This window comes from Agrobacterium sp. 22-210-1 (genome assembly GCF_053522525.1).
In genome coordinates, this window is sequence record NZ_JBNWCI010000002.1 from 913,325 (window position 1) to 970,995 (window position 57,671).

General features: G+C 59.4%; 48 protein-coding genes and 1 pseudogene (2 of these 49 running past the window's edge). 14 read left to right on the forward strand and 35 right to left on the reverse strand.

Annotated features, from left to right (window positions below; all coding sequences use genetic code 11):
• From ACQZ5F_RS17250 to ACQZ5F_RS17275, 6 genes are all read left to right on the forward strand, one after another.
• Positions 1–573 carry the end of a homospermidine synthase gene (locus ACQZ5F_RS17250; RefSeq protein WP_137086979.1) on the forward strand. Its footprint begins 873 nt before the window's first position, so 573 of the gene's 1,446 nt are visible here — the last part of the coding sequence; its start codon lies off the left edge, out of view; it ends in the stop codon at positions 571–573.
• A gap of 150 nt (positions 574–723) precedes the next feature.
• Positions 724–1,098, forward strand: coding sequence for an outer membrane lipoprotein Omp10 (omp10, locus tag ACQZ5F_RS17255; protein WP_046799940.1), 375 nt, complete (start codon positions 724–726; stop codon positions 1,096–1,098).
• A gap of 219 nt (positions 1,099–1,317) precedes the next feature.
• On the forward strand, positions 1,318–3,243 hold the full coding sequence (locus ACQZ5F_RS17260; RefSeq protein ID WP_225338788.1) for a 5'-nucleotidase C-terminal domain-containing protein: 1,926 nt from the start codon (positions 1,318–1,320) through the stop codon (positions 3,241–3,243).
• A 350-nt stretch (positions 3,244–3,593) separates the two neighbouring features.
• Positions 3,594–4,628, forward strand: coding sequence for a ferrochelatase (gene hemH / locus ACQZ5F_RS17265; RefSeq protein ID WP_225338789.1), 1,035 nt, complete (start codon positions 3,594–3,596; stop codon positions 4,626–4,628).
• A gap of 59 nt (positions 4,629–4,687) precedes the next feature.
• Positions 4,688–5,695: an SPFH domain-containing protein gene (locus ACQZ5F_RS17270; RefSeq protein ID WP_046799942.1), complete on the forward strand. Its 1,008-nt coding sequence runs from the start codon at positions 4,688–4,690 to the stop codon at positions 5,693–5,695.
• Between the two features lie 2 nt (positions 5,696–5,697).
• The gene (locus tag ACQZ5F_RS17275) at positions 5,698–6,162 is read left to right on the forward strand and encodes an NfeD family protein (RefSeq protein ID WP_225338790.1); all 465 of its coding nucleotides are present in this window, start codon (positions 5,698–5,700) and stop codon (positions 6,160–6,162) included.
• Between the two features lie 16 nt (positions 6,163–6,178).
• Here the strand turns inward: ACQZ5F_RS17275 and ACQZ5F_RS17280 are convergent, their stop codons facing one another.
• Together ACQZ5F_RS17280 and ACQZ5F_RS17285 are read right to left on the reverse strand one after the other, a co-directional pair.
• Positions 6,179–7,174: a KpsF/GutQ family sugar-phosphate isomerase gene (locus tag ACQZ5F_RS17280; RefSeq protein WP_046799944.1), complete on the reverse strand. Its 996-nt coding sequence runs from the start codon at positions 7,172–7,174 to the stop codon at positions 6,179–6,181.
• 60 nt (positions 7,175–7,234) lie between these two features.
• Positions 7,235–7,600 (reverse strand): PAS domain-containing protein, encoded by a 366-nt coding sequence (locus ACQZ5F_RS17285; RefSeq protein ID WP_046799945.1) that lies wholly within the window; start codon positions 7,598–7,600, stop codon positions 7,235–7,237.
• 419 nt (positions 7,601–8,019) lie between these two features.
• Between ACQZ5F_RS17285 and uppP the strand changes: the two genes are divergently transcribed.
• Positions 8,020–9,525: a polysaccharide biosynthesis protein UppP gene (gene uppP, locus ACQZ5F_RS17290; RefSeq protein WP_225338791.1), complete on the forward strand. Its 1,506-nt coding sequence runs from the start codon at positions 8,020–8,022 to the stop codon at positions 9,523–9,525.
• A 54-nt stretch (positions 9,526–9,579) separates the two neighbouring features.
• On the opposite strand, the gene galU is transcribed toward uppP, so the two are convergent.
• Positions 9,580–10,467: a UTP--glucose-1-phosphate uridylyltransferase GalU gene (gene galU, locus ACQZ5F_RS17295; RefSeq protein ID WP_448730594.1), complete on the reverse strand. Its 888-nt coding sequence runs from the start codon at positions 10,465–10,467 to the stop codon at positions 9,580–9,582.
• Between the two features lie 195 nt (positions 10,468–10,662).
• On the opposite strand from galU, the gene ACQZ5F_RS17300 reads away from it, so the two are divergent.
• The 4 genes from ACQZ5F_RS17300 (at position 10,663) to ACQZ5F_RS17315 (ending at position 15,414) form a co-directional block, all read left to right on the forward strand.
• Positions 10,663–11,886 carry a lytic murein transglycosylase gene (locus tag ACQZ5F_RS17300; RefSeq protein ID WP_225338792.1) on the forward strand — a complete coding sequence of 408 codons (1,224 nt, stop codon included), beginning with the start codon at positions 10,663–10,665 and terminating at the stop codon, positions 11,884–11,886.
• 62 nt (positions 11,887–11,948) lie between these two features.
• Positions 11,949–13,184: an SGNH/GDSL hydrolase family protein gene (locus ACQZ5F_RS17305; RefSeq protein ID WP_225338793.1), complete on the forward strand. Its 1,236-nt coding sequence runs from the start codon at positions 11,949–11,951 to the stop codon at positions 13,182–13,184.
• A 203-nt stretch (positions 13,185–13,387) separates the two neighbouring features.
• Positions 13,388–14,062 (forward strand): response regulator transcription factor, encoded by a 675-nt coding sequence (locus ACQZ5F_RS17310; protein ID WP_046799950.1) that lies wholly within the window; start codon positions 13,388–13,390, stop codon positions 14,060–14,062.
• A complete protein-coding gene (locus ACQZ5F_RS17315) occupies positions 14,059–15,414 on the forward strand; it encodes a sensor histidine kinase (protein ID WP_225338794.1) in 1,356 nt (451 codons plus the stop codon). The genes ACQZ5F_RS17310 and ACQZ5F_RS17315 overlap by 4 nt, the downstream gene beginning before the upstream one ends.
• A gap of 199 nt (positions 15,415–15,613) precedes the next feature.
• Here ACQZ5F_RS17315 and ACQZ5F_RS17320 read toward each other — a convergent pair whose 3' ends face one another.
• From ACQZ5F_RS17320 to gltB, 3 genes and pseudogenes are all read right to left on the reverse strand, one after another.
• Positions 15,614–17,068: a glutamate synthase subunit beta gene (locus tag ACQZ5F_RS17320; protein WP_046799952.1), complete on the reverse strand. Its 1,455-nt coding sequence runs from the start codon at positions 17,066–17,068 to the stop codon at positions 15,614–15,616.
• A gap of 15 nt (positions 17,069–17,083) precedes the next feature.
• On the reverse strand, positions 17,084–17,242 hold the full coding sequence (locus tag ACQZ5F_RS17325) for a hypothetical protein (protein WP_156393940.1): 159 nt from the start codon (positions 17,240–17,242) through the stop codon (positions 17,084–17,086).
• An 8-nt stretch (positions 17,243–17,250) separates the two neighbouring features.
• A pseudogene (gltB, locus tag ACQZ5F_RS17330) lies at positions 17,251–21,897 on the reverse strand (glutamate synthase large subunit); the annotation flags it as partial.
• 472 nt (positions 21,898–22,369) lie between these two features.
• Here gltB and ACQZ5F_RS17335 point away from each other — a divergent pair.
• A complete protein-coding gene (locus tag ACQZ5F_RS17335) occupies positions 22,370–23,422 on the forward strand; it encodes a threonine aldolase family protein (protein ID WP_046799954.1) in 1,053 nt (350 codons plus the stop codon).
• Between the two features lie 33 nt (positions 23,423–23,455).
• On the opposite strand, the gene ACQZ5F_RS17340 is transcribed toward ACQZ5F_RS17335, so the two are convergent.
• The 9 genes from ACQZ5F_RS17340 to ACQZ5F_RS17380 all read right to left on the reverse strand — a co-directional run bounded on the left by ACQZ5F_RS17340 (position 23,456) and on the right by ACQZ5F_RS17380 (position 34,399).
• Positions 23,456–24,145 (reverse strand): response regulator transcription factor, encoded by a 690-nt coding sequence (locus ACQZ5F_RS17340; protein ID WP_448730593.1) that lies wholly within the window; start codon positions 24,143–24,145, stop codon positions 23,456–23,458.
• A 60-nt stretch (positions 24,146–24,205) separates the two neighbouring features.
• Entirely contained in the window at positions 24,206–26,908 is a 2,703-nt protein-coding gene (locus ACQZ5F_RS17345; RefSeq protein ID WP_225244067.1) for a DUF4118 domain-containing protein, read from the reverse strand.
• A gap of 55 nt (positions 26,909–26,963) precedes the next feature.
• Positions 26,964–27,530 carry a potassium-transporting ATPase subunit KdpC gene (gene kdpC / locus ACQZ5F_RS17350; protein ID WP_225338795.1) on the reverse strand — a complete coding sequence of 189 codons (567 nt, stop codon included), beginning with the start codon at positions 27,528–27,530 and terminating at the stop codon, positions 26,964–26,966.
• An 11-nt stretch (positions 27,531–27,541) separates the two neighbouring features.
• Positions 27,542–29,626, reverse strand: coding sequence for a potassium-transporting ATPase subunit KdpB (kdpB, locus tag ACQZ5F_RS17355; protein WP_225244066.1), 2,085 nt, complete (start codon positions 29,624–29,626; stop codon positions 27,542–27,544).
• Positions 29,627–29,670: 44 nt separating this feature from the next.
• Positions 29,671–29,835, reverse strand: a complete 165-nt coding sequence (locus tag ACQZ5F_RS17360) for a hypothetical protein (protein ID WP_175414610.1) — start codon at positions 29,833–29,835, stop codon at positions 29,671–29,673.
• Positions 29,836–29,844: 9 nt separating this feature from the next.
• Complete coding sequence (gene kdpA / locus ACQZ5F_RS17365; RefSeq protein ID WP_137086995.1) at positions 29,845–31,548, reverse strand: potassium-transporting ATPase subunit KdpA; 1,704 nt, start codon at positions 31,546–31,548, stop codon at positions 29,845–29,847.
• Between the two features lie 33 nt (positions 31,549–31,581).
• A complete protein-coding gene (gene kdpF / locus ACQZ5F_RS17370) occupies positions 31,582–31,671 on the reverse strand; it encodes a K(+)-transporting ATPase subunit F (protein ID WP_035226808.1) in 90 nt (29 codons plus the stop codon).
• 317 nt (positions 31,672–31,988) lie between these two features.
• A complete protein-coding gene (locus tag ACQZ5F_RS17375) occupies positions 31,989–32,942 on the reverse strand; it encodes an asparaginase (RefSeq protein WP_080842851.1) in 954 nt (317 codons plus the stop codon).
• Positions 32,939–34,399: an amino acid permease gene (locus tag ACQZ5F_RS17380; protein WP_448730592.1), complete on the reverse strand. Its 1,461-nt coding sequence runs from the start codon at positions 34,397–34,399 to the stop codon at positions 32,939–32,941. The genes ACQZ5F_RS17375 and ACQZ5F_RS17380 overlap by 4 nt, the downstream gene beginning before the upstream one ends.
• 269 nt (positions 34,400–34,668) lie before the next feature.
• Between ACQZ5F_RS17380 and ACQZ5F_RS17385 the strand changes: the two genes are divergently transcribed.
• Complete coding sequence (locus ACQZ5F_RS17385) at positions 34,669–36,096, forward strand: aspartate ammonia-lyase (protein ID WP_225338797.1); 1,428 nt, start codon at positions 34,669–34,671, stop codon at positions 36,094–36,096.
• Here ACQZ5F_RS17385 and ACQZ5F_RS17390 read toward each other — a convergent pair.
• The 4 genes from ACQZ5F_RS17390 to ACQZ5F_RS17405 form a co-directional block, all read right to left on the reverse strand.
• Positions 36,065–36,781, reverse strand: a complete 717-nt coding sequence (locus ACQZ5F_RS17390; protein WP_225338798.1) for a FadR/GntR family transcriptional regulator — start codon at positions 36,779–36,781, stop codon at positions 36,065–36,067. The two genes, ACQZ5F_RS17385 and ACQZ5F_RS17390, sit on opposite strands and share 32 nt — an antisense overlap.
• A gap of 163 nt (positions 36,782–36,944) precedes the next feature.
• Positions 36,945–40,016, reverse strand: a complete 3,072-nt coding sequence (locus tag ACQZ5F_RS17395; RefSeq protein WP_225338799.1) for an efflux RND transporter permease subunit — start codon at positions 40,014–40,016, stop codon at positions 36,945–36,947.
• Positions 40,013–41,098, reverse strand: coding sequence for an efflux RND transporter periplasmic adaptor subunit (locus ACQZ5F_RS17400; RefSeq protein WP_225338800.1), 1,086 nt, complete (start codon positions 41,096–41,098; stop codon positions 40,013–40,015). Before ACQZ5F_RS17400 ends, ACQZ5F_RS17395 begins: the two co-directional genes overlap by 4 nt.
• Positions 41,098–42,174, reverse strand: coding sequence for an efflux RND transporter periplasmic adaptor subunit (locus ACQZ5F_RS17405; RefSeq protein ID WP_225338801.1), 1,077 nt, complete (start codon positions 42,172–42,174; stop codon positions 41,098–41,100). The genes ACQZ5F_RS17400 and ACQZ5F_RS17405 overlap by 1 nt, the downstream gene beginning before the upstream one ends.
• Positions 42,175–42,468: 294 nt before the next feature.
• On the opposite strand from ACQZ5F_RS17405, the gene ACQZ5F_RS17410 reads away from it, so the two are divergent.
• Positions 42,469–43,083 carry a TetR/AcrR family transcriptional regulator gene (locus ACQZ5F_RS17410; RefSeq protein WP_046799967.1) on the forward strand — a complete coding sequence of 205 codons (615 nt, stop codon included), beginning with the start codon at positions 42,469–42,471 and terminating at the stop codon, positions 43,081–43,083.
• Between the two features lie 17 nt (positions 43,084–43,100).
• Here ACQZ5F_RS17410 and ACQZ5F_RS17415 read toward each other — a convergent pair whose 3' ends face one another.
• From ACQZ5F_RS17415 to ACQZ5F_RS17490, 16 genes are all read right to left on the reverse strand, one after another.
• A complete protein-coding gene (locus ACQZ5F_RS17415; RefSeq protein ID WP_225338802.1) occupies positions 43,101–44,555 on the reverse strand; it encodes an NAD-dependent succinate-semialdehyde dehydrogenase in 1,455 nt (484 codons plus the stop codon).
• A gap of 11 nt (positions 44,556–44,566) precedes the next feature.
• The gene (locus ACQZ5F_RS17420) at positions 44,567–45,649 is read right to left on the reverse strand and encodes an ABC transporter ATP-binding protein (RefSeq protein WP_225244059.1); all 1,083 of its coding nucleotides are present in this window, start codon (positions 45,647–45,649) and stop codon (positions 44,567–44,569) included.
• Entirely contained in the window at positions 45,646–46,446 is an 801-nt protein-coding gene (locus ACQZ5F_RS17425; protein WP_052819411.1) for an ABC transporter permease, read from the reverse strand. Before ACQZ5F_RS17425 ends, ACQZ5F_RS17420 begins: the two co-directional genes overlap by 4 nt.
• Position 46,447: 1 nt before the next feature.
• Complete coding sequence (locus ACQZ5F_RS17430) at positions 46,448–47,323, reverse strand: ABC transporter permease (RefSeq protein ID WP_448730591.1); 876 nt, start codon at positions 47,321–47,323, stop codon at positions 46,448–46,450.
• Between the two features lie 60 nt (positions 47,324–47,383).
• Positions 47,384–48,394, reverse strand: a complete 1,011-nt coding sequence (locus ACQZ5F_RS17435; protein ID WP_225338804.1) for an ABC transporter substrate-binding protein — start codon at positions 48,392–48,394, stop codon at positions 47,384–47,386.
• 57 nt (positions 48,395–48,451) lie between these two features.
• Positions 48,452–48,766: an NIPSNAP family protein gene (locus tag ACQZ5F_RS17440; RefSeq protein ID WP_046799972.1), complete on the reverse strand. Its 315-nt coding sequence runs from the start codon at positions 48,764–48,766 to the stop codon at positions 48,452–48,454.
• Positions 48,767–48,770: 4 nt separating this feature from the next.
• The gene (locus ACQZ5F_RS17445; RefSeq protein ID WP_225338805.1) at positions 48,771–50,237 is read right to left on the reverse strand and encodes an aldehyde dehydrogenase; all 1,467 of its coding nucleotides are present in this window, start codon (positions 50,235–50,237) and stop codon (positions 48,771–48,773) included.
• A gap of 4 nt (positions 50,238–50,241) precedes the next feature.
• Positions 50,242–51,282, reverse strand: a complete 1,041-nt coding sequence (locus ACQZ5F_RS17450) for an LLM class flavin-dependent oxidoreductase (protein WP_225338806.1) — start codon at positions 51,280–51,282, stop codon at positions 50,242–50,244.
• Complete coding sequence (locus tag ACQZ5F_RS17455) at positions 51,279–52,217, reverse strand: flavin reductase family protein (protein ID WP_448730590.1); 939 nt, start codon at positions 52,215–52,217, stop codon at positions 51,279–51,281. Before ACQZ5F_RS17455 ends, ACQZ5F_RS17450 begins: the two co-directional genes overlap by 4 nt.
• Positions 52,214–53,059 (reverse strand): alpha/beta fold hydrolase, encoded by an 846-nt coding sequence (locus ACQZ5F_RS17460; protein ID WP_225338808.1) that lies wholly within the window; start codon positions 53,057–53,059, stop codon positions 52,214–52,216. Before ACQZ5F_RS17460 ends, ACQZ5F_RS17455 begins: the two co-directional genes overlap by 4 nt.
• A 10-nt stretch (positions 53,060–53,069) precedes the next feature.
• Positions 53,070–53,672: an amino acid synthesis family protein gene (locus ACQZ5F_RS17465; protein ID WP_046799976.1), complete on the reverse strand. Its 603-nt coding sequence runs from the start codon at positions 53,670–53,672 to the stop codon at positions 53,070–53,072.
• A gap of 117 nt (positions 53,673–53,789) precedes the next feature.
• On the reverse strand, positions 53,790–54,968 hold the full coding sequence (locus ACQZ5F_RS17470) for an iron-containing alcohol dehydrogenase (protein ID WP_046799977.1): 1,179 nt from the start codon (positions 54,966–54,968) through the stop codon (positions 53,790–53,792).
• 98 nt (positions 54,969–55,066) lie between these two features.
• Positions 55,067–55,798 (reverse strand): amino acid ABC transporter ATP-binding protein, encoded by a 732-nt coding sequence (locus ACQZ5F_RS17475; protein WP_082178889.1) that lies wholly within the window; start codon positions 55,796–55,798, stop codon positions 55,067–55,069.
• A 29-nt stretch (positions 55,799–55,827) separates the two neighbouring features.
• Entirely contained in the window at positions 55,828–56,517 is a 690-nt protein-coding gene (locus tag ACQZ5F_RS17480; RefSeq protein ID WP_046799979.1) for an amino acid ABC transporter permease, read from the reverse strand.
• 75 nt (positions 56,518–56,592) lie between these two features.
• Positions 56,593–57,453 (reverse strand): transporter substrate-binding domain-containing protein, encoded by an 861-nt coding sequence (locus ACQZ5F_RS17485; RefSeq protein WP_137087013.1) that lies wholly within the window; start codon positions 57,451–57,453, stop codon positions 56,593–56,595.
• Between the two features lie 183 nt (positions 57,454–57,636).
• Positions 57,637–57,671 carry the final stretch of a GntR family transcriptional regulator gene (locus ACQZ5F_RS17490; RefSeq protein ID WP_137087015.1) on the reverse strand. 661 nt of this gene lie beyond the right edge of the window, so the window shows 35 of its 696 coding nt (coding positions 662–696); the start codon falls outside the window, past its right edge — the gene reads right to left on this strand; the stop codon is at positions 57,637–57,639.

Sequence of the window (57,671 nt, forward strand, 5' to 3'; positions counted from 1 at the left end):
CCGCAATATGGCTTTCTGGTCACCCACAATGAGGCGATCTCGATTTCCGACTATTTCACGGTCCGCAATGACGATGGCGACGTGACTTATCGGCCGACCTGTCATTATGCCTATCACCCCTGCAACGACGCCATTCTTTCGCTGCATGAACTTTTCGGCAACGGCGGCATCCCGCAGCCGGTGCAGCATGTGCTGGGCGAAGACGAACTGGTCGACGGTGCCGACGAGCTGGGCGTTCTGCTTTATGGCCACGACAAAAATGCCTATTGGTACGGCTCACGGCTGAGCCTGCAGGAAGCGCGCTCGCTCGCCCCCAACCAGAATGCGACCGGACTGCAGGTCAGTTCAGCGGTGCTGGCCGGAATGGTCTGGGCCATCGAAAATCCGCAGGTCGGCATCGTCGAGGCGGATGAAATGGATTATCGCCGATGCCTGGAGGTGCAGCGCCCCTATCTAGGCCCGGTCGAAGGACACTACACCGACTGGACACCGCTTGACGGCCGCCCCGGCCTGTTTCCGGACAATATCGACACCGCCGATCCATGGCAGTTCCGCAATATTCTGGTGCGGTGAGGAAAGCGGCGTCTCATATTTGTCACATCCATGCTTTCATGCGGCAGATGAGGAACCGGCAGGAGCAAACAACGTTGCCTTGAAATAAGGAACGCTTCACGGCATGGTCGAAACGCAGAAAGTTTCATCGAATCGCAGGAGAACAGGCTCATGAACTTCAAGACAAGCGCTGCTTTGCTTTGTGCCGCCATCGCGGTGTCTTCATGCGTCGCGCCGGGTCCCTCGCAGCAGACCTCGATGGCGCCTTCGCTTTCCCGCGGCCCGGCTGTGGATGGCCGCTGGATCGACCGCAACGGCATCGTGTCGACCTTCCAGAACGGCGCCTTCTCCACCCGTTCGACCGACACCAACACGCTTCTGGCCTCCGGCACCTATGTGACGATTTCGCCGACGCTTTACGAAATCAACATGACATCGCTGGTGCGCAACACGCAATCGCGCGTCAACTGCGCCCTCGTCTCGCCTTCACAATTGAACTGCACGACAGACAGCAACAGCCAGTTCTCGCTGACCCGCCAAGGCTGATACTTCCAATTTTTCAATGTGATGACCTTTTGAAACGCACGCTTCCAGCGTGCGTTTTTGTTTGTTGCGCACCTGTCATAATTTCGCTTGCGGCAATTGCCGCTAAATGGAAACATCCGGCTTTGAAAGCCTGACATACTTTCAGATTAAAGAATGATCGGAGCACGGGCGGATGATGATCGGGAAGCCCGGCTTTCGCCTTGAACAGGGGATAGGACCATGAAGAAAATTTTGGGACTGGGCATGCTGAGCGTTTCGGCGATAACGCTTTCAGCCGGAGCAGCTCTGGCCGATTACGAACTCAACATTCTTCACATCAACGATTTTCACTCCCGTATCGAATCGATCAATAAATTCGACTCGACCTGCTCGGCGGAAGAGGAAGGCAAAAACGAATGCTTCGGCGGCGCTGCCCGCCTCCTGACCGCAATCAACCAGACCCGTGACGCGCTGAAGGCTGAAGGGAAGAACGTTCTGCTGCTCAATGCCGGCGACAACTTCCAGGGATCGCTGTTCTACACCACCTACAAGGGCACGGTGGAAGCGGAAGTGCTGAACGCCATGAAGTTCGACGCCATGACCGTCGGCAACCATGAGTTCGACGACAGCGAGGACGGACTTGCCGGCTTCCTCGACAAGGTGCAGTTCCCCGTCGTGACCGCCAATGTGGTGGCCACCGCCGCCTCGAAAATCGGCGACCGCGTCAAGCCCTCCATCGTGCTTGAAGTCGGCGGACAGAAAATCGGCATCGTCGGTGCTGTCGCCAACGACACGGCTGAACTGGCAACGCCCGGCCCTAACATCACCATCGCCGAAGATGTCGCGAAGATCAGCGAACAGGTGCAGAAGCTGAAGCAGGACGGTGTTAACAAGATCATCGCGCTCACCCATGTCGGATATCCGCGCGACCTCGAATTCATCGCGAAAATCCCTGACGTCGACGTCGTGGTCGGCGGCCACACGCATACGCTGCTTTCCAACACCGACCAGAAGGCCGAAGGCCCTTATCCGACCCTCGTTGACAATCCCGGTGGTTACAAGGTTCCGGTCGTTCAGGCCGGGCAATACAGCAAATATCTCGGCGACCTGAAAGTCATCTTCGACGACAGCGGCGTGGTCAAGGAAAGCAAGGGCGATCCCATCCTGATCGATTCCTCCTTCAAGCCCGACGAAGCCACACTCAAGCGTATCGATGAGCTGAAGGCCCCGATCGAGGCACTGAAAACCAAGGTCGTTGGTTCCTCGGAAGGTCCGATCGAGGGCGACCGCAAGGTTTGCCGCGTCAAGGAATGCTCCATGGGCAATCTGGTAGCGGATGCAACGCTTGCACGCGTCAAGGATCAGGGTGTCACCATTGCTTTCGCCAATAGCGGCGGGCTGCGCTCCTCCATCGATGCCGGCGATGTTTCCATGGGCGAAGTTCTGACGGTTCTGCCGTTCCAGAACACCGTTGCAACCTTCCAGTTGAAGGGCGAGGATATTCGCGCCGCCCTCGAAAACGGCGTCAGCCAGATCGACGACGGTGCGGGCCGCTTCATGCAGGTTTCCGGCATGAAATATTCATTTGACCGGTCGAAGCCGGCTGGCAGCCGCGTCATTTCGGTTGACGTCAAGGAAGGCGAGGCCTTCGTGCCGCTCGACCCGGCCAAGACCTATATCGTTGCGGCCAATAACTATGTGCGCACCGGTGGCGACGGCTTCAAGGTCTTTGCGACCAAAGCGATCAACGCCTATGACTTCGGCCCCAACCTGGAGGAAGCGGTCGCGGCCTATATCAGCGCCAACAGCCCCTACAAGCCCTTTACGGACGGCCGCATCAGCGAAGTGACGCCGGCCGGTTATGTGGCTCCCGCGAAAGAGGCTGCACCGGCCGCGCCTGCGCCAGCTGCCCCGGCGCCAGCGCCAGTGGCCACACCGGCCCCGGCCCCCACAGCGCCTGCGGCAACCGCACCGGCCACCGCTGCTCCTGCCGCAGCAGCAGCCGCAGCCAGCAAATATGTTGTCGAAAAGGGCGACTCGCTCTGGAAGATCGCAGCGGAAAAATATGGCAATGGCGCGCTTTGGACCCGAATTGCCAAGGCGAACACGCTGCAGCATCCAAACCATATCGAAATCGGCAAGGAACTTGAACTTCCGGCTCAATAAGCCGGACACCGAAAGACAGGGCAATTTGCCGCAGACCGGAAGCCGGCCCTCACCCATGGGGCCGGCTTCTTATTTTTCCTTAAAAAACAGTCTGTTAGGCGCTACGAATTGCCAAAACGCAACATGCCCCTTCATTGAAGGCGCAAATCACATCCGTTGGTGGTTCAATCCTGAAAAAATTCGTCTAGAACACGTGAACAAATCGACGACACGGGCGTATAGCTCGTGCATTTCCGGCAAAAGCCATCAAGGTTTGCATCCGGTATGCATAAATAGAAGATGGAGCCTCTCCGCCGCTATCCCAAGCGGAAAAGCTCTCACGCAACCAGTCCGAGTTTCAGGTGTCATTCATGGCGACAGAACTATCCGCACTCCCCGCAGACCACCCCCGTACGGCATTTGGCAAGGTTGGCGTCCTGCTCGTTAATCTCGGCACACCTGACGGTACGGACTACTGGCCGATGCGCCGTTATCTGGCGGAATTTCTGAGCGACAAGCGCGTCATCGAGTGGTCGCGCCTCTACTGGTATCCGATCCTTTACGGCATCGTTCTCAACAAGCGCCCACAGAAGGTTGGCAAGGCTTATGAGGAAATCTGGAACCACGAGCGTAACGAAAGCTATCTGCGCACCTTCACCCGCAGCCAGGGCGAACTGATGGCACAGGCGCTGACGGATCTGCCCAATGTCGTCGTCGACTGGGCGATGCGCTACGGCCAGCCGTCCATCGCCTCGAAAATCGACGCGTTGAAGGAACAGGGTTGCGAAAAAATCCTGCTTTTCCCGCTTTACCCGCAATATGCCGCTTCGACCACAGCAACGGTGAACGACAAGGCATTCGAACATCTGATGAAGGTGCGCTGGCAGCCCGCCATTCGCACGGTGCCGCCTTATCACGACGACCCGGCCTATATCGAGGCGCTAGCAGCTTCCGTCAAAAACCATCTGGCAACGCTGGATTGGGAGCCGGAGATGCTGATCACCTCCTTCCACGGCATTCCACAATCCTATTTCAAAAAGGGCGATCCCTATTATTGTCATTGCCAGAAAACCGCACGCCTGCTGCGGGAGGCTCTTGGCCGGACCGACAAGAATTTCATGATCACTTTCCAGTCGCGTTTCGGGCCAGAAGAGTGGTTGCAGCCCTATACAGACAAGACCGTGGAAAAGCTGGCATCCGAGGGCATGAAACGCATCGCCGTCATGAACCCCGGCTTCGTATCGGATTGTCTTGAGACGCTGGAGGAAATTGCCGGTGAAGCCGGAGAAATCTTCCTGCACAATGGCGGCGAGAAATTCACCCATATTCCGTGTCTGAACGACAGCGCCGAGGGCATGAACGTTCTCGAAAAGGTTGTAAGACAGGAGTTGCAAGGCTGGGTATAATCTTGCCATAACGCTACTGGGGTAAAACCCTGACGGTTCTGATCCTTGGAGGGAAAGTGATGATTGCATTGGGCGGTTTTGACATCGTCGTCATAGCGGCGGTTGTTCTGGTTATTCTGGTGCTGTTTGCCGGCATCAAGACCGTACCGCAGGGGCATCGTTACACGGTTGAACGGTTCGGGCGTTACACCCGCACGCTGGAACCCGGCCTGAACCTCATCGTGCCGTTCTTCGAAAGCATCGGTTCGAAGATGAATGTCATGGAGCAGGTGCTCCATATTCCGACACAGGAAGTCATCACCCGCGACAATGCCAGCGTCTCTGCTGATGCCGTCACCTTTTATCAGGTGCTCAATGCTGCACAGGCCGCTTACCAGATCTCCAATCTGGAAATGGCGATCGAAAACCTCACAATGACCAATATCCGTTCGGTAATGGGCTCGATGGACCTCGATGAGTTGCTGTCGAACCGCGATGCCATCAACGATCGCCTTCTGCGCGTGGTGGATGAGGCGGTGGGACCATGGGGCATCAAGGTCACCCGCATCGAGATCAAGGACATCGCGCCCCCGAAGGATCTCGTTGATTCCATGGCGCGGCAGATGAAGGCCGAGCGCGAAAAGCGCGCGCAGGTGCTGGAGGCTGAAGGCTCCCGCAACGCCCAGATTCTGCGCGCCGAAGGCGCAAAACAATCCGCCATCCTGGAAGCCGAAGGCCAGCGCGAGGCAGCATTCCGGGACGCCGAAGCCCGTGAGCGTCTCGCGGAAGCCGAAGCCAATGCCACCCGGATGGTGTCGGAAGCCATCGCCGCCGGCAATGTCCACGCTATCAACTATTTCGTTGCCCAGAAATACACCGAGGCGCTGGCCGAAATCGGCACGGCGAAGAATTCCAAGATCGTGCTGATGCCGATGGAAGCCTCGGCGCTGATTGGCTCGCTCGGCGGCATCGGCACGATTGCGAAAGAGGTTTTTGGCGATAGAGGCGATGCGCCGTCCGCCCCGGCTCCGGCCCGCTCCGTACCTCCGACGCGGCCTTCCCCCTTCGGCTCTTCATCGGAGAAGTGACGATGCTGCAACGGCTTGCCACTGAGCTGGGACCATGGAGCTGGTGGATCGTCGGCTTTGTGCTACTTGCAGCCGAGCTCATCGCTCCGGGCGTTTTCCTGATCTGGATCGGGCTTGCCGCGCTTGTCATTGGAGCGTTTTCGCTGCTTTTATGGGATGCGGCATATTGGGCCTGGCAATTGCAGCTGGTGCTGTTTGCCGCGCTCTCCATCGTCTTTGCCCTGCTCGGCCGGAAATATTTCGGCAGGAACCGGGCCGCCACCGATGAACCGTTCCTCAATCAGCGCGAGGCAAGCCTTGTCGGCCGCACAGCGACGCTGCAGGAACCAATTGTCGAAGGACGCGGCCGGATAAGACTGGACGACACATGGTGGCCAGTAAATGGCGAAGACCTTCCAGCCGGAACCCGTGTCAGGATCGCATCAGCACGCGGCCGCACGCTGACGATCGAACCGATAGACCAATAGCAGAACCGAGCGGGCCTCAGGCCACGCCGATTCGCAACAGATCGTGGAAATGCACCAGGCCGATCGGCCGGTTGTCGTCATCCACCACGATCAGCGCGCCGATATGGAATTTTTCCAGTGTCGCCAGCGCGCTGGTCGCAAGCACCGACTTTTTGACCGTCTTCGGGTTGCGGGTCATGATATCGTCCACCGTCAATTCGGCGAGATTGCGCGACAGGTTGCGGGCCAGATCACCCTCGGTGACAATGCCGCACAGACGTCCATCCTCATCCAGAATGCCGACACAGCCAAAATGTTTGCGGGAAAGAACGCCAACCGCTTCCGGCATGGCTGTTCCCTTGGCCACCAGCGGCACACGGTCGCCGGTATGCATTATATCGCTGACCAGTGTCAGACTGGCGCCCAGTTTGCCGCCGGGATGAAACACCCGGAAATCACCGGCAGTGAAATTGCGGGCTTCCAGAAGTGCCACGGCAAGAGCATCACCCAGCGCGAGCTGCATCAAGGTGGAGGTGGTGGGTGCCAGACCAAGCGGACAGGCTTCCTGTTCATTGGGAACCAGCAGCACGATATCGGAGGCCTTCGCCAGCGATGAAGCCTCGGAACAGGTGAGTGCGATCAGCGGAATGGAGAAGCGGCGCGAATAGTTGATGATGCTACGCAGTTCCGCACTTTCACCACCCTTGGAGATCGCCAGAACCACATCGTCACCGCCGATCATGCCCAGATCGCCATGATTGGCCTCGGCCGCATGCACAAAAAACGCCGGTGTGCCGGTGGAGGCGAAGGTGGCTGCAAGCTTTGCGCCGATATGGCCGCTTTTGCCGACCCCGGTGATGATGAGACGGCCATTCGACTGGCCGATTGTTTCAATGGCTTTGCAGAAAGGCTCGGAAAGACCGTTTGTGAGAGCGGTCTCAAGGGCGGCAAGACCAGCCCGCTCCATCGAAATCGTCCGCACAGCGGATGAGATGGCATTGTCTTCGACCAGTTTGACGGCGCGCGTAATCATGGCCGACTGTTACTCTTTCACCTGAAAGAAGTCCACTCTTCAGCCAGCCGGTGCTGCTTTTTAGTGCCGCAGGTCCGGCGGAGAGATTTCCTCCATCGTTCCCAGCCGCTTGAAAGGGATGTTTTCTTCATCGACGAGATATCTCCCGACTGTCCTTACCCATGATACCGAACCGTCATCCCGGCGCACGGCATATTCCTGATTGTAAAAGCTTGCCGCTTTCAGGGTGATCAACGCGGTCTCGATCACACGATTTCGGTGATCCAGATGCACTTTTTCGAGCATCTGAAAAATGCTGATGCCCTGCATCGCCTGTCTCAGCGGAATTCCAAAGAGTTCCGCACAGACCTCATCCAGATAGAATCGGTCGTTGGTAATATCCCAGCAATAAAAACCGACCTGCTTGATGTTCAAAACGGGATTCATGAAACGACGCTGTCACATAAAATAAAAATCAATAGAATTTACCAAGCAATAGAAAGACCTTTACCCCTAAATCATAGGGCGATTCCGTGCCAAATTGAAACGTTTAAATCTTATCATATTAGAAATATTTTGCACTGCGGCACGTTTTTCCAGTTCTCCGGTTGGCAGCATTCTGAATAGAAGCAATGAGCGCGAGGCTCGCCGATTTTCACGTGCTTGCCAAAACTCTGAAATCTCATCGATCTTTATCAACTGTTAACCATAAAAAACCTATTGTTAAAGTGATGTTAAAACTTGCGTCGCCTGTCTGGTCCCTGGTTTGTCCACGTCATTTCATCGGCCTCTCATTCATTTGGCCCGGGGAAGTGTTTTGGCGAATTGTCGATCGGGCATCGGCCAAATTCGCCGGGTGAAGAGGAATGAATGTGAAGGGCGCCGCCACACGTCTGCAGACGTCGCGGAAAGCAGCAACCCTGTTGCTTGCCTGCACGCTTCTTTGCTCCACCACGGCAAGCCTTTTCGCACAAACTACCGTCACAGCCACACCCTTATTGCCCGGCGCTCCTCCCGCCGGCGACGGAACAACTTCGGCCACCCCAGCGACGGGCGTTGGAGCAGCGACAGATGCGCGGCAGGCTGCACCTGCGGCAGCGCCTGCGCCACAACAGCTCTGGCGTCCCTCGAACAATCCCGGCGACCCGATTTACGAACAGCAGGACGATGCGGGCCAACCCTATGCCGAGGCTGAAAACCCCTATGAGCCGACGGTGGATGGCGGTGAAAATCCGCAGATAGCGGCTGAGCCTGGCCAGACCCCGGGCATCCGGATCGGCACATTTCTGCTGCGTCCCGCGATCAGCCAGACCATCAACACGGAAAAACAGACGAACACCGGCGGTCCCTCCAGACGCAACTATCTGACAACAGGCATCCGCGGTACGCTTACCAGCGACTGGTCTCGCCACGCACTGACCGTGACGGGCGACGGCGCCTGGGAGAGAAACTTCGGCGGCGACAAGGATGGTGAAGAGCCCCGGGCGCGGATAGAGGCCGATCTGCGCCTTGATCTCGGCGAAGAGACGAAGGCCAATCTCAAGGCCGGTTACGAATTCAGCCGCGAAGACACAACAGACCCCAATGCTCTGACCGGCGCTGCCGTGCAGGGTGGTGAACACCGTTTTACGACCGGCGCTTCGATAGAGCGGGACTTCGGCAAACTGCGTGGGCTTGCGGCGCTCGATCTCTCCCGCACGGTCTATACGGATGCGAAAGGCCTTGATGGCAGGCCGATCAGCCTCAGCGACCGCGACCAGAACGGTGCGAACCTGCGCGGGCGCATTGGTTACGAATTGTCGCCGGCGCTGATCCCGTTCCTGGAACTGAACGCGGGAAAGACCAAATATGACAGCCGTCTGGACAATTCCGGTTACGCCCGCTCCTCCAACTCCTATGGCGCGAAGATCGGAACCGAGGTCGATCTCGGCGAAAAGACCCGTGGCGAGGCCGCCATCGGTTATCTGCGCAAGCAATATGATGATGACCGTCTCGCCGCCATCGGCGCTTTGACGCTGGACGGCGAACTCAACTGGTCGCCGCAGCGCGGCACGAATGTCAATCTCGGCCTGCGCACGACGATTGAGGATTTTGCCGGCGGTCCGCAGGGCGGCTGGATTTCCTATCGGCTGGATGCCGGGCTTACCCACGAATTACGCAACAATCTGGTCGCACGTTTGACGGGACAGATCGTGCACCGCACATTCCCCTCCTCCGACACCGAGAATGCCGTGGAATATACGGCAGGCGCCGGCCTGACGTGGGGGCTGAACCGCTATCTCGACCTGACCGCCGACGTCAGCTACCAGTGGACACCGGTCTATGACAGCAACGAATTCCGCGTCGGTGCAGGACTTGTCCTGAAGCGATGATCGCCAAACAAAAATCCCGGCGCGAAGGCCGGGATTTTATTGCGTTCTGGTCGGTTACTTCAATCCGTCGATCAAGGCCTTGATCGGCTCTTCGATCGCCGGACGAATATCACCACGTTCAAGAGCGAATGCAACGTTGGCCAGGATGAAGCCGTCCTTGGCACCGCAATCGAAAGTCTGGCCGCGGAAATGATAGCCGGCAAACTCCTGCGACTGGGCAAGCGTCAGCATGCCGTCCGTCAGCTGGATTTCATTGCCTGCACCCCGTTCCTGATTTTCGAGAATATCGAAAATTTCCGGCTGAAGAATATAACGACCGTTGATGTAGAAATTCGATGGCGCCGTACCCTTGGCAGGCTTTTCCACCATTTCAGTGATCTTGAAACCTTCGCCCACGGCATCACCCACACCAACGATACCGTATTTGTGGGTCTGGTCGGGAGCGCATTCCTGCACCGCGATCACGTTACCGGCGGTCTGGTCGTAAAGTTCGACCATGCCTTTCAGGCAGCTTTTCTGTGAATGCATGATCATGTCTGGCAACAACACGGCGAAAGGCTCGTCGCCGACGATATCACGGGCGCACCAGACCGCATGGCCAAGACCGAGCGGCACCTGCTGGCGCGTGAAGCTTGCCGTGCCTGCCTTTGGCAGAAGGCCGGCCAGCAATGTCAGCTCGGCATTCTTGTTGCGCTCACGCAGCATCTGTTCAAGTTCAAATTGAATATCAAAATAATCTTCGATCACCGCCTTGCCGCGGCCGGTGACAAATACGAAATGCTCGATGCCCGCTTCCGCCGCCTCATCGACGACGTATTGAATGACCGGCTTGTCAACGACAGTGAGCATTTCTTTCGGAACCGCTTTGGTTGCGGGCAGGAAACGGGTACCGAGACCTGCGACTGGAAATACGGCCTTCCGAATTTTTTTCTGTTCTGCCACATATCCCTCCTGAGAGATAAAACTTGATCACAATCCCCGCACGCTGTTGTTATTTCAAAAATAACAACGTTTTGTAAAGGGTGACGCTACCATCAATTAATGGTAAAGAATTTGTTGACGTTCTTTTGTTATCCATGACGACGCCCGATGCGTTTTCGCAATCGAAATGACATTCGAGAGAACGAAAGACTGACGATGACAAAGATGATCCTTTCAGATGTCCGCAAATTCGGCTGCATGATGGTTGCAGGCCTGGTGATTTCTCTGGCACCCGTTTCGGCCCATGCCGATGCCGGATTCAGACAATGGATCAACCAGTTCTATGCAACAGCCGCGAAAGAAGGCATCAGCAAGGCAACCTATCAGAAGGCCTTCGCCGGCGTCAGCGAACCGGATCCGGATGCGCTGCGCAAGGCAACCTTTCAGCCGGAATTCACCACCCAGGTCTGGGATTATCTCGATTCCCGCGTCAACCCCTATACGGTGCGGATTGGCCGCGAGATGAAGATGAAGCATGCGACGACCCTCAACTGGATCGAGCGCAACTTCAATGTCGACAAGCACATCATTCTCGCCATCTGGTCGATGGAATCGAATTACGGCGCGGTTCTCGAAAAGCCGGAGCGGCTGCACAATATTCCGCAGGCCCTGGCGACGCTTGCCTATTCCGATCCCAAACGCGGCAAGTTCGCGCGCACGCAGTTGATCGCCGCGCTCAAAATCCTTCAGGCGGGCGATGTCACGCCGAAGCAGCTGACGGGCTCGTGGGCGGGCGCGATGGGCCACACCCAGTTCATTCCGACCAGCTACCTGCTTTATGCGGTGGATGCCGACGGCAACGGCAAGCGCGACATCTGGCATTCGGTTCCCGATGCGCTGGCGACGGCCGCCAATCTGCTTTCCAAGAACGGCTGGGAACCCGGCCGGACCTGGGGTTATGAAACCGCCGTACCGCGCGGCGGCGCGCGTTACGAAGGCCAGACGAAGACGATTTCGGAATGGACAAAGCTCGGCTTTTCCCGCCCGAACGGCAAGAATTTCACCCGCGGTTCTGATCGCGCCATGCTGAAATTGCAGGGTGGCGCAAACGGTCCTGGCTTCCTGATGATGAAGAACTTCTTCACCATCAAGAAATACAACGCGTCGGACAGCTATGCGCTGGCCGTCGGCCTGCTCGCGGATGAAATCGCCGGTTATGGCGGCATGCAGCAGAAATGGCCGCGCCCGGATGGCACGCTCGACATTCGCGAAAAATTCGAGCTCCAGACCCGCATGAAGGAACTCGGTTATTATGATGGCGAGATCGATGGTAATTTCGGCTCCGGTTCGAAAGCCGCCATCAGCGCCATCCAGTCGCGTATGGGCATGGAAAATGACGGCCAGCCGTCGCAGAGATTGCTGAGAGCCCTGCGCAATTGATAATATGCCGGCGAATTCGGCGGGGGTTCACCACCGCCGAAGCATCCGGAAAGGTCGATGTTATGAATAGGAAACCTGCGGTGAATAGCGGAAAGACCGGATGGCGCATCTGCGCCATCATTCTTTCTGCTGCCCTTTGCGTGCCGCTCGTTCCATCCCAGACCTTTGCCCAGGAACAGCGGCGCACCCTGTTTGAAATGCTGTTCGGCAGGCCGGTTGGTCGCGATGGCGGATCCGGGCGTGAATACCAGCCCCGCAACCGGCGGGATTTCCCCTCTGCCCCGCGCGAAAGATCGGTTACCCGCCCGCAACCCGCCCGAAAGGCACCTTCGGTGGTTCAAATGCGAACCGCAAAGCCGGAGCCAGCCGCCAAGCTTGAAAACGCAAGGCGCGTTCTGGTTATCGGTGACTTCCTGGCCGGCGGCATGGGGGAAGAGCTGGTCAATGCCTTTGCCAGTTCACCGGCAATTGCCGTCGATGTGCGTGCGAATGGTTCTTCCGGTCTCGTCCGCACGGATTATTACGACTGGTTTTCCAACCTGCCGCAATTCATAAGCGAGACCAATCCGGCCACCATCGTCATCATGATGGGCTCGAACGATCGCCAGCAAATGCAGATCGGCGATATCAGGGAAAAATTCGGCACCGATGTCTGGTTCAAGGAATATGAACGGCGGATCGATGAACTTCTGACCCTTGCCGGCCGCCCGAAAGTGCCGCTGCTCTGGGTTGGCCTGCCCGCCTTCCAGTCCCCCTCGCTCACAGCCGATCTCGTCGGCTTCAACCGGCTCTACCGCAACCATGTCGAAAAATATGGCGGCGAATTCGTGGATGTGTGGGACGGCTTCGTCGATGAGGGCGGAAAATTCGTCATCACCGGATATGATATGAACGGCCAGCAGGCCCGTCTGCGCGAGGCTGATGGCATCGGTATGACGCAGGCCGGCAAGCGCAAGCTCGCCTTCTACGTCGAGAAATTCGTGCGCCGGCACCTCGACAGCGCTGGCCCTGATCTCGTGAAACTGGATGGCAGCAATCTTCCAGCACTCACCTCGCTGCCGGCGCTTGGCATCGATGCGGGGCAGGTGCGCACGCAGCCGATCAGCCTCACCGATCCCAATCTCGATGGCGGCGACAAGCTGCTGGGCGATGCGCCTTTGGCAGCCGGGCCGACACGCGTCTCGGTGGTGGAATCGCCGCGTGAACGGCTGACAAAGCGTGGCGAAATGGCCGATGCGCCGGCGGGCCGCATCGATGACTATCGGGTCGTCCCGGAGAATGTGCAAGCCCGACAATAGGCGCTTCTGCACCGGCATTACAAACGCAAGCGGGCGTAATGTTTAGGCAATGCGAAAATGGCAAGATAACTGAAGTTTTACAGAGATGCGGCCTGTAGCCGCATTTTGTATGGCGATATTTCTTCGTTACCACCAAAAAGCTGTCATTTTTACTTCATGCACGGCCCGCGGGAGCCGCGTCAAGATTTTGCCGGGACCAATTCATGCGCCTGCTGCTAGTTGAAGACGAACGCGAAATGGCAGCAGCCCTGTCCGCCGCGCTCCACCGGTTCGATATCATCGTGGATAATGTCGGCACGCTGGATCTTGCCCGTCATGCCATCATGGATGGTGTCCACGATCTTGTCGTGCTCGACCGGCAATTGCCCGATGGAGACGGTATCCAGCTTATAGAAGATCTGCGCCTCTTGCCCGTCACCCCGCCGGTGATCGTATTGACGGCGCAGGGTGCGCTTGCCGACCGCGTGAAGGGCCTGAACCTCGGTGCGGATGACTATCTGGCCAAGCCCTTCGCCGTCGAAGAGCTTCTCGCCCGCATCCGCGCCCTGATGCGACGACCCGCCAGCGCCGTGACGATGACGGCGAAGCTGGGTAAGCTGGAATTTTGCTTCGAAACCCGTGAAGTCCGCATTGCGGGCGAGTTTCTTGCCCTGACCAGGCGGGAACTGCTCATCCTTGAAGCGCTGTTGCGGCGACAGGGCCGAACGGTGCTGCGTTCGCTGCTGGAGGAAGCCGTCTATAATTTCGATGATGAAATCCAGTCTAACGCCCTCGATTCCCACATTTCCCGTTTGCGCCGCAAATTGCTGGCCGCCGATGCGGGGGTGGAGGTCCATGGCATTCGCGGCGTCGGTTATCTTTTGAGGGCGACATCATGAAACCGGCCAAGAGGAAATCGCTCAAACGCCGCCTGACCATTCAATTGCTGCTGTTCCAGATCGGCAGCCTCTTCATCGTCAGCGCCGGCTTCGTCGCCTATCTGTCCACCGGCGGCGGGGGCAGTGCACTGCTCAGCCCACAGGCAGCCCAGATTACCGCCAATGCGCTGGTGCGGGACAAGGATGGCCGGCTGGTCCTCAAGGAAACGAGTGAATTCGTGCAGTTGCGCAGCAACACACCCGATTTCTGGTTCGTCGCCGTCAGCGAAACAGGGGAGATCGTGCAGGGCGGGCAAGTGCCAGAAGCATTCAGCAACATGGATCAGCAGCTGAGCGACGTTAAGCTCTCCGATATACGCGATGCGGCATTGTCCTATTCCTATCTCGCCGTCGTACGTATCGCCGTCGTTCGCCGCGTTTCCGGGCCAGTGGGCGAATTTGCGATGATCGGCAAAGGCGGACCGTTCAGCATGACATTCCCTGTGCTGCTGTTTTCCAACATATTGATCATGCCGATCCTCATTCTCATGTCGATTGTAACGATCGTGACCATTCCCTGGATCATCCGCAGGGAATTTCTCGCCCTCTCCGCCATTGCACGCACAGCGGAGACCATCGACATCGACAAACGCGGATATCGATTGCCGGATGGCGATATTCCAAGAGAAGTGCAGCCACTGGTGCATGCCGTCAACGGCGCGCTGAAGCGGCTGGACGATGGTTACGAGCGGCACAAGCGCTTCATTCTTGACGCGGCCCATGAATTGCGAACCCCCGTCGCCATTCTCCAGACCCGTGTCGAAACACTGCTGGAAGGCCCATCCCGGAGCAGGATATTGGCCGATGCCAGCCGCATCGCCGTGCTGGCCGAACAATTGCTCGATCTGCAGCGCCTGGGCGGACAGAAAGCGCCGCTTATTCCGCTTGATCTTGTCAGCCTGTGCAGGTCGGTTGTGGCTGACATGGCGCCGCTCGCCATCTCCCAGGGGTATGAGCTTTCCTTCGAGCCGGAAGAAGAACCGATCCTTGCTTTGGCCGATGACGCCTCATTGCAACGCGCCCTCATGAATATCGTGCAAAACGCCATTGAACATGGCGGCAATCGCGGAACAATCACCATAAAGGTCGCCGCCAACCGCGTTATCGACATATGCGACGAAGGCAGCGGGATTCCAGAAGAGGACAGGGAGCTGGTGTTTGATGCATTTCACCGCTTGAGGCCGAAAGATCGCGGCACCGGGCTTGGTCTCAACCTCGTTCAGGAAATCATCCGTTACCACGGCGGAGAAATCACCATCAGTGATTCATCGACCGGGGGCGCTTGTTTCCGCATCAGCCTCCCCTATTGCTGACACACCGTTTTTCGTAAAAAGCTGCTTTTTGAAAAACTCGTAATGCCGGTGTAATTCACAGGCACGATATTTTGCCTGTCCCCATGAATGCGACACCCCAATCGCATTTTTGGTCGTCCAGTCGAACGAAAGGCCTGTTGTGTTTCTCACAACAGGCCTTTTGTTTTTCTTTGTGCGGCCTATGCGCACATCGATCCGCTCAACGTGGCAATAGGCTTGCACCCATCAAGGCTTCATCGATCGCACGTGCCGCCTGACGGCCTTCGCGGATCGCCCAGACCACCAGCGACTGGCCACGGCGAACGTCACCCGCCGCCCAAAGCTTATCGACGGAGGTTTTATAGTCAGTCTCATTGGCGATCACATTGGTGGAACCGCGACGGTCTGTATTGAGCGCCAGCTTGCCGTTCATTTCCTTCAGCACGCTGTCAGTGAAGGGACCGGAGAAGCCAATGGCGATGAAAGCGAGATCAGCCTTGATGATGAATTCCGTTCCGGCAATCGGCTTGCGACGATCATCCACCTGACAGCACTTCACGCCGGTCAACACGCCGTCTTCACCGACGAACTCAAGCGTCGCCACCTGGAACTCGCGAATGGCACCTTCGGCCTGAGAGGAAGAGGTGCGCATCTTGGTTGCCCAGAAGGGCCAGACAGCCAGCTTGTCTTCCTTTTCCGGCGGCATGGGACGAATGTCGAGCTGCGTGACTTTCACCGCGCCCTGACGGAAAGCGGTGCCAACGCAGTCAGACGCCGTATCACCGCCGCCGACAACGACAACATGCTTGCCGCCGGCGAGGATCGGATCGGCCGGCCAGCCGACGCTGTCGATGTTCTCACGGCCAACACGACGGTTCTGCTGCACGAGATAGGGCATGGCGTCGTAGACACCATGCAGATCTGCACCGCCGATGCCGGCAGGGCGCGGGGTTTCCGAACCGCCGCAATAAAGCACCGCATCGTGATCAGCCAGGAGCGCCTCGACGGTTACATCGACGCCGACATTGACGCCGTAATGGAAGGTGACGCCTTCACCCTTGATCTGCTCGACGCGGCGGTCGATGAAGTTTTTCTCCATCTTGAAATCCGGAATGCCGTAACGCAGCAGGCCACCGGCCTTCGATTCACGCTCATAAACATGAACCTCGTGACCGGCGCGGCCAAGCTGCTGCGCAGCCGCCATGCCGGAAGGGCCGGAGCCGATGATGGCGACCTTCTTGCCGGTATGAATGGTCGCCGGCTTCGGTACGATGAAACCCAGCTCATAGGCCTTGTCGGCAATCGCCTGCTCGACGGTCTTGATCGCGACCGGCGCATCCTCGAGGTTCAGCGTGCAGGCTTCCTCGCAAGGCGCGGGACAGACGCGACCGGTAAACTCCGGGAAGTTGTTGGTGGAATGGAGGTTGCGGATCGCCTCTTCCCAATTGTTGTTATAGACCAGATCGTTCCAGTCGGGGATCTGGTTGTGCACGGGACAGCCCGTCGGGCCATGACAATAGGGAATGCCGCAGTCCATGCAGCGTGCCGACTGCTTCTGCACTTCGGCATCCGACATCGGAATGGTGAATTCGCGGAAATGGCGGATACGATCCGATGCGGGCTGATACTTGCCCACCTGCCGGTCGATTTCCAGAAAACCTGTTACCTTGCCCACGTTTATGTCCTCACATCAAAGCGGAGCGCCTGTCGGGCCCCAGTACCAGTAGGCGAAACCGAAAGCCGCCCCCAATACGATGAACTCAAATCCGATCTCGCCGCTCGTCCAGTAGATCGCCGTGGGAACGGCGACCGCGATCAACAGCGAGACCAGTTGGTGTAGTATCTTCACGCGGCGGATTACTCCGCCGCCACGCCCATGCGCATACGTTCCATTTCCTCAAGTGCGCGACGGTATTCGACCGGCATGACCTTGCGGAACTTCGGACGGAACTCGCTCCAGCGGTCGAGTATATCCTTGGCGCGCGACGAGTTCGTGTAGTGGAAGTGGTTGGAGATCAGCTGGTAGAGGCGCTCCTCATCGTGGCGCGTCATGTCTTCGGAAACGTCCACGCGTCCCTTGTGCATGAGGTCGCCGCCGTGATGGTGCAGCTTCTCCAGCATGTCGTCCTCTTCCGGAACCGGCTCCAGCTCGACCATCGCCATGTTGCAGCGGGTGGCGAAATCGCCCGTCTCATCGAGAACATAGGCCACGCCGCCGGACATGCCGGCCGCGAAGTTACGGCCCGTCTCACCGAGAACGACGACGATGCCGCCGGTCATATATTCGCAGCCGTGGTCGCCCACACCTTCGACAACCGCGACAGCGCCGGAGTTGCGCACCGCAAAACGCTCACCCGCGACACCGCGGAAATAGCACTCGCCGGTGATCGCGCCGTAAAGCACGGTGTTGCCGACAATGATCGAGTTCTCAGCGACGATGCGGGTGTTCTCCGGCGGGCGCACGATGATGCGGCCACCCGACAGACCCTTGCCGACATAGTCGTTGCCATCACCCACCAGATCGAAGGTGATGCCGCGTGCCAGGAACGCACCAAAGGACTGGCCGGCCGTGCCGCGCAGCGTCACGTGGATCGTATCGTCCTTCAGGCCCTTGTGGCCCCAGCGCTTGGCAAGCGCACCCGACAGCATCGCGCCGGCGGAGCGGTCGACGTTCTTGATCGGCACTTCGAAAACCACGGGCTCGCGGTTTTCGAGCGACGGCAGCGACTTCTCGATCAGCTTGCGGTCGAGAATGTCGTCGATCGGGTGCTTCTGGCGCTCGGTCCAGAAGGTTGCCTCCTTGGGAGCCTCGACCTTGTGGAAGATGCGGCTGAAATCCAGCCCCTTGGCCTTCCAGTGCGCCAGCATCTCATCCTTCTCAAGCAGTTCGGAAGCGCCGATGATTTCGTCCAGCCTGGTAACGCCAAGCGAGGCAAGGATTTCGCGCACTTCTTCAGCTACGAAGAAGAAATAGTTGATGACGTGTTCCGGCGTGCCCTTGAAACGCTTGCGCAGAACCGGGTCCTGCGTCGCAACGCCCACAGGGCAGGTGTTGAGGTGGCACTTGCGCATCATGATGCAGCCCGCTGCAATCAGCGGCGCTGTGGCAAAGCCGAATTCGTCCGCACCGAGCAGAGCGCCGATGATGACGTCGCGGCCCGTCTTAAGGCCACCATCCACCTGCAGCGCGACGCGTGAGCGAAGGCCGTTCAGCACCAGCGTCTGCTGGGTTTCGGCAAGGCCGATTTCCCAAGGGCTGCCGGCATGCTTGAGCGAGGTGAGCGGCGAAGCGCCGGTGCCGCCATCAAAACCGGAAACGGTGATGTGGTCGGCGCGGGCCTTGGCAACGCCGGCGGCAACCGTACCGACGCCGACTTCCGACACCAGCTTCACTGAAACATCGGCTTCCGGGTTGACGTTCTTCAGGTCGTAGATCAGCTGCGCCAGATCTTCGATGGAATAGATATCATGATGCGGAGGTGGTGAAATGAGGCCGACGCCCGGCGTGGAGTGACGGGTCTTGGCAACGGTTGCATCCACCTTGTGGCCGGGTAGCTGTCCGCCTTCGCCGGGCTTTGCACCCTGTGCCACCTTGATCTGCAACATATCGGCATTGACGAGATATTCCGTCGTCACACCAAAGCGGCCCGACGCAATCTGCTTGATGGCCGAGCGTTCGGGGTTTGGCTTGCCGTTGAGCAACGGCAGGTAGCGGTCGGATTCCTCGCCGCCTTCGCCGGTATTGGACTTGCCACCGATGCGGTTCATGGCAACGGCCAGCGTCGCATGCGCCTCACGGCTGATGGAGCCGAAGGACATGGCGCCGGTCGAGAATCGCTTGACGATATCGGCTGCCGGTTCGACGTCATCGATGGAGACCGGCTTGCGGCCGAGCGCTTCCGCTGACTTGACGTTGAACAGGCCGCGAATGGTGTTCATGCGCAGTGCCGTATCATTCACCATGCCGGCGAATTCGCGGTAGCGATCCTGGCTGTTGCCGCGCACGGCATGTTGCAGCGAAGCGACGGCATCCGGCGTCCAGGCGTGGCTCTCGCCACGCATGCGATAGGCGTATTCGCCGCCGATATCGAGCGTATTGGCAAGGATCGGATCCTTGCCGAAAGCCGCGGTATGGCGCGTTACGGTTTCTTCGGCGATTTCCGTCAGGCCCACACCTTCGATGGAGGTGGCAGTGCCGAAAAAATATTGCTCGACGAATTGCGAAGACAGGCCGACAGCGTCGAAGATCTGCGCGCCGCAATAGGACTGGTAGGTGGAAATGCCCATCTTGGACATGACCTTGAGAATGCCCTTACCAACCGCCTTGATGTAGCGATAAACGACTTCGTCGTCGGACACTTCCTTCGGGAAGGCCCCGTGCTTGTGCATGTCGAGCAGCGTATCGAAGGCGAGATAGGGGTTGATCGCTTCGGCACCATAACCGGCCAGCAGACAGAAATGGTGGATTTCTCGCGGTTCGCCGGTTTCCACGACGAGGCCGACCGAGGTGCGCAGACCCTTGCGGATCAGGTGATGGTGCACGGCAGCCGTTGCCAGCAGCGCGGGGATCGCGATGCGATCAGGGCCGAGCTGACGGTCGGAAAGCACGATGATGTTGTAACCGCCGCGTACGGCGGATTCAGCCCGCTCGCACAGGCGGTCCAGCATATCAGGCATGCCTTCCGCGCCACGTTCCACATCATAGGTGAAGTCGAGCGTCTTGGTGTCGAAGCGGTCTTCCGTGTGGCCGATGGAGCGGATTTTTTCCAGATCGCCATTGGTCAGGATCGGCTGGCGCACTTCCAGACGCTTGGCGCGGGCCGCACCTTCGTGATCGAGAATGTTGGGGCGCGGACCGATGAAGGACACGAGGCTCATGACGAGCTCTTCACGGATCGGGTCGATCGGCGGGTTCGTCACCTGCGCGAAGTTCTGCTTGAAATAGGTGTAGAGCAGCTTCGACTTGTCCGACATGGCCGAAATCGGCGTATCCGTGCCCATCGAGCCGATGGCTTCCTGACCGGTGGTCGCCATCGGCGACATCAGGAGCTTCGTATCTTCGCTGGTGTAACCGAAGGCCTGTTGGCGGTCGAGAAGCGACACGTCGCGGCGCAGCGCGCGCGGTTCTACCGGCTTCAGCTCTTCAAGGATAAGCTGCGTGCGGTCGAGCCAGGTGCGATAGGGGTGCTTGGCGGCAAGTTCATGCTTCACTTCCTCGTCGGAAATGATCGAACCCTTTTCCATGTCGATCAGCAGCATCTTGCCGGGCTGCAGACGCCACTTCTTGACGATGCGCTCTTCCGGCACCGGCAACGTGCCGGCTTCAGACGCCATGATGATGCGGTCATCATCGGTGACGAGATAACGTGCCGGGCGCAGGCCGTTGCGATCAAGCGTCGCGCCGATCTGCTTGCCATCGGTGAAGGCAACGGCGGCCGGGCCATCCCACGGCTCCATCAGTGCTGCGTGATATTCGTAGAATGCCTTGCGTTCAGCCGACATGGACTGGTTGCCGGACCAGGCTTCCGGGATCAGCATCATCACGGCATGGGCCATGGAGTAACCGCCGCGCACGAGGAATTCCAGCGCGTTGTCGAAGCAGGCGGTGTCCGACTGGCCTTCATAGGAGATCGGCCAGAGCTTGGAGATATCGTCGCCGAACAGCGCCGACGAGACGGATGCCTGACGCGCCGCCATCCAGTTGACGTTGCCGCGCAGCGTGTTGATCTCACCGTTATGGGCGACCATGCGGTAGGGGTGCGCAAGCTTCCACGACGGGAAGGTGTTGGTGGAGAAACGCTGATGCACGAGGGCGACGGCGGATTCAAAACGCGGATCGGCCAGATCCTTGTAATAAGCACCCACCTGATAAGCGAGGAACATGCCCTTATAAACGATGGTGGAGGAGGAGAGCGACACGGGATAGAAATCCTGCGTCTCCTTGCCGCCGCCCTCGTCATAGATGCGGTTGGACAGCACCTTGCGGATCAGGAACAGCTTGCGCTCGAAATCGGCATTGGTCGCGGCATCGCGCCCGGCACCGATGAAGACCTGAACATGGTGCGGTTCTGTCCCGGCAATATCCGGGGCCTTGGACAGCGAGGAATTGTCAACCGGCACATCACGAAAGCCGAGGAACTGCTGCCCTTCTTCGCCGATTACATCGACGATGACTTTCTTGTAGTGCTCGATGCGGGACGGATCGCGTGGCATGAAAATGTGGCCGACGGCATATTCGCCAGCCTTGGGCAGCGTCACGCCCTGGCCCGCCATTTCCTCGCGGAAGAAACGGTCGGGGATCTGCACGAGAATGCCGGCACCATCGCCCATCAGCGGATCGGCGCCGACAGCGCCGCGATGCGTCAGGTTTTCGAGGATGAACAGGCCGTCCTTGACGATCTGGTGCGACTTCTGGCCCTTCATATGGGCAACAAAGCCAACGCCGCAGGCGTCATGTTCATTGGCCGGATCATAAAGACCCTGCTTTTCCGGCAGGCCGCCCGCGAAACGCGCCTTCGCAGAAACGGGTGCGGCCACGGCCGCGGTGGGACAGTCTGTGGTCAGGGTTGCGGCGGCGATCTCTGCCTGCGGCTTGTGCGTCATTTTTGTCCCTCCTGCAAAATTACTTGCATGGTTTCATGCGAAGATCCGGCTCGACCACGAATTCTCGCTTCCCGCAAAAATCGCACTCAACCCGGTTCGAGCAAATTTAGGACAGCAAAGCTGTCTCAATTCACGAGGATTTTGGCAGAAACCGGCGGAATTGGCAAGGGTGCGAATCCAATTAGTCGGACGGTCATTTTGCAGTGAAGTTTCGATACTGACCTATTGCGCGAAACTTTCTTGTCACAAAATGGGCCGAGCTATTGCTTTCATTACCGGATTTGCCAATCGCAAGGTTAGGTCCTAGAACTTTCCCCGTCATCGCTTCACGCAGCCCCAAAACAGACACTCAGCTATCGGAAAGCCTTCAGAGATGTTTTTTGCTTCAGACAATTGGGCTGGCGCCCATCCGGCCGTCAACGAACGGCTTTCGCGGGAATCCACCCGCTTTGCCGCTGCTTACGGCACCAGCGAACTCGATCTCTCCATCGAAAAACGCTTCAACGAGATATTCGAGCGCGAGGTCGCGGTGTTTTTCGTCGCCACCGGCACGGCGGCCAACTCGCTTTCGCTGGCCAGCATCGCCCGCCCCGGCGGCCTGACTTTCTGTCATTCGGAAGCCCATGTGATCGAAGACGAATGCGGCGCGCCTGATTTCTTCAGCGGCATGCGCATGGTCGCCGTTGAAGGGCCTGATGGCAAGATGTTGCCGGAAAACCTGATCGAACGCATCGCGCGTTATCCGCAAGACGCCGTTCACCATGGCCGCGCCGCCGCCATCACCATGACGCAGGCAACCGAGGCCGGCACGGTCTATACGCTCGATGAAATCGACGCCATCGCCAGGATCGCCAAAGACAACGGTCTGCCACTGCACATGGATGGCGCGCGGTTTGCCAATGCGCTTGCCGCACTCGACACCACGCCGGCCGAAATGACCTGGAAACGCGGCGTCGACGTGCTATCTTTCGGCGGCACGAAAAACGGCTGCTGGTGTGCGGAAGCGATCGTGTTTTTCGATCCTTCGCTCGCCCGGGACTTCTCCTTCCTGCGCAAGCGCACCGCCCAGCTTTTTTCGAAATCGCGTTTCATCGCCGCACAATTCGAAGCCTATCTGCAGGACGATCTGTGGCTTGGTCTCGCCGGCCACGCCAATGCCATGGCCAACCGGTTACGCGCCGGCTTCGGCTCGCTCAACAGCGCCCGCCTCGCCTGGCCGACACAGGCCAACGAAGTGTTCGCCATTCTGCCGAAGGCCGCCGCCGAAGCCGCAACGGCCAAGGGTGCGAAGTTCTATGACTGGCTGGAGCCGCGCGACATGCCGGAAAAGGTCGGCAAGGACGAATTGCTGATCCGCATGGTCACCAGCTTTGCGACGACCGAGGCCGACGTGGACGAATTCCTGTCGATCTGCGCTTCTGTCTAACACAACATTTGAGGGCGTCCCATAACGGCGCCCTCAAACCTCCTGAAGCCGGTAACCGACACCGGTTTCCGTCAGGATATAGCGGGGCTGGTCCGGAATTTTTTCGATCTTCTGGCGAAGCTGGCGCACATAGACCCGCAAATATTGGACGTCGGTCAACTCGTCCCACGCATGCTCAAGCAAAAATCGGTGCGTCAGCACCTTGCCCGCATGTTGCACCAGAACCCGCAGAATATCATACTCCTTGGGCGAGAGTTTCACCTCACGGTCCTCCACCTTGACGATGCGCCGGACGAGATCGACCGAAAGGTCACCGGTTCGAAATACCGGCCTTTCCCCCTGGCTCTGCAGGCGGTGGCGCAGGGCGACGCGGATGCGGGCGACAAGCTCGTTCATGCCGAAAGGCTTGGCGATGTAATCATCCGCTCCTAGTTCCAGCGCCTTGACGATACCCGCCTCATCCGTGCGGCTGGAGAGAATGATCACCGGCAGCGCCAGCCCTTCGCCACGCCATTTCGCCAGGAGATCATGTCCAGATATATCCGGCAACCCGAGATCGAGAACGACGAGATCGGGTTTGTCCTCACCGACAAGCTCCATCGCCACCTTCGCATTCATGGCCTCGCTCACCGCATATCCTTGAGTCGACAGCCCCACCCGCAAAAGCTTGCGGATCGGCGGTTCATCGTCGACGATCAGAATGCGGACGGCGGAATTGGTCATTCCCGATCTCCTTTAGCGGCACGACGAAGCACGTGAATGATTCTCTTCTGAAATCGCGCCCTAATCATGATCTAGCACGGGTGCGTCAGGGGGAGCTGGCAGGCTTATGGTAAATTGCGCGCCTGGGCGACCCGACCTGTTTTCCGCCCGGATCGACCCGCCCATGGCCTCGATGAAACCCTTGCAGATGGATAGCCCGAGACCCGTGCCGGCCTGCACATGATCCGCCTTGCGCACCCGGTAGAAACTGTCGAACACCCGCTCCGTATCATCAGGGGGAATGCCCGGCCCCTCGTCCGCAACGGACAGGAAGACATGCATGCCCTGCCGCCACCCCCTGATCTCGATAGCCGTCTGTTCGGACGCGTATTTAGCCGCGTTGTCGATCAAATTAAACAACACCTGTTCGAAAAGCACCGGATCGACCTTCAGCATCGGCAGATCGGAGGGAATATCCAGAATGATCTCGTGCCGGACAACGATTTTCGCCGCGCGCGAAAGCGCCGTGCCGACCATATCCCCGACGAAATGCAGCCCGTAATTTGGCTCCATCGCCCCTGAACCAATTCTTGTCATATCCAGCAGGTTGGAGATGAAACGGTTAAGCCGCTCGGACTCCTCAATGATTGTCGAAAGTAACTCAGTCCGCGCATCGGGCGGAATGTCGTCCGCAAAATCCTTTAGCGTTCCGGCCGAACCCAGAATGGCAGCAAGTGGTGTTTTCAAGTCATGGGAAATGGAGGTGAGGAGAGCAGTGCGTAGCCGGTCGGTTTCCGCCGCAAGCCTTGCCTGGTCGACATCCGAGGCAAGCTGAATACGTTCGACGGCAAGGGCCGCCTGATCGGCCAGCGCATCGAAGAGCCGTTGCTGCTCCGGTGTCAAAAGCGGGCCGACCCGGTCATCATCCAGCCCCACCACGCCGATGGCGCCGCTGCCGGTGCGCAATGGCAGATAAAGACGCTTCGCACCCGGTAGCGTATCCGCGCCGCGGCCCGTGGCTCTGTTATGCTCCCATGCCCATTGCGCGGCGGCGATATCGGCATCCGCCAAAGTATCATCGGGCGGATAACCCGCCTTGACGGTGATCGTATTGTTTTCCGGCAGCAGCAGAACAACCCGGACCTTCAGCATAGAAGCCATCTGGTAAGCGGTTGCCCACAACACATCATCCAGTGTGCTAGTGCCTGCCAGTTTTTTTGAAAACAGATAGAGGTCCTCGGTGGTTCGCGCCCTCGCCCGCGCCGACGCCGCCTGCCGCTGCACGGCGACGGCCAGATTGGAGGCGACCAAGGCCACACCGAAATAAAACAGCAGCGCCACGACGCTGTCCGGTGCGCTCACCGTCAGCGTGTAGCGCGGCTCCAGAAAGAAGAAGTTGAAGGCGAAGGCGCCAAGCAATGAAGCATAGAGCGCCGGCCCCAGCCCGCCGCGCACGGCAGCGGCCAGAACCGCCATCAGGAAGACCAGCGCCAGATTTCGAACATCGAGCATCTGGTCCAGCCCGATGCCGACAATGATAGCCACCGCCACCAGCAACGTGCTGCTGAGATAAGCCTTGAGCAGATTGCCACGACGCGGAGACGCCTGCTTCACCGTCTGCACCGGCTTTTCCGCCGCCTTGTCGCCGGAAATGACGTGGACGCTGATATCGCCCGCATGGTCGATCAGTTCATGGGTCAGCGAGCGCTGGAACAGGCGCTGCCACCAGTTCTTTTTAGGGCGGCCGATGATGATATGGGTGAAATTATTGGCGTTTGCATAGGCGATGATCTCGCGCGTCAGATCAAGCGCCGGCAGGGTTACCGTCTCGCCACCCAGCTTCTCGGCAAGCCGCATGGTGCCGGCCAGCCGGTCCTTCTCCGCCTCCGATAATTGCTGCGAACGCGGCGTATCGAGATGCAGCGCCGTCCAGGGCGCGCGCAGGCGATCCGCCTGCCTTCGGGCATAACGCACGAGACCCGGGCCATTGCCGCCATGGTCGAGGCAGACCAGAACCCTGTCCCCCGCCGCCCATGGTCCGGAAATGGCATGCGACTGCATGTGGTTTAGCAATTGCTCGTCCACCCGCTGGGCGGTGCGTCGCAGCGCCAGTTCACGCAACGCCGTCAGGTTGCCGCGGGAAAAATAATTCTCGATGGCGCGCCGCGCAGTGCGGGGCATGTAGACTTTGCCATCCTGCAGGCGTTTCAGCAGATCGTCGGGGGTGATATCGATGATTTCGACGTCGTCGGCCCTGTCGATGATGCTGTCAGGTACTGTTTCCCGCACGCGGATGCGGGTGATCTGTGCCACCACATCGTTCAGGCTTTCGACATGCTGGATGTTCAGCGTCGTATAGACATCGATGCCCTGCGCGAGGATTTCCTGAACATCCATATAGCGCTTGGGGTGGCGGCTGCCGGCGGCATTGGTATGGGCAAGCTCATCGACCAGCACCAGAGCGGGGCGGCGGGCGAGTATCGCATCGAGATCCATCTCATCCAGCATCTGGCCGCGATAATCGATGTGCCTGCGGGCGATCACCTCCAGCCCTTCGACCAGAGCTTCAGTTTCGCGGCGGCCATGGGTTTCCACGACGCCGATAATGGTGTCGACGCCGTCCGCAAGTTTCGCACGGCCGGACATCAGCATTTCATAAGTCTTGCCGACGCCGGGGGCTGCGCCTAGAAAAATCTTCAGCCGGCCCCGCGCCTCGCGCCGGGCGTTTTCCAGCAGCGCATCGGGCGACGGTCTGCTCGGCATATTGCTGATATCGTCAGGCATTTAACCCACCAGTGGTCGAAGCTATGGCTTCCGAAGAAGCCATAGCCATTTCAGTTCATGAGCCGGCTGCGTCAAGAGCCATGTTCAGCGCCAGCACATTTACGACGGGTTCGCCCATGAAGCCCAGTTCCGGTCCCTCGACATGACGCTCGACGATGGCACGCAACGAGCTTTCATCCATGCCCCTTGCCTTTGCGACACGCGGTATCTGGAAATAAACGGCCTCAGGCGTGACATGCGGGTCGAGACCGCTGCCCGATGCCGTCACCAGATCGGCCGGCACCTCGGCTGCCGGGTTTTCGGCTTTCGCGGCCTCATAATCCTGCTTCACCCGGTCGATGAGTTTGGCGCTGGTCGGACCGAGATTGGAGCCGGAAGACGAGGCGGCATTATATCCGTCACCGGCAGCGGAGGGCCTGCCGTGGAAATATTTCTCACCGGTGAAGGCCTGCCCGATCAATTGCGAACCCACCACGCTGCCGTTCTTTTCTATGAGGCTGCCATTGGCCTGAAAGGGAAAGAGCGCCTGCGCCAGACCCGTCATGCCCAGCGGATAGGCAAGGCCGGTGATGGCGGTGGTGGCAAGGATCAGCACCAGTGCGGGACGAAGCTGTCTAAACATTGTCTTACTCCTCAGGCTAGACCAAGCGCCGTAATGGCGAGGTCGATGGCCTTGATGCCGATAAAGGGAACGATGATGCCGCCGAGGCCATAAATGACCAGATTGCGCGACAGCAGCGCGCCGGCGCCGATCGGGCGGTATTTGACGCCCTTCAGCGACAGCGGGATGAGCGCGATGATTATCAACGCGTTGAAGATGATGGCGGACAAGATCGCGCTCTGCGGTGTTGAAAGCCCCATGACGTTCAGGACGCCAAGCTGCGGATAGAGCACCAGAAACATCGCCGGGATGATGGCGAAATATTTGGCGATATCGTTGGCGATGGAGAAGGTCGTCAATGCGCCGCGTGTCATCAGCAACTGCTTGCCGATTTCGACGATCTCGATGAGCTTGGTCGGATCGCTGTCGAGATCGACCATATTGCCCGCCTCGCGGGCCGCCACAGTGCCGGTGTTCATGGCGACGCCGACATCGGCCTGCGCCAGCGCCGGCGCATCATTGGTGCCGTCGCCGCACATGGCGACGAGCTTGCCCTTGGCCTGTTCCTCGCGGATCAGCTCCAGCTTGTTTTCAGGCGTTGCCTGGGCAAGGAAATCATCGACGCCCGCTTCCGCCGCAATGGCAGCAGCCGTCATCGGATTGTCGCCGGTGATCATGACAGTGCGGATGCCCATGCGGCGAAGCTCGGCGAAACGCTCCCGAATGCCGCCCTTGACGATATCCTTCAGCTGCACGACCCCGAGCAGCTTTCCATCCCGCACCACGGCAAGCGGCGTGCCGCCAGCCTTGGCGATTTCTTCCGCAATCGTGCGGATTCCACGCGTGGCATCGGTTTCGGTTTTGACGGCCAACGCCGCGTTCCCATGTTGCGTAACGCCGCCATCGACATAAGCCAGAACGGCATCAACGGCACCCTTGCGAATGGAGGCGCCTTCGAAATCCACGCCGCTCATGCGGGTCTGGGCGGTGAAAGGCACGAAGGTAGCGTGCAGCTTCTGCATGTCGCGGGCGCGGATGCCGTATTTTTCCTTGGCTAGAACGACGATGGAGCGGCCTTCCGGCGTCTCATCGGCAAGCGAGGCGAGCTGTGCGGCATCGGCAAGTTCCTGCTCCGAAACGCCGGCGATAGGCCGAAACTCCGTCGCCTGCCGGTTGCCGAGCGTAATCGTGCCGGTCTTGTCCAGCAGCAGCGTATCGACGTCACCGGCCGCTTCGACGGCGCGGCCGGACATGGCAAGCACGTTGAAACGCACCAGCCTGTCCATGCCGGCAATACCGATGGCGGACAAAAGAGCGCCGATGGTGGTGGGGATGAGCGTGACGAACAGCGCCACCAGCACGATGATCGGGATGGAGCCGCCGGCATAGGCGGCGAAGCTTGGAATGGTCGCGGTGGCAAGAACGAAGATCAGCGTCATGCCCGCAAGCAGGATGTTGAGCGCGATTTCATTCGGCGTCTTCTGGCGCTCGGCACCTTCCACCAGCGAAATCATCCGGTCGAGGAAGGTGGAACCGGCAGCAGCGGTGATGCGCACCCTTATCCAGTCCGACAGAACCTGCGTGCCACCGGTGACAGCCGAGCGGTCGCCACCGGATTCGCGGATGACGGGGGCGGATTCGCCTGTTATCGCCGCCTCATTGACGGAGGCCACACCTTCGACGACTTCACCATCGGACGGGATGATATCACCGGCTTCGACAAGCACGACATCGTTGACCTTCAGGCTTGTGCCCGCCACCATCTTGTACTGGCTACGATCATCACCGGTCAGCAACTTCGCCTGGGTTTCGGTGCGGGTCCGGCGCAGCGAATCCGCCTGCGCCTTGCCGCGCCCCTCGGCGACGGCTTCGGCGAAGTTGGCGAACAACACGGTAAACCAGAGCCAGAGATTGATCTGGAAAGAAAAGCCGAGATTGGCGCTGCCGACGATGAGATCGCGAATGAACAGCACCGTCGTCAGCACGGATACCGAGGCCACCACGAACATGACCGGGTTGCGCGCCAGCGTGCGCGGGTTGAGTTTTTTGAACGCGGCGGCGATGGCCGGAACGAGAATGCGAGAATCGAGGATGCTCGCTTGTTTGGACTGGCTCATGAAGAGGCTCCAGCGTTTGAATAAGGGCGACCGATGAGGGTCGATCAGCCCGTGAGAACTTCGAGAGCGACGACGGCGGCGAACAGGGCCGCCATCATCGCAAGAATGAGATTGGAGGCGCACCAGCCGCCGGGACCGGCGCTCCTTTTGACGGGAGCACCAGTGCGGACAGGAAGGTTGCGTCGGTGTCGGGGTATGTCATTGGTCATGGCACCACCTCAAAAGACCTGACCTGCCGCCATCACCAGATGTTCCGCGACCGGACCAAGAGCCAGTGCAGGCAGGAAGGTGAGGCCGCCGACAATCAGGATCGTGCCGACAAGCAGACCGACAAACAGCGGACCATCCGTTGGGAAGGTGCCGGCCGATGCCGGAACGGTCTTCTTGGTGACCAGCGAGCCGGCGATGGCGAGCGCCGGAATGATCACCAGAAAACGCCCCATCAGCATGCCGAAACCAAGTGTGATGTTGTACCAGGTGGTATTGCCGGTCAGACCGCCGAAAGCCGAGCCGTTATTGGCGGCTGCCGAAGTGTAGGCATAGAGTATTTCGGAGAAGCCGTGCGGTCCGGCCGTGCCGATCGACGCCACCGCCGATGGCAGGACCGTGGCCGTGGCGGTGAAAGCCAGCATGGCGAGTGGCAGGCAGAGAATGGCCAGAACTGCCATCTTCATTTCCTTGGCCTCGATCTTCTTGCCGAGATATTCCGGTGTGCGCCCAACCATCAGACCCGCCACGAAGATGGCGATGATGATGAACAGCAGGATGCCGTAAAAACCCGCGCCGACACCGCCGACGATCACTTCGCCCAATTGCATGTTGATGAGCGGGACTAAACCACCAAGCGCCGTGAAGCTGCCATGCATGGCGTTGACCGCACCGCAGGACGCGGCTGTCGTGATGACTGCAAACAGCGATGAAAGCGCTACACCGAAGCGAACTTCCTTGCCTTCCATATTGCCGCCCGCGAGACCAAAGCCGTGCATCAGCGGATTTCCGGCCGCTTCCGCCCAATAGGTGACGGCGACGCCGGCGATGAACAGCACGCCCATGGCCGAAAGGATCGCCCAACCCTGGCGCTGGTTGCCCACCATGCGCCCGAAGACATTGGTGAAGGCCGCACCGATGGCGAAGATCGACACCATCTGGATCATGTTGGAGAAGGCATCAGGGTTTTCAAACGGATGCGCCGAATTGGCGTTGAAGAAACCGCCGCCATTGGTGCCGAGCATCTTGATCGCCAGCTGCGATGCGACGGGCCCGACCGCAATCGTCTGCTGCGCACCTTCGAGCGTTTGTGCCGTGACATAAGCGCCGAGCGTCTGCGGCACGCCGAGCCACACATAGACAAGGGTCAGTACGATGCAGAGGGGCAAAAGCACGTAGAGCGTCGCACGGATCATATCCACCCAGAAATTGCCGATGGCCTTGCCTGAAGCGCGCGAAAAGGCGCGGATGAGACCGATGGCGATTGCCATGCCCGTGGCGCCGGAAACGAAATTCTGAACGGTTAAACCAGCCATCTGGGTCAGATAAGACATGGTGCTTTCGCCGCCATAATTCTGCCAGTTGGTATTGGTGACGAAGCTGACCGCCGTGTTGAACGACAGTTCCGGCCCGACGGCCGGCATTGCCTGCGGATTATAAGGCAGCACGGCCTGAAAACGCATCAGCGAATAAAGCAGGACAAAACCGAGAAGGTTGAAGAGCAGCATGGAAAACGCATAGGTCGTCCAGTGCTGCTCTTCGCGCTCGCTTGTTCCGGCAAGGGCATAGAGGCCGCGCTCGACAGGCACAAGAACCGGCGAAAGCAGGGTGCGCTCGCCACTAAAGACACGCGCCATATAGAAGCCGAGCGGCTTCACCAGCGCAAAAATGATCCCGCAAAACAGCAGAATCTGAAACCATCCATTGAGGGTCATTGTATTGGACTTTCAATAGCCGCCGCTTCCCGATCAGAAGCGTTCGGGGCGAATGAGAGCATAGGTGAGATAGGCGGCGATAAAGACGGTGACGGCACCGCTGAGGACATAGTCGAATATCATCGCAGCCTCCGTCTAAAGCCGGTCGCAGGCGCGCGTATAGGCAAAGCAGAGGGCGAAAAACACCGTCGCTGCGCCGATCAGAACAAGGTCCATCATGATGGGACTCCTTTTTTCCACGAGGAGCCTGACAGGAAGAAAAGCGCCGCCATGTGGGACGTCGCTTTTCATTCTTTCTGGCTCAGGAAGGGAACACCATCCCTTCCCGAACAGAAGAATGCACCCGAACCGCATAAAGGTTCGAGACGGCCTCAAAGGGAATAAAATAGGAATCCTATAGGAATTTCGATGCCCGCAGACGCGGGCACCGCTGCCATCCCTTAGTGAGAGAGCGGCTCGCCAAAAGCGGAAACAATGGTTTCCGCGGTGCTTTTGCTGGCCAGCAGCGCCGCCAGCAGAATGCGGGCCTGGCCCGGGCGAAGCGTGGAAGAATGCACGGCACCGGCCGCGACGAGGTCATGTCCGCCGCCGCCGCCGCCATAACTTGCGACAAGACGGCCTTCCGGCACGCGGCTGGAAACGACGACAGGGACGCCGTGTTCCGCGCAGCGTTTCACCGCCTCGGCAATATCAGGATTGGCGTTACCGGAACCGAGCGCGGCGAGCACGATACCTCTAGCGCCCGCCTGCAGGCTCGCGTCGATATGGGTTGCGTCGCAGCCGGGATGGATAGCGACGATATCAACCCTGATATCGGCGACGGGCGCAGCAAGGTTCGGCGCTGAGGCCTGAACCAGTGGTCGCGCCGAGCGAAAGGCGTCAGCCGCATCCGCACTCAGCTTGTAAAGCCCCCAGGCCGGCAGACAGCGACCGCCGAAGGAAAGAAGCACGCCCTTTTGGACGTTCTGCCGATCGAGCGCGGTTTCTATGGCCTGCGCCAGATTGACGGGTCCGTCCGCATTCGGGTGGTCTGCCGTAAACTGCGCACCGGTGAAGACCACCGGTTTGGTGAGGCTGTGCTGCAGATTGACGAGCAGGGAGGATTCTTCCATGGCATCGGTGCCATGCAGAACCACGACGCCCGCCACCGCGGGGTCATTGAGTTCCAGGCCTACCGCATCGCTGATGCGCTGCATGTCTGCCAATGTCAGGCTGGAAGAATCCTTCGCCATCAGATCGACCGGCTTCAGCCGGGCGCTGATCTGCGGAACCAGCGCCAGCAGGTCCTCGCCGGAAAGACTGGGGGTACTGGCCCCATCGGCACCACGCCGGCTGGCGATGGTGCCACCGGTGGCGATGACCGCCACCAGTTGAGTGTCACCCTGCCCGCTCAATGCGACGCCCCTGCACCGGCCGCACGTTCAGCCGCCAGACGGTGGATACGGTCGCGCAACAGATACCAGCCGACCACCAACGCCGGAATGATGACCAGCAGCGAAGCGATTGTCCAGGAGCCGACGGGATAATCGAACGCCATCAACACCAGCACGCCGAACAGGAAGATGAGCGTGAGAATGCCGGTATAAGGTGCGCCGAACATGCGGAAATCCGGACGCGCCAGTTCGCCGCGCTGCGAAAGCTGCCAGAGCTTCAGCTGGCAGAGCACGATGACGGCCCATGCGCAGATGATACCAAGCGCCGAGAGGTTGAGGGCGATTTCGAAGGCGGAGGCGGGAACGACGGCGTTCAAGGCCACGCCGAGAACGGTGACGACGGCCGTGACCGCAATGCCGCCATAGGGCACGCCGGCCTTGTTCATCTTCGCAAGTGCGGCCGGAGCCGAGCCGGAAACGGCCATGGAGTGCAGAATGCGGCCGGTGGAATAAAGACCGGCATTAAGTGAGGAAAGCACGGCGGTCAGAACCACGAGGTTCATGATCACGTCAGCGCCCTCTACGCCGATGGAGCCGAAGAAGGTGACGAAGGGGCTCTCACCCGCCTTGTAGGCGGTATAGGGCAAAAGCAGCGTGAACAGCAGCACCGAGCCGACGTAAAACACCACGAGGCGCAGAACCACCGCGCGGATGGCACGGGGCATGACCTTGCGCGGATCTTCTGTTTCGCCTGCCGCCGTGCCGATCAGCTCAATCGAGGCATAAGCGAAGACGACACCCTGAATGATGACGAAGGCCGGCAGAATGCCGTTCGGGAAGAAGCCGCCATTGTCCGTAATGAGGCTGAAGCCGGTGACATGGCCCTCAATGGGCGTGCCGAAGATGACGAAATAAACGCCGACGACGAGGAAAATGGCAAGCGCCAGAACCTTGATCAGGCTGAACCAGAATTCAAGCTCGCCAAAGACCTTCACCGACAGCATGTTCATCGCCAGCACGACCAGAAGCGCCGTCATCGCGAAGACCCACTGGTCGATGCCCACCAGCCACGGAACATATTGCTTGAAGAAATTCATGTAGAGGGCGACGGCTGTCACATCCGCCACCGAAGTCATCGCCCAGTTCAGCCAATACATCCAGCCGGCGGCAAAGGCCATTTTCTCACCGTAGAACTCACGGGCATAGGACACGAAGGAACCGGAGCTCGGGCGATGCATGATAAGCTCGCCGAGCGCACGCAGCACCAGAAACGCGAAGAAGCCGCAGAGCGCATAAACAAACACAAGCGCCGGACCTGCCTGCGCCAGCCGGCCGCCGGCGCCAAGAAACAGGCCGGTGCCGATCGCGCCACCAATGGCGATCATCTGGATCTGACGTGGCTTGAGGGCCTTGTGGTAACCGAGTTCCTCTTCGACGAAGACCTCACGTTCGGCAGGCGCCGTTTTCCCAGAATGCATGGATATTTATCCTCCCGATAAAGTGCTTTAGTCGGCGATAAGCCGGAAATCAAAATGAAACTGGCACAGTCCGTGCTGGAAACATGGCCAGCATGCTCATGCATGCTGTAAAGCTGCATGACAGATTTTCGCCCCTCATAATGGCAGATAATGCCGTTCGTCAAGGGTATTCGATATGATTGACCTTCTCCTCAGCCCAGATTAAGGTCGAAAAATCTGTAAGACAGCTTTACAGATATAGCAACACTTAAAAGCCAGTGGAGGAAAAAGTGAGTGTGACGCGCAGGGAGCATGATTTGCTCGGAACGAAGGATATTCCGGCTGATGTCTATTGGGGTGTGCACACCGCACGCGCCGTGGAAAACTTTCAGATCACCGGGGTAACCATTGGCCACAATCCCTATCTCGTCAGGGGATTGGCCTATGTGAAGGAGGCGGCGGCGCGCGCAAATCACGAACTCGGCCTGCTCGACACGGAGCGAATGGAGGCGATCGCTGCGGCCTGCCGCGAAATCCGCGCCGGCACGCTGCACGAGCAATTCGTGGTGGATGAAATCCAGGGCGGAGCCGGCACCTCCACCAACATGAATGCCAACGAGGTCATCGCCAACCGGGCGCTTGAACTGCTTGGCCACGAAAAAGGCGATTATGCCCGCCTTCACCCCAACGACCATGTCAATCTCAGCCAGTCCACCAACGACGCCTATCCGACGGCGGTTAATGTCGGCCTGATCGAATCAATCGACGATCTGGCAGCCTCCATGGGCGTGCTGAAGGACGCTTTTGACCGCAAGGCGCAGGAATTTGCCGGCTTCATCAAGATCGGGCGCACGCAATTGCAGGACGCCGTGCCGATGACGCTCGGCCAGGAATTCCGCACCTTCGTGGTGATGCTGGGTGAAGATCAGGCCCGCCTGATCGAATCCGCGGCCCTGCTGCACGAGATCAATCTCGGCGCCACCGCCATCGGCACCGGCCTTAATGCGCCGCGCGGTTATGCGGCGCTTGCCTGCCAGCATCTGGCAGCGCTGACCGGACGGCCGCTGGTGACGGCGGTAGACCTTATTGAAGCGACACAGGACCCCGGCGCATTCGTGCATCTGTCCGGCGTGTTGAAACGCGTGGCCGTCAAGCTGTCGAAAACCTGCAACGACCTTCGCCTGCTCTCCTCCGGCCCGCGTGCTGGCATCGGCGAAATCACCCTGCCGTCGGTTCAGGCGGGTTCCAGCATCATGCCGGGCAAGATCAACCCGGTCATTCCCGAAGTCGTCAATCAGGTCGCCTATGCGGTCATCGGCAACGATATCACCATCACCATGGCCGCCGAAGCCGGGCAGCTGCAGCTGAACGCCTTCGAACCGATCATCGTGCGCGCCCTTTCCCAGAGCATCAGCCAGCTCAGCGCCGCCTGCCGGACACTGGCGGAACGCTGCGTTGACGGCATCGTCGCCAATCCCACCATTATGGCGCAGCGCGTGGAAGAATCGATCGGCCTTGCCACCGCGCTTAATCCGCTGATCGGTTATTATGCAGCGACGGAAGTGGCCAAGGAGGCGCTCGCCAGCGGGCGCACCGTGCCGCAGGTGGTTCTGGAACGCGGATATCTGACGGAAGCGCAATTGCAGCGGGCGCTGAGCCCGCGGCACCTCGCCAACCTGCCGGCGCTTACGGTTGACGAACCCGATCTTCTCCAATGATCGTCGTCACCACCTGCTTCACCTGCCCAAGGTGAAGCTCCATCGCCTCGCGCGCCTCGGGTGCTGAACCCCGCCGGATTGCTTCGACGATCCGGCGGTGCTCGTAATTCGACGCAACGCGACGGCCCGCCATCAGATTGACCATCTCTGACTGTTGGGACACAGCCTCGCGGGCATCGGCGACCACCTTGGCGAAGAGACGATTGGCGGAAGCCTCCGCGATGGCACAGTGGAATTGCCCGTCCAGCAGCACCCAGGGGTGCGGCCTCTCTTCAATTTCCATCCTGTCACAAAGGTGCAGCAATATTTCCAACTGGGCATCGGTGCGCCTGAGCGCCGCCCATCCGGCGGCCGGGACCTCGATGAAGGGACGGGCCTCGATAAGATCGCGGGCGGAATAAGCGCCGTAATTCAACTCGGAAGGCGGCGTCGGCGTCATCACATAGGTGCCGCTTCCGGTGCGGGTCTGCGTCAGCCCCAAAGTCTGGAGAGATCGCAACGCCTCGCGAATGATCGGCCGGCTAACGCCATATCTTTGTGCCAGATGCGCCTCGGAAGGCAGCCGCGTGCCGACTGCAATCTGCCCCGAGGTAATCGCTGAGCGGATATCTTCAAACACCGCTTCCGCGGCATTCTTGCGATTGATCGGCTGTGCATCCGCAAGCCAATCCGACAACCCGCCCATCTTTAAACCCTCCGCACCCTCAATATGCCTGCCATCCAGCAATGAAAGGACGGCTGCCGCTCACGCGGCTAAGCCGACCTTCCTAACACTATCCGGCCGGATGGAACAACGACGGCGGATATTTTTATCGGAGGAAGGAAGCGGCGACCGCTTCCTTCCAATATCACGCCTTCACGTCCTGTCCCACCGGCTCGTCATCCTCACGCGGAATGCGGAACCAGGCGACATAAAGCGCCGGCAGGAAAAGCAGCGTCAGCGCCGTACCGACCACGATGCCGCCCATCATCGCATAAGCCATTGGTCCCCAGAAAATCTCCCGCGATATGGGAATGAGGGCAAGGGTTGCCGCCGCCGCCGTCAGCATGATCGGCCGCATGCGGTGCTCGGTCGCCTCGACCACCGCGCGCCAGGCCGAGACGCCCTCGCTTCTCAGATGCTCGATCTGCACGACAAGAATGACCGAGTTGCGGATCAGGATGCCGATCAGCGCCAGCACGCCGAGGATGGCGACGAAGCCCATCGGCGCATTGGAGAGAAGCAGCGCCACCACCACGCCGATCAATGCGGTCGGCGCCACGGCGAAGACGAGGAACAGCCTGCTGAAGCTTTGCAGCTGCAACATCAGAATGGTCGCCATCGCAAACAGCATCAGCGGTACTACGGCAACGATCGGCGCTTGCGAATCCGCGCTGGATTCCACCGAACCACCCGTTTCCAGCTTGTAGCCGACGGGAAGTGTTTTCTGGAACGCCTCGATCTTCGGCTTCAGCTGCTCGACGATCGTTGCAGGCTGCGTCGGGCCGATAATGGCGGCCTTGACCGTGATCGTCGGGATCCTGTCGCGGCGCCAGATGGTCGGCTGTTCCAGTTCGTAGCGGAAATTGGCGATAGCCGACAGCGGCACGGCCTTGCCGTTGGTCGCCGGCAATTGCAGGTTCTGCAATGTCTCGATGGAGCCGCGCTCCGACATCTGCGCCCGCGCCACCACATTGACGAGATAGATGTCGTCCCTGACCTGGGTAACTGTGGAACCTTCGACAATGCTGTTCATGGCATTGGCGATGTCTTCCGACGAGACGCCCAGCTGGCGGGCCTTGTCCTGCAGAACGTCAACCTTGACCACACGCGTCGGCTCGTTCCAGTCCATGACCATGTTGGACAGCAGCTGGTGTTCGCCGACGATGCCCGACAATTGCTGTCCAAGCTCACGAACCTTCTGGATATCAGGACCGCTCAGGCGATATTGCACCGGTTTCCCGACCGGCGGGCCGATATCAAGCAATTTCACGAAGGCATCGGTGCCGGTGAAGGTCCGGTTCAGGTAATCCTGCAACTCGGCACGCACCTTGTCACGCACATCCAGCCCCTTGGTGACGATGACCGTCTGGCCGAAAGTGACATCAGGCGTCTGCACGTCGAAGGACAGGATGAAACGCGGCGCGCCTTCGCCGACATAGGTCGTCCAATGATCGATATCCGTATTTTTCGCCAGCATTTCCTGTTCGAACTGCGCCATCTGCCGGTTGGTTTCGGCAATCGAGCTGTTCTGCGGCAGGTTCCAGTCGACAATCAGCTCCACGCGGTCGGATGACGGGAAGAACTGCTGCTGCACGAGGCTCATGCCGCCGACGGAAAGACCAAACAGCGCAATGGTCAGAATGATCGTCACCCAGCGCCAGCGTAGCGCCCGGCCAAGAAGCCACGAAAAGCCGGAGGCGAAACGGCCCTTCTTTTCGTGATGCGATTTCATCGTCTTCGGCAGGATCGTCACGCCGAGCAGCGGCGTGAAGAGGACCGCGACGATCCACGACACGATCAGCGAAACCGCAATCACCACGAAGAGCGTGAAGGTGAACTCACCCGCCGCGCTGTTGTTGAGACCGACAGGAATGAAGCCGGCGACGGTGACCAGCGTACCCGTCAGCATCGGGAAGGCCGTCGAGGTATAAACATAGGTCGCCGCTTTTCTGAGATCGTCGCCGACCTCCAGCCGCGCGACCATCATCTCGACGGCAATCATCGCGTCATCGACAAGCAGCCCGAGCGCAATGATGAGGGCGCCGAGCGAGATGCGTTGCAGCGAAATGCCGGTATATTCCATGTAAACGAAGGTGATCGCCAGCACGAGCGGGATGGAGACGGCAACCACCATGCCGGCCCTGAGGCCAAGGCTGATGAAGCTGATGACGAGAACGATGGCGATCGCTTCGAAGAGCGCCGAAGTAAAGCCCGATACCGCCTCGTCAACCACGGCCGGCTGATCGGATACCCGGTGCAGATCGACGCCGATTGGCAGGTCCGCGACGATGCGCTTCATCTGCGCATCCAGCGCCTCGCCGAAATGCACGAGGTTCGCACCTGTTTTCATGCCAATGGCAAGACCGATGGCCGGTTGGCCGTTAAAACGGAACAGCGAGGATGGCGGATCGACATAACCGCGCCGGATCGTCGCCACTTCCGTCAGCGGGAAGAACCGGTTGTTGACGCGCAGGTTGATGGACCGCAGGCTGTCTTCCGAGGTGAACTGGCCGCTGACCCGCAACGCCACACGCTCAGGACCGGCATTAACGAAACCAGACTGGGTAACGGCGTTCTGTGATTGCAGCGTCTTGATGATCGACTGCTGATCGATGCCGAGCGCCGCGATCTGCCGCGTGGAAAACTCCAGATAGATCGCCTCGTCCTGCGCGCCGATGACATCCACCTTGCCGATATTGTCGACGGTCAGAACCTTCGCACGCGCATCCTCCACCAGATCGCGCAATTGCCGCTGGCTGAGGCCATCGCTGGTGAAAGCGTAGATATTGCCATAGACATCGCCGAAACGGTCATTGAAGAAAGGACCGACGACGCCCGAGGGGAACTCGCCCTTGATATCGCCGATCATGTTGCGCACCCGCACCCATGTCGGTTCAACGTTCCTGGCCTTGGTTTCCGGCACCAGCTCCACGAAGATCGTCGTGCGGCCGGCCACCGTCTGGCTGCGCAGATGGTCGAGATTATCGAGTTCCTCGAGTTTCTTCTCGATCCTGTCGGTCACCTGCCGGGCCACGTCTTCTGCCGAAGCGCCAGGCCATTGCGCACTGATCACCATCGTCTTGATGGTGAAGTTCGGATCTTCCTCACGGCCAAGGTTGAGATAGGAAAAAACGCCGGCAAGAACGAAAACCAGCATGAAGTACCAGACGAGCGAACGGTGTTCGAGCGCCCAGTCGGAAAGATTGAATTTCTTCACTGACGGACCTCCTGATCGATCCTGATGGCCTGCCCATCCTTAAGCTTGTGAACGCCGGCGCTGGCAACACGCTCGCCGGGTTTGACGCCGCCGGTAATGCGCACGCTGCCGCCGTCAACCGGCTCGCCCGCTATCGTAACCGGGCGCAGCGTCACCGTTGCCGTATCGGCATTTACGATCCAGACGCTCCATCCATTATCTGTTTTCAGCAAGGCTGATGCCGGAAGCGCAATCTGCGGTTCTGATGCGGCAAGCACCGAGGCCGTGACGACGGAGCCCAGCCGGAAGGCAGCGGGCGCATCCTGCAGGCTGATTTTCGTGCGGCGCGTGCGCGTCGCCGTTTCGGCCTCAGGCGCGATTTCGCGCACCACACCGGTGGTGCGGATTTTCGGATCGAGCTGCAGGGCGATCTCGAAGGTCGAGCCGATTTCCAGCCGCTGCGCCGCAAATTGCGGAACATCCACCACCACATCGCGCACTTCCGGGCGGGCGATAGTCACAACTGTCTGACCGGCCGAAACGACCTGGCCGATTTCGCCCGAAGTGGCGGTTACCACCCCGTCAAATTCCGCGCGCAGCTGCGCATAACCCAGCTGCTCTTCGGCCTTGTCCAGATTTGCCCGCGCCTTGGCAACGGCGGCATTGGCGGTGCGGGTGGCCTGCTCGGCCTCTTCAAGTGCTGCTTCCGTGCCGCTGCGGGCCTCGGCCAGCACGCGCTGGCGCTGTTCGGTCGTCACCGCATTGGCGAGCTGCGCTTCGGCATTGGAAAGATCGGACTGCGCACTTTTCACCGACAGTTCTAGCGCCAGCGGATCGATCGAAGCAACCACATCACCCTTCTTGACCAAATCGGCCACATCGACGTTGCGGGCGATGATCCGGCCGAGAACGCGAAAACCGAGATCGGTCTGGATGCGCGATTCCACCGTGCCGGTGAGCCGCAGCGCATCGGGCGACTTCTCCTCCACCACAACGGAGAGTACCGGGCGCGGTGCCTCCGCGGCGGCTTCCTGCTTTTCCTGGCAGGACGAGACCGCGATTGCCGCAATGAGCAAAAACAAGCTTCTGTTTATCCTGAACATTATTGTGCCTGCCCCTTTTCATAGGCGACCTTTTCACCGGTTCGCAGAAATTTGGTCCCGACGGTGACGACGATATCGCCGGAATTGAGCCCGTCCGCGACGACAAATTGGCCGGTCTCGTAGTCGGCGACCTCGATCCGTCGTATGGCGATTTCCGAAGATTGCGGATCGACAACCCAGACGGCGGGAAGACCGTTCTGCGACGTCATCGCCGACCATGGAAGTTCGATGGCATCAACCTGTTTGAAGCGGAAATGGCCGGATACGGGCGCGCCGAGCGGCATGGTCAGATCGCCGTTGAGGCCAACCTTGACCCTGATCGTCCCATTGTCCGGATCGATCGTCGGGGAAATCTCCCGCACCGGCGCCGCAACCGTACGGGACGGATCCGACAGCAGGCTGACATTGACGAGATTGTCGATATCGCGCTCGAGGAACAGCGATTCGTAGACATCGAAAACCGCATCGCGTGGCCCGTCATGCGCCAGCGTGAAGACGAGTTGAGCGGCCTGCGCCACCTGGCCAACCTCGACGTTACGCGCCGTGATCACGCCATCCGCATCGGCTCTGAGTTCGGTATAGGAAAGCGCATCGCGGGCCGTATCGAGCTGCGCCTGCGCCGATCTCACCGCGCCCTGCGTGGTGAGCAGGGTTTCCTGGGCCTTGTCGACAGCAGAGCGCGAGGTCACCTGTGTTTTGAAGAGGCTCTGCTGACGGTCGAACGTCAGTTGCGCCTGCGTCTGCTGCGCTTCGGCCGATTGCAGGTTGGCAAGCGCGACATCAATGTCGGCCTTCTGCTCTTCGGGATCGATGCGGGCGAGCAATTGCCCGGTCGTCACCCGCGCTCCCACATCCACCAGCCGCTCGGTGATCTTGCCGCTGACCCGGAAGGACAGGTCCGTCTGCACCCTTGCCCTCACTTCACCGGTGATGACGCTGCCACGATCGACCGGCTTTTTCACCGCCGCGACCACGTCGACGGTCCGCAGCGGTTTTTCGGCCGGCCGCTCTTCATTGCTGCAGGACGACAGGGCAAAAACACCGCCAACCGCAAGCACGATAAGAATGGTTTTCATGGTGACCTCTTGATCTTTGCCCCATCCTATAATATTTGACTGACTGAATAGTCAATGAAATTCTTATGCCGCCGATCCGGAAACCGTTCGACGCCGGAATCCCGGATGGTGATCGAAGATTTGCCCGGGGCGTTCTTGGGAGACACCGGGAATAGGCTGACAGAATGAACCACGCACCACCTGCAAAAATCGATTCCGGTTTTCGTGCCGGTGCGATAGGCAGGCCACCTATTACGTCCGCCGCTCACGACGGATAGAAGGGCACGCGCCGAAAATACCTGAGGAGCCGGGGTCATGACGAAAACAAAACTGACACGTGCAGAACAGAAGATACAACGTCCGTTGCAAATTCTCGATGCCGCATTTGAGGAATTCACCAAAAGGGGGTTTACGGCAACGCGGGTCGAAGACATCGCTGACCGGGTGGGGGTGACGAAGGGGACGGTCTACGTCTATTTCGAAACCAAGGAAGCCCTTTTTGCGGCAATGATCGAGCATGTCGGCAAGCCTTTTCAGGAGGCTTTCAAAGCCTATGCCCGTACCTCCGACGATCCCGTCGAGGAGCTTCGCCTGCTGCTCGAATTCCTGTTCGAAAACCTTGTCGATGACAGGCGGATGCGGGAACTGTTCCGCTTCGTCGTTGCGGAGGGCGCGAAGTTCCCTGATCTCATCGACCACCACCATGATGTCCTGATGGCGCCAGTTCTGGGGCGCATCAATATGATCCTCGATGAGGGCGTGGCGAAAAAAAGGTTCAGGGCCAATCCGCCCGAACTTGCAAAGGTTGTCATGTCACCCATGGTCGGGACGTTGGTTTTCCGGCTGATTTTCGATGATCGGCGCAGTCTGGACAGGCAGGCCGTTCTGAAAGTTCATCTCGACCTGCTCATGCGCGGACTGCTGGCGTAACCCCCGTCATCCTGCCTTCAGCTGATGCCACCAATGCAGACATATTTGAGTTCGGTATATTCTTCGATGCCATGGCGAGACCCTTCCCGTCCGAGCCCCGACATCTTGACCCCGCCGAACGGCGCCTCGGCCGTGGAAATCGCCCCCGTATTGACGCCAACCATGCCGTATTCCAGCGCCTCGGCAACCCGGAAGACTCGCGAGAGATCACGCGCATAAAAATAGGAGGCAAGGCCGAAATCCGTATTGTTGGCCTGCGCGATCACATCCGCTTCATCCTCGAAACGGAAAAGCGGGGCAAGCGGTCCGAAGGTTTCCTCCCGCGCCACCTGCATGCTGGCATCGACGTTACGCAGGATCGTCGGCTCGAAAAAATTGCCGCCCAACACGTGTTTTTTGCCGCCTGTGGCGATCTCGGCGCCTTTCGAAAGCGCATCGACAATATGCGCTTCCACCTTGGCAACGGCGTTGCCATCGATAAGCGGACCGAGAATGCTTGCCTCGTCCAGCCCGTTGCCAACGTTCAACTGCGCGACGGCTCGCGCGAATTTTTCAGCGAAGGCGTCATACACGCCGCCCTGCACATAAAGTCGGTTGGCGCAGACGCAGGTCTGGCCATTGTTGCGAAACTTGGCGATCAGTGCCCCTTCCACGGCTGCATCGAGATCCGCATCGTCAAAAACGATGAAGGGCGCATTGCCGCCGAGTTCCAGACCCAGCTTCTTGATCGTCGGCGCGCATTGCCGGTAGAGATGTTCTCCCGTGCGCGTCGAGCCGGTGAAGGTCAGAAGGCGGATATCCGGACTTGCCGTCATCACGCCGCCGATTTCCGCGGCAGGTCCTGTCAAGATACTGAAAAGTTCGAGCGGCAGGCCCGCGCGCTCGGCGAGGATGGCAAGAGCGATCGCTGAAAAAGGCGTCTGCGGCGCGGGTTTCAGCACCACCGCGCAACCCGCGGCCAAGGCCGGACCGACTTTACGGGTAATCATGGCATTGGGAAAATTCCACGGCGTGATGGCCGCGACCACGCCGACCGGCTGGCGCAGAACCAGAATGCGCTTGTCCGGCTGATGGCCGGGCACGGTCTCGCCATTGATACGGCGTGCCTCTTCCGCGAACCATTCGATGAAGCTTGCACCATAGGCAATTTCACCTTTGGCCTCAGTGAGTGGCTTTCCCTGTTCCAGCGTCAGGATCATGCCGAGATCGTCACGGTTTTCCATGACCAGCCGGTGCCACGCCTTCAGGATGGTCGCACGCTCACCGGCCGTGCGGCGCGCCCATGCCTTCTGGGCAATCACGGCGGCAGCGATTGCTTCCTGTGTTTCCGTTGCCCCGAGTTCAGGAACCTGGCCGACGACCTCCCCCGTCGCGGGGTTGCGGATCGTCGCCGTTTGACGGCCATCGCAGCCGATCCAGCGGCCGGCCACGGGCACTTTTTCACCCAGGAGTGTGGGATCATTCAGATGCATGAGCCGATCCTTCAACAGAAAACCTGAGCCGACGCCGGATCGAAGGCAAGATGCACGAGATCGCCTCGGTTGAGACCGGAAATCGCGTCGTGGCCGAAGGGCAGCCGCACGGCAAGCGGTTCACCCGAACCGGTATGGGCAACCACGTGGACGTTGTTGCCAAGGAAGGTGATGTCGCTGACCGTTGCCTGAAAACCTGTGGAGGAACCCGGCCGGTTGCGGCTGAGCTGCAGGCGCTCGGGGCGCAGCATCAGCGCCGCCTTCTTGCCCGGTGCGACCTCGCCATGCATCGGAATATGATCGAAGACGATATCCCGGCCCAGCGACACCGTCGCCATGCCACCCGATGCGGCGAGGAGATCGCAGGCGATAAAATCGCTGTCGCCGATGAATTCGGCCACGAAGCGGGTGGCAGGATGGGCATAAAGCTCCGGCCCCGTGCCAATCTGGTCGATCACCCCTTTCGAAAACACGGCGATCCGGTCGGAAAGGCGCAAGGCCTCTTCCTGATCGTGGGTGACGTAAAGGATCGTCACTTCCGTCTGCTGGTGGATGCGGCGGATCTCGAACTGGATTTCTTCGCGCAGCTTCTTGTCGAGCGCCGACAGCGGCTCGTCCATCAGAAGTACCGGCGGATCATAGGCTAGTGCCCGCGCAAGAGCCACGCGCTGCTGCTGGCCACCGGACATCTGTGCGGGCTTCCGGTCCTCGAAACCTTCGAGGCGTACCAGCCGTAGCATTTCTTTCACCTTGGCATCAATTTCCGCCTTGCTCTTGCGGCGAACCTTCAGCGGAAAGGCGATGTTCTCGCCGACCGACAGATGCGGAAACAGGGTGTAGCGCTGGAAGACCATGCCGATGTTGCGCTTGTGCGACGGGGTCGACAGCAGGCTTTCACCGTTCAGCAGAATATCGCCCGCGGTCGGCTGTTCGAAACCGGCAAGGATATAAAGCGTCGTGCTCTTGCCCGAGCCGGACGGCCCGAGAAATGTCATGAACTCGCCCGGCTGCACGTCGAGATTGACATCCTGAACGGCGACGACCGGTCCGTATTGCTTGCGGATACCGCGAATTTGCAGGAGCGGTTTGGTCATGTTTTCAGTCCTTTTCGCACAGCCGCGACAAGCAGCATGAGAATGATGGTCACCGCAATGAGAAGCGTGGAGGCGGCGGCGATGACAGGCGTCAGATCCTGACGCAGCGTCGCCCAGATTTTAACCGGCAGCGTCTGCAATGTCGGGCTTGCCATGAAGATTGCCAGCACCACCTCATCCCAGGAGGTGAGGAAGGAGAAGATCGCCGCCGAAAACAGGCCGTGGCTGATGGCGGGCAGCGTGATGCGAATTTTTGCCTGCAGCGGAGTTGCGCCGCACAGCACCGCTGCATCCTCGATCGACTTGTCGAAGCCCTCAAGCGCACCGGTCAGCGCCAGAATGGAGAAGGGCAGCGCCACGACAAGATGGGCGATGACGAAACCGGTGGTGGTGCCGGCAAGACCGAATTTCAGGAAAAAGGCGTAAAGCGCCACCGCCAGCACCACGACGGGCAGAATCATCGGCGTCATGAATAGCGCGCGCAGAGTGCCGCGCCCGATGAAACGGCCACGCACCAGCCCGAAGGAGGCGACAAGACCGATGAGCACGGACAGAACGGTTACCATCAGCGCGATGCGCAGGCTCGTCCAGGCGGCATCCAGCCATCTAGGGTCAGCGAAGAAATCCGCATACCATTTCAGCGTCCAGCCGGGCGGCGGAAAAATCAGCCATTGCGACGAACCGAAGGACAAAGCGGCGATAAAGATGATCGGGAGGATCAGAAATGCCGAGGTTAGCACGGTGATGAGCAGAAGCAGCCATTTCCAGAGGCCGAGGCTGTTATAGTTCAAAAGCATGTCAGCGCCCCCCTGCCCCGGCCGCGCCGAAGAATTTGAGCTGCACGGCGTAGAGAGTGAACGTCACCACCAGAAGCACCAGCGCGGCAGCCCCGCCCATGCCCCAGTTGACGAGCGACTGCACGAATTGCGCGATGAGTTCGGCCAGCATCATGTTCGCCGTACCGCCGAGCAGCGCGGGAGTGACGAAGTAACCGAGCGACATGACGAAGACCATCAGCGCGCCGGAGATCATGCCCGGCGCGGCAAGCGGAATAAGAATGCGGATTAGCGCCTGCAAACGCGTTGCCCCACACAGCGCCGCGGCCTGCAGAATGGCCGGGTCGATCTTGCGGATGACGCCGTAAAGCGGAATGATGATGAAGGGCAGCATGATATAGGTCATGCCGATGGTGACCCCGGTAAGATTGTTGACCAGCGGCAAAGGCTGATCGATGATGCCAAGGCCCATCAGCGTCTTGTTCACCACACCCGTGCGCTGCAACAACACCATCCAGGCATAGGTGCGCGCCAGCAGGTTGGTCCACATCGAGAGCAACAGAATAGCGAAAACGATGGAGGCAAGCCGCGCCGGCATGATGGCAAGCGCCCAGGCGACGGGAAAGCCGATCACCAGCGACACCACCGTTACCAGCGCCGATACCACGAAGGTATTGAAGAAAATCTTCAGATAGGTGGAGCTGCCCAGGAGTGCCGCATAGTTGCCAAAGCCGAAGACGGGTTCGGTAATGCTGCGCGACAGCAGGATCAGAACCGGAACGACGAAGAACAGGACAAGCAGAACCAGCGCCGGCAGGGTGGCGGCAAAATTGCCGGGCCGGATGGGTATTCGCGCCCTTGCCTTCGTGCTGACTGTTTCATCGGTTAGCGAGACCATGCCCAAACCTCCCCGGACGTGGAAAATTGCGCGGGCGTTTTCGCTGCCCGCGCCGTTATCTTATTTCGCCTGCCAGGCGTACCAACGCTCGCCGATTTCATCGCGATGCTGTGCCCAGTAGCTCATATCGGCGTCGACCTGGCTTGCGGTTTGCTGGTCCGGCAGGGTTTTCGCCGTTTCCGGATCCATCAGCTTGGCGGATTCGATATTAACAGGGGCGTAACCCGTCGCGGTCGCCATATCCGCCTGCGCCTGCGCAGAGGTGGCGAGTGCGATGAACTTCATAGCCGCCTCCCTGTTCTTCGTTCCCTTGGGCACGACGAGGGAATCTGCTGCGGTGATATTCTGTTCCCAGGAGGTCGCCACCTTCACGCCGCTTTTCTCAAGCGCCGTCATGCGGCCGTTCCAGACACTGCCAAAGGGCGCTTCCGCCGATGCTATCAGTTGCTGCGACTGTGCGCCGCCCGACCACCAGATGATATCGGATTTGATCGTATCGAGTTTCTTGAAAGCGCGGTCGAGGTCAAGCGGATAAAGCTTGTCGGCGGCCACACCGTCGGCCAGAAGGGCAGCTTCGATCACGCCCGGTGCGGACCATTTGTAGAAGGTGCGCTTGCCGGGAAACTTTGCCGTGTCGAACAGATCGGCCCAGCTCTTGGGGCAGGCGGCAACGGCATCGACATTGCAGCCGATGACGAAGGAGTAATAAAAGCTGCCGACGGAATAATCCGTTACGAAACGCGGATCGAGTTTCGTCTTGTCGATGACGCTGAAATCCAGCTTTTCAAGCAGACCCTTGGGCCCAGCCTGTGCGGCATAGTCGCCTTCGACATCGACCACATCCCATGTCACGCCGTTTGCCTCGACCATGGCCTTCAGCTTGCCATAGTCGGTCGGGCCATCCTGAAGCACATTGATGCCGCTCGACACCATGAATTTTTCGGCCCACGCCGCCTTCTGGGCGTCCTGCGTGGTTCCTCCCCAGCTGGAAAAGACCAGATCATTCGCCTGTGCGGCTGTGCCGAGGGCGAAAAGTGCTGCGCATGTCGTCAATACCAGTTTCGATCTCATGTTCCCTTACTCCGTTTTAGAGCTTGTCGTTGGCATGCACGTCGCGGCCGGCAGCTTTCACCTCAGTGGTGAAAACCGCGCCGGCTTCATGATCTTGTTTTCGGCGACTTCAATGAGGTCACGGATTTTAGGCAGAAACGATAACCAGCGCGGATCGGCCATCAGCTTTGCGCGCCGCTCCTCGCGGTCGTCCAGACTGGAAAATGCCCAAATATGGACGATCTCGTTGATTGGGCCGATCTCCGAAAAGAAGTAACCCACCAGTTCGCCGAGGTGGCTTTTCTGGATTTCGATGCCCTCTTCCTCCACGACCTTGAGATAGGCCGGAATGGCGCCGTTCTTCAGCCTGTAGGTTCGTATCTCGTAAAACATCGGCTCACCGCATCACGAAAGGGTCGGGAATCGGGTCGTCAGAGGTGCGCAGCCATATGGTCTTGGTGCGCGTGTAATCGAGCGCCGCCGCAAGCCCGCCTTCGCGCCCATCACCCGAGAGGCCAAAGCCACCGAAAGGCGCAATCGGCGAGACGGCGCGATAGGTGTTTACCCAGACGATGCCGGCGCGGATCGCCTTCATCAGCCGGTGGGCGCGCGTGAGATTTTGCGTGAAGACACCGGAGGCGAGGCCATAGACCGTGTCATTGGCCAGCGCGATGGCTTCCGCCTCGGTTTCAAAGGAAACAACCGAAAGAACGGGGCCGAAGAATTCCTTTTCCATGGAGGGCGAACGGATGCCGTCGCAATCAAGAATGGTCGGCCGATAGAAATAGCCGTCACCATCCAAAGGCTCACCACCGGTAACCACCTTCGCACCGGCATCCACCGAAGCAGAAACCAGTGAGACAATGTGCTGGCGCTGGCGCTCGGTCGCCAATGGCCCCACTTCCGTCGCCATATCCAGCGGCGAACCGATGCGGATCGCCTCGGCCTTCGCCGCCAGAATCTGGAGGAAACGGTCCTTGACGCTTCTTTCGATAATCAGCCGCGAGCCGGCGACGCAGCTCTGGCCGGTTGCGGCAAAAATGCCCGCAACCTGCGCATTGGCGGCGCTCTCGAGATCTGCATCGGCGAAAACGAGGATCGGCGATTTGCCGCCGAGTTCAAGCGAAGTGGAGGCAAGATTTTCAGCTGAATTGCGGACGATGTGACGCGCCGTTTCCGGCCCGCCGGTAAAGGCGATATGAGCCACCTTAGGATGGGTGGTGAGCGCGGTGCCGCAGGAGGCACCGAAACCGGTAACGATATTGACGACGCCAGCTGGAAAACCGGCCTCATGCACCAGCCGGGCAAATTCCAGCAGCGGTGCCGGACCATCTTCCGAGGCCTTGACGATGATGGTGCAGCCCGCGGCTAGCGCCGGACCGATCTTGACGGCGGCGAGAAACAGCTGGCTGTTCCAAGGCACGATGGCCGCCACCACGCCAACGGGTTCACGCCGCAGCCAGACATCCATATCCGGCTTGTCGATCGGCAGATAAGCGCCCTCGATCTTGTCGGCAAGCCCGGCATAATAGCGGTAATAATCCGCGACATAGGCAATCTGCGCGGAGGTTTCGCGGATGATCTTGCCGGTATCGCGTGTTTCGAGTTCGGCCAGCGTCTTGGCATTTTCCGCAACCAGATCGGCCAACCGGTAGAGCAGCTTGCCGCGCTGTGTCGCCGTCAGTTTCGACCAGGCCGCATCTTCGTAAAGTGCCCGGTGCGCGGCATCTACCGCACGGCCGATATCCGCTTCCCGGCTTTCCGGCATTTCCGCCCACGCCGTGCCGGTTGCCGGATCAAGGCTTGAAAAGCTGGCCTCGCCATCTTCGAAACGTCCGTCGATATAGCACTGAAAACGGCGCATCATCTTACTCCGCAAAAGCCGGCATGACATCGGAAAGGAAACGCTCCAGCGAGGCCTTCTTTCGCTCGAAGCTCATGCCAGTGTCGATCCAGAAGGAATATTCGTCGTAACCCATGGCCTCATAGGCTTTAAGCCGGGTAATGACTTCATCGGCATTGCCGACGACATTGTTCTTGCGCATGACGTCGCCGGAAAGCATGGCGTTTGCCGCGATATCCTCTGGCGCAATGCGCTCGATGAGGCCCTGATGAACAGGCTTTTCGTTTTTGAACCACGCGAAGAAATAATTGTAATAGACACTCATCTCATGCGCCGCTTGCGCGATGTCGGCTTCATCCGAGCCGACATAGGTGTGGCGCAGCAGCATGATCTTCGGGCGCTGTTTTTCCGGGTTTTTGGCGCAGGCATCGTTGAAGCGCCCCATCAGGGTTTCCACTTCGTCATCGCCCTGCCAGAGCGGCGTCACCTGCACATTGCAATCATTGGCGACAGCGAATTCGTGGGAATTCGGATCACGCGCCGCCACCCAGATCGGCGGAAAGGGTTGCTGCAACGGCTTGGGGGCGGAGGTGGTGGCCGGAAATTGGAAAAACTCGCCGTCATGGGCATAATCGCCCGCCCATACACCTTTAACGGCCGGGATCAGCTCGCGCATGCGCTGGCCGGCGCCCCAGGCATCGAGGCCGGGAAGCAGGCGCTCATATTCGAAAGAGTAGGCGCCGCGGGCGATGCCGATATCAAGGCGGCCATCGCAGATGAGGTCTGTCATAGCAGCTTCGCCAGCCAGTTTGATCGGGTGCCAGAAAGGCGCGATCACCGTGCCGGTGCCGAGACGCGCCGTCTTCGTGCGGCGCGCGAGATCGGCGATCGTCACGAAGGGGTTTGGGGCAATGGTAAAATCCATGCCGTGATGTTCGCCGGTCCAGATGGCATGCATGCCGCCACGGTCAGCGATTTCGCAAAGGGTGACGAACTCCTCATAGAGCGTCTTGTGATCCTGCGAGGCGTCCAGCCGCTCCATATGGACGAAGAGCGAAAATTTCATGGGTTTGTCCCCTTCATGGAAATGGGATGCACCTTGCCGGCGGTCTCGTTGCCGACATAGACACCAAAATTGCCGATGGAACTTTCCAGCGCGAAACGATTGACGATATCCGCCGTCGCGGCGGAATCGAATTTTGTAGAGCCAAGCGCACTCGGCAACAGGAAGCGCCCCTGACGCGGCGCATCATCACCTTCGGCAAGTGCGTGGTAGACGATATGCTGGCGTCCATCCGCCTTGTTTTCATAAACGGAGTAGAGAAAGCCGGTCCTGACGGAGAGGCCCGTCAGTTCCTCAAGGCGCGACGTCAGCGCCGCAACGGGATCACCACCCGCAACGACGCAGCCGGGCAGCGACAGCACATCATCGCCAACGAGGTAAATCTCTCCGCGCCGCTCCAGCACCGCGCCAACCGTAATTTCGCCCTCGGCTGCCGCCGAGACCGCCTTGGCGGCCAGCATCGGCGTGAAATAACCGCCCCGCGCATAGCCCAGACCGTTCAGGCCGCTATTGTCGAAAGCACCGATGCGCCCGAGCAGGATGACATGATCACCCGCCTCGATAACCTCCTGCATCGTGCATTCGAACCAGGCCGCGACATCGGCGAAGACAGGCGATCCCTGCGGTGCATCCGACCATTCCGCGGCAGCGAAACGATCCTCCACCGGGCGGGCGAAGGTGTTGGAGAGGTCCTTCTGGTTTTCCGACAGAATATTGACGGCAAAACTTTTCGCACCGGTCATCGTCGCGAAATTGCGCGAGGTGCGGGCAAGGCAGATCAAAAGCAGCGGCGGATCGAGCGAAACGGAAGTGAAGGAATTTGCGGTGAAGCCAACGGGCTTTCCCGCGTCATCCCGCGTGGTCACGATCGTTACTCCCGTCACGAAAGCGCCGAATGCGTCGCGCAAGGCGCGCGGGTCAAGGGTTGCAACAGTCATTGCGGCTCCTCCTCAATAGCCAGCCATTCGGCCATCAGTGCATTGACAGTTTCAGGGGCGGTCAGATTGACCATGTGCCGGTGCGCCTCAACGATGCGAGCGTAACCGCGTGGTGTGATCGCCGCCATCTGCTCGGCCATCAGCGGCGTCGAATTCGGATCGTCGGAACCGGTCAGGAAGAGCGCGGGGCAAGCGACCGAAGGCCAGCGATCCGCATAGGTCTCATCCCCACCAGCAAAGGCCGTGTAGGCAACCGCGTAACCTTCGGGATCGACCATTTCCAGCCAGCCGCGTGTCAGTTCCCGCGCGTGCCGGCTCTTGGCGTCATCGCCGAACCAGCGCAGCAGCGGGCCTTCCTTGTCCACGCCCTCGGTGCGGATTGCCGCCGCACGGGCAAGCACCGCTGCTTTCGCCACCGGGTCACGGCGATAGACACCGTTCAGGTAACCGACGCGCGCAATGCGATCTCCGAAGGTTGCGGCCGCTCCGCCGGAAATCAATGCGCCCATGGAATGGCCGGCAACATTGGCGCGTGCGATCCGCATATCGTCAAGAAAACGGCCGAACCAGCCGACAAAATCCGTAAGCGTGCTGCCTGAAGCCAAGCGCGCGCTACCGCCATGGCCCGGCATATCGACCGCGATAACGCGGTGTGTTCTGGAAAAAACTTCGATCTGCGGTTCCCAAGCTTCAAGCCGCATGCCGACGCCGTGGATGAGGATCAGGTCCTCACCCGCACCGGCCTCGAAGTAAGCCGCCCCGCCCTCGGTCGTCTTGCGAGGGAGCGCGGCAGCACCTGCCTTTGCAACATTGACCCGTGAGGTGGTGGCGGCCTCCTGCATTACATCACCCTCAAACGCCGGCCGGGTTGGCAACATCCTGACCGAGATCCTGCAGATCCTGGTAACGGTCGCCAATACGGTGGTGGGGCCGACCGCCAACCGAAGCACCGAGCGCGACGACGATCTCATCGGCGGCCGGGGCATCGGGAATGGCAGTCTGAATGGTCAGATAATGCGAACGGCGGCCTTCATCATTCTTGTCCATCAATGGAATCATGATCGGCGCATTGCCCGGACCACGGGTGTTGCAGAAGGCCAGGTAAGATTTCGCGCCAACCGCCTGGCGATAGTGATTGCCGAACCGCAGCGTGTGAATGAGCGCGGACGCATGCTCGATCTCACCGTCGAGACCGACAACCGCCGCCTTGCCATAGGCCTCCACCGCCTCGCCCGAGCCGACGGCATCGAGGATCATCTTCGTCAGCAACTCACCGAGCACCGGCGCGCCCGCATGGATTTCCGGCTTCAGGTTTTCCACGAAGCCTTTGCCTGCCCAGGGGTTTTTCACGACCGCAATCGCGCTGAACAGCTTCAAGGGCGTAGCGGCAGTCTTGCCTCCCTCAATCAACGTCGTTTCGACCTGCAGCAAGGTCTTGCGGATCTGGATGGACATGGGCGTTCTCTCCGTAAATACGATGTCTTATGGTATGCCATAATACATTACTGTCAAGGGTCAGGTGATTTTCGTTTGAAAAATCGAAAATATTGAAATTTAACAACGTGTTACGACTTAAAATTCCGCGATGCGCCCGTCATAGGCAAGCTCATACAGACGCGTCATTTCAGCAACTGTGGGCACCCGGGGGTTATTTGCCGGCGTGCCGGAAGCGAGGCCCTGGCGCACCATTTCAGGCAACAGTTCGAGATAGCGGCTCCTGTCGATGCCGAACTCTTGCGGGGTCGGCACCTTCAGCCGCCTGTTCAGGCCGATGAAGGCCTCCACCAGCTTCGTGCCGGCAATCTGGTCGCTATCCGCCGCGCTGGCACAACCCAGCGCGCGGGCGGCGGCGGCATAATGCGGCAAAGCGGAATTCAGCGAAAACTGCGTGACCAGCGGCAGCACCATCGCGTTCGACATGCCATGCGGCACATGGAAAAAAGCACCGACCGGCCGGCTGAGACCATGGATCAGGGCCGTCGATGTGTTGGAGACGGCAAGTCCGGCATGGGTTGCGCCCAGCATCATCGCTTCACGCGCATCCCGGTCATCAGGATTATTAGCCACCTTCTCAAGATTTGCCCCAATCAGCTTCAGCGCGGAAAGCGCCAGCGCTTCGGAATGGGCATTGCCGTTGCGGTTGACCAGCGCCTCCAGCGCATGGGTCAGCGCATCGATGCCAGTATCGACGGTGACGCGGTAAGGGCAGCTCAGCGTCAGCTCGTAATCGATGATGGCGGCGACCGGCAAAGCTGCGGTACCGAGGATCAGCATTTTTTCGCTCGCGACCGTATCGGTGACGACGGCGGCGCGTGTCACTTCCGATCCGGTGCCAGCGGTGGTGGGGATAGCAATCACCGGCATGACGGCGAAATCCACGATCCGCGGCACCTTCAGTGCACGCAAGTCTTCACCGCTGGTCGCGACGATGGCGCCTGCCTTTGCGGTATCCATGGCGCTACCACCGCCGAGGGCGACAAGACCATCATGACGACCTTGGGAAATGCGCTTCACCAAAGCAGTGATCGATATGTCCGTGGGGTCCTCAACGACCTCGGAGAAAATGGCGCCGTCTATGCCTTCGCCTGGAAGCGCCTGCAAAAGCGCATCGGCATGGCCGAGCTTCTGCATCACGGGGTCACAGACGAGCAGAGGACGATTAACCCCGAGCGATTTCAGCATGGCAGGCAATCGGAAGCGGCTGCCGCCGCCGATCAACATTTCGCGGGGCATCAGGACACGGTTTATCATTGCAGTTCTCCGCCACTCTCATTCTGCGTTGTTCGGAACGGCCGAAGGCCATATGGCCTGAAGCGGAATATGGTTATCCCGCTCAGGCAGACATGAGCCTAGTGCGCCAGGATTTTCGACAGGAACGAGCGGGCGCGCTCCGTCTTCGGATGGGTGAAGAAGCTCTCGCCCTCACCGATCTCAACGATCTCGCCGCCATCCATGAAGACGATGCGGTCCGCCACCTTGCGGGCAAAACCCATCTCGTGGGTTACCACCATCATCGTCATGCCCTCCTGCGCCAGCGAAACCATGACGTCGAGCACCTCGTTGATCATTTCCGGATCGAGCGCCGATGTCGGCTCATCGAACAGCATGGCGACCGGGTCCATCGCCAGCGCGCGGGCAATGGCAACGCGCTGCTGCTGGCCACCCGACAATTGGCCGGGATATTTCTTGGCATGCGCCGTCAACCCCACCCGTTCGAGAAGGGCATTTGCCTTGGCAAGCGCTTCCGCCGGTGAACGGCCCAGAACCTTCTCCTGCCCGATGCAGAGATTTTCAAGGATCGTCATATGCGGGAAAAGTTCGAAATGCTGGAACACCATGCCCACCTTGGAGCGCAGTTTCGGCATATCGGTCTTAGGATCTGTCACCTCCACGCCGTTGACCGTGATGACGCCGTTGCCGATCGTCTCCAGCGCATTGACGCATTTGATCAGCGTCGATTTTCCGGAACCGGAAGGCCCGCAGATCACGACGACTTCGCCCTTGGCGACATTCAGGCTGCAATTGGTCAGAACCTGAAAATTCGGGCCGTACCATTTGTTGACGGATTGTAGTTCGATCATGCTGATTGCTTGCGACATCGGACCGTTCCTTAATGCACGTCGGTAGACATGGGGCCATAGGCCTTGCCGAACCGCTTTTCGATCCGGCGCTGGATCAGTTCCCAGGCGGTCGTCATGGCGAGGTAATAAAGGGCTGCGACCATAAAGAGCTCAAGAACCAGGAATTTTTCCTGAATGAGCACCTGCGTGCGGCGCAGAAGCTCCTCCATGGAAATGATCGAGGCGATCGACGTCGTTTTGAGCACGCCGTTGACGGAATTGCCAAGCGGCGGAATGATGATGCGGAAGGCCTGTGGCGCAACGATGTAACGCATCACCTGCGCCTCGGTCATGCCGATGGCGCGGGCCGCGTTGATCTGGCCCTTTGGAACGGCGGCGATGCCTGCCCGGACGATTTCCGACAGATAGGCGGCCTCGCAGAGCGACAGGCCGATCAGCGTTGATTGCAGAACCGTCAGCTTGATGCCGATCTGCGGCAGACCGGTATAGATGATGATGAGCTGCACCAGAAGCGGCGTGCCGCGAAAGATCCAGGTGTAGAAATAGGCCGGCCCGGACAGGAACCGGTATTTCGACATGCGCATCACCGCGATGACAAAGCCCAGTGCAAGACCCGCCGTCATGGCGAAAACCGTGAGGCCGAGCGTCACCAGCGCGCCCTCGAACAGATAATAATTCGTCAGATATTCGAAGAAACCTTCCCAGTTCCAACCCTTCACGTCTTTCTCCAATTCATGCGGGAACGGTCGCGGCGAGAGCTTTCCCGCCGCGATGACTGTTCAGATGGATGGAATTCAGCCTTCCGGGCCGAGAACGGCGAGATCGCCCGGCGCAATGCTGACGCCATAACCGCCCATCAGCTTCTCGAGCGCGCCATCGGCCTTCATCTCCTTCAGAGCGGCTGAAACGGCGTCGGCGACGTCCTTGTTGCCGAAGGAAAGCGAGCCGGGTGTAGGATACATGCCGGAAAGCGCATGGGTGAATTCGCCGCGGTCCTGATATTGTTTGGCAACCGGATCGATCGATACCGCCGCCTGCACCTGGCCGGCGCGCAAGGCCTGATAAACCGTCGCGTAGTTGTCGAACAGGTTGATGGTCATTGGCGCCAGACCGCGCTTCTTGAAGTCTTCGTTCAGTTCTTTGATCTTGCGCTCGGCATAACCGCCAATATCGGTGCTGACGGCCTTGCCGGCGAGATCATCGACCTTGGTGATAGGCTCGGACGCGCCGACCGCCGTGGAAATGCTGATGGCGAGGTTTTCATAGGGGATCATGAACAGGATCTTGCGCCGCTCTGCCGTTACGAACAGGCCGGCATTGATCATGTCCCAGCGGCCACCCTGCAGGCCCGGCACCATGGTCGCATATTCGGTGCTGATATATTCCGGCTTCAGGCAAAGCCGTTTGGCGATCTCATAGCCCAGTTCGATGCGCAGTCCCTTCAATACGCCCTGCTGATCGGCATAGGCCATGGGCGGCAGGGTCGGGCTGGTGGCCATCACCAGGTGGCCGGGCTTGATGAGATGATCGTCGGATATTTTCGGCGTGCAGTCCTGAGCGACGGCGGCACCGGCAAAAAGAGTGATGGCAACGCCCGCCAGAAAGGTTTTTGCGCGCACGGCTGTGCATTTCCGGGAAATCGGATTCCAGTTCATATTAAGCTCCGCTCTTTATATTATTTATTATGGCATACCATCACACCAAACAGTTTGCCCTGTCAAGAAGCGGTCGAGGATTTTTCTAAAATATTGAAAAATAACGATAAAATCAAAAAAGCATAAGCTTGCGGCTCCCGGCAGGGCAACCGCAAGAATAAGACAATAGAGTGCCGAAAACCGTCAGTCGGCGGCTTTCTGCGCCGTGAGAACAGCTT

Bases quoted from the DNA above. Each gene is read 5' to 3' on its own strand.
- omp10 (WP_046799940.1), top strand. From the start codon at position 724: ATGAACTTCAAGACAAGCGCTGCTTTGCTTTGTGCCGCCATCGCGGTG.
- ACQZ5F_RS17260 (WP_225338788.1), top strand. From the start codon at position 1,318: ATGAAGAAAATTTTGGGACTGGGCATGCTGAGCGTTTCGGCGATAACG.
- hemH (WP_225338789.1), top strand. From the start codon at position 3,594: ATGGCGACAGAACTATCCGCACTCCCCGCAGACCACCCCCGTACGGCA.
- ACQZ5F_RS17270 (WP_046799942.1), top strand. From the start codon at position 4,688: ATGATTGCATTGGGCGGTTTTGACATCGTCGTCATAGCGGCGGTTGTT.
- ACQZ5F_RS17275 (WP_225338790.1), top strand. From the start codon at position 5,698: ATGCTGCAACGGCTTGCCACTGAGCTGGGACCATGGAGCTGGTGGATC.
- ACQZ5F_RS17280 (WP_046799944.1), bottom strand. From the start codon at position 7,174: ATGATTACGCGCGCCGTCAAACTGGTCGAAGACAATGCCATCTCATCC.
- ACQZ5F_RS17285 (WP_046799945.1), bottom strand. From the start codon at position 7,600: ATGAATCCCGTTTTGAACATCAAGCAGGTCGGTTTTTATTGCTGGGAT.
- uppP (WP_225338791.1), top strand. From the start codon at position 8,020: ATGAATGTGAAGGGCGCCGCCACACGTCTGCAGACGTCGCGGAAAGCA.
- ACQZ5F_RS17300 (WP_225338792.1), top strand. From the start codon at position 10,663: ATGACAAAGATGATCCTTTCAGATGTCCGCAAATTCGGCTGCATGATG.
- ACQZ5F_RS17305 (WP_225338793.1), top strand. From the start codon at position 11,949: ATGAATAGGAAACCTGCGGTGAATAGCGGAAAGACCGGATGGCGCATC.
- ACQZ5F_RS17310 (WP_046799950.1), top strand. From the start codon at position 13,388: ATGCGCCTGCTGCTAGTTGAAGACGAACGCGAAATGGCAGCAGCCCTG.
- ACQZ5F_RS17315 (WP_225338794.1), top strand. From the start codon at position 14,059: ATGAAACCGGCCAAGAGGAAATCGCTCAAACGCCGCCTGACCATTCAA.
- ACQZ5F_RS17335 (WP_046799954.1), top strand. From the start codon at position 22,370: ATGTTTTTTGCTTCAGACAATTGGGCTGGCGCCCATCCGGCCGTCAAC.
- ACQZ5F_RS17340 (WP_448730593.1), bottom strand. From the start codon at position 24,145: ATGACCAATTCCGCCGTCCGCATTCTGATCGTCGACGATGAACCGCCG.
- ACQZ5F_RS17345 (WP_225244067.1), bottom strand. From the start codon at position 26,908: ATGCCTGACGATATCAGCAATATGCCGAGCAGACCGTCGCCCGATGCG.
- kdpC (WP_225338795.1), bottom strand. From the start codon at position 27,530: ATGTTTAGACAGCTTCGTCCCGCACTGGTGCTGATCCTTGCCACCACC.
- kdpB (WP_225244066.1), bottom strand. From the start codon at position 29,626: ATGAGCCAGTCCAAACAAGCGAGCATCCTCGATTCTCGCATTCTCGTT.
- ACQZ5F_RS17360 (WP_175414610.1), bottom strand. From the start codon at position 29,835: ATGACCAATGACATACCCCGACACCGACGCAACCTTCCTGTCCGCACT.
- kdpA (WP_137086995.1), bottom strand. From the start codon at position 31,548: ATGACCCTCAATGGATGGTTTCAGATTCTGCTGTTTTGCGGGATCATT.
- kdpF (WP_035226808.1), bottom strand. From the start codon at position 31,671: ATGATATTCGACTATGTCCTCAGCGGTGCCGTCACCGTCTTTATCGCC.
- ACQZ5F_RS17380 (WP_448730592.1), bottom strand. From the start codon at position 34,399: ATGCATTCTGGGAAAACGGCGCCTGCCGAACGTGAGGTCTTCGTCGAA.
- ACQZ5F_RS17390 (WP_225338798.1), bottom strand. From the start codon at position 36,781: ATGGGCGGGTTGTCGGATTGGCTTGCGGATGCACAGCCGATCAATCGC.
- ACQZ5F_RS17400 (WP_225338800.1), bottom strand. From the start codon at position 41,098: ATGTTCAGGATAAACAGAAGCTTGTTTTTGCTCATTGCGGCAATCGCG.
- ACQZ5F_RS17405 (WP_225338801.1), bottom strand. From the start codon at position 42,174: ATGAAAACCATTCTTATCGTGCTTGCGGTTGGCGGTGTTTTTGCCCTG.
- ACQZ5F_RS17410 (WP_046799967.1), top strand. From the start codon at position 42,469: ATGACGAAAACAAAACTGACACGTGCAGAACAGAAGATACAACGTCCG.
- ACQZ5F_RS17415 (WP_225338802.1), bottom strand. From the start codon at position 44,555: ATGCATCTGAATGATCCCACACTCCTGGGTGAAAAAGTGCCCGTGGCC.
- ACQZ5F_RS17420 (WP_225244059.1), bottom strand. From the start codon at position 45,649: ATGACCAAACCGCTCCTGCAAATTCGCGGTATCCGCAAGCAATACGGA.
- ACQZ5F_RS17425 (WP_052819411.1), bottom strand. From the start codon at position 46,446: ATGCTTTTGAACTATAACAGCCTCGGCCTCTGGAAATGGCTGCTTCTG.
- ACQZ5F_RS17430 (WP_448730591.1), bottom strand. From the start codon at position 47,323: ATGGTCTCGCTAACCGATGAAACAGTCAGCACGAAGGCAAGGGCGCGA.
- ACQZ5F_RS17435 (WP_225338804.1), bottom strand. From the start codon at position 48,394: ATGAGATCGAAACTGGTATTGACGACATGCGCAGCACTTTTCGCCCTC.
- ACQZ5F_RS17440 (WP_046799972.1), bottom strand. From the start codon at position 48,766: ATGTTTTACGAGATACGAACCTACAGGCTGAAGAACGGCGCCATTCCG.
- ACQZ5F_RS17445 (WP_225338805.1), bottom strand. From the start codon at position 50,237: ATGCGCCGTTTTCAGTGCTATATCGACGGACGTTTCGAAGATGGCGAG.
- ACQZ5F_RS17450 (WP_225338806.1), bottom strand. From the start codon at position 51,282: ATGAAATTTTCGCTCTTCGTCCATATGGAGCGGCTGGACGCCTCGCAG.
- ACQZ5F_RS17455 (WP_448730590.1), bottom strand. From the start codon at position 52,217: ATGACTGTTGCAACCCTTGACCCGCGCGCCTTGCGCGACGCATTCGGC.
- ACQZ5F_RS17460 (WP_225338808.1), bottom strand. From the start codon at position 53,059: ATGCAGGAGGCCGCCACCACCTCACGGGTCAATGTTGCAAAGGCAGGT.
- ACQZ5F_RS17465 (WP_046799976.1), bottom strand. From the start codon at position 53,672: ATGTCCATCCAGATCCGCAAGACCTTGCTGCAGGTCGAAACGACGTTG.
- ACQZ5F_RS17470 (WP_046799977.1), bottom strand. From the start codon at position 54,968: ATGATAAACCGTGTCCTGATGCCCCGCGAAATGTTGATCGGCGGCGGC.
- ACQZ5F_RS17475 (WP_082178889.1), bottom strand. From the start codon at position 55,798: ATGATCGAACTACAATCCGTCAACAAATGGTACGGCCCGAATTTTCAG.
- ACQZ5F_RS17485 (WP_137087013.1), bottom strand. From the start codon at position 57,453: ATGAACTGGAATCCGATTTCCCGGAAATGCACAGCCGTGCGCGCAAAA.